Annotated in this window: 57 protein-coding genes, 1 tRNA gene and 1 riboswitch (3 of these 59 cut by a window edge); of the genes, 25 read left to right on the forward strand and 33 right to left on the reverse strand. The window is 48.3% G+C overall.

Annotated features, from left to right (window positions below; all coding sequences use genetic code 11):
• Window positions 1-49 carry the start of a GspE/PulE family protein gene (locus tag NTZ10_05100; protein ID MCX5749600.1) on the reverse strand. It extends 1,043 nt beyond the left edge of the window, so 49 of the gene's 1,092 nt are visible here — the first part of the coding sequence; its start codon is at window positions 47-49; its stop codon lies off the left edge, out of view.
• Window positions 1-281 carry the 5' portion of a hypothetical protein gene (locus tag NTZ10_05105; protein MCX5749601.1) on the reverse strand. It extends 10 nt beyond the left edge of the window, so only the first 281 of its 291 coding nucleotides appear in the window; it begins with the start codon at window positions 279-281; its stop codon lies beyond the left edge, outside the window. The genes NTZ10_05100 and NTZ10_05105 overlap by 59 nt, the downstream gene beginning before the upstream one ends.
• A 152-nt stretch (window positions 282-433) precedes the next feature.
• Complete coding sequence (aroE, locus tag NTZ10_05110) at window positions 434-1,276, reverse strand: shikimate dehydrogenase (GenBank protein ID MCX5749602.1); 843 nt, start codon at window positions 1,274-1,276, stop codon at window positions 434-436.
• Between the two features lie 116 nt (window positions 1,277-1,392).
• Here aroE and purE point away from each other — a divergent pair, with 116 nt between their 5' ends.
• The 5 genes from purE (at window position 1,393) to aroA (ending at window position 5,841) form a co-directional block, all read left to right on the forward strand.
• Window positions 1,393-1,857 carry a 5-(carboxyamino)imidazole ribonucleotide mutase gene (gene purE, locus NTZ10_05115; protein MCX5749603.1) on the forward strand — a complete coding sequence of 155 codons (465 nt, stop codon included), beginning with the start codon at window positions 1,393-1,395 and terminating at the stop codon, window positions 1,855-1,857.
• 67 nt (window positions 1,858-1,924) lie between these two features.
• Complete coding sequence (locus NTZ10_05120; GenBank protein ID MCX5749604.1) at window positions 1,925-2,503, forward strand: CvpA family protein; 579 nt, start codon at window positions 1,925-1,927, stop codon at window positions 2,501-2,503.
• Complete coding sequence (locus tag NTZ10_05125) at window positions 2,503-3,693, forward strand: cofactor-independent phosphoglycerate mutase (GenBank protein ID MCX5749605.1); 1,191 nt, start codon at window positions 2,503-2,505, stop codon at window positions 3,691-3,693. The genes NTZ10_05120 and NTZ10_05125 overlap by 1 nt, the downstream gene beginning before the upstream one ends.
• The gene (locus NTZ10_05130; protein MCX5749606.1) at window positions 3,693-4,559 is read left to right on the forward strand and encodes a prephenate dehydrogenase/arogenate dehydrogenase family protein; all 867 of its coding nucleotides are present in this window, start codon (window positions 3,693-3,695) and stop codon (window positions 4,557-4,559) included. Before NTZ10_05125 ends, NTZ10_05130 begins: the two co-directional genes overlap by 1 nt.
• Entirely contained in the window at window positions 4,549-5,841 is a 1,293-nt protein-coding gene (gene aroA / locus NTZ10_05135) for a 3-phosphoshikimate 1-carboxyvinyltransferase (protein MCX5749607.1), read from the forward strand. Before NTZ10_05130 ends, aroA begins: the two co-directional genes overlap by 11 nt.
• On the opposite strand, the gene NTZ10_05140 is transcribed toward aroA, so the two are convergent.
• Entirely contained in the window at window positions 5,842-7,131 is a 1,290-nt protein-coding gene (locus NTZ10_05140) for a hypothetical protein (protein MCX5749608.1), read from the reverse strand.
• A gap of 235 nt (window positions 7,132-7,366) precedes the next feature.
• On the opposite strand from NTZ10_05140, the gene mutL reads away from it, so the two are divergent.
• The 8 genes from mutL (at window position 7,367) to NTZ10_05180 (ending at window position 14,605) form a co-directional block, all read left to right on the forward strand.
• Window positions 7,367-9,106, forward strand: coding sequence for a DNA mismatch repair endonuclease MutL (gene mutL / locus NTZ10_05145; protein MCX5749609.1), 1,740 nt, complete (start codon window positions 7,367-7,369; stop codon window positions 9,104-9,106).
• Complete coding sequence (locus tag NTZ10_05150; GenBank protein ID MCX5749610.1) at window positions 9,103-9,726, forward strand: DUF374 domain-containing protein; 624 nt, start codon at window positions 9,103-9,105, stop codon at window positions 9,724-9,726. Before mutL ends, NTZ10_05150 begins: the two co-directional genes overlap by 4 nt.
• Window positions 9,727-9,777: 51 nt before the next feature.
• Window positions 9,778-11,985: a type I DNA topoisomerase gene (topA, locus tag NTZ10_05155; protein MCX5749611.1), complete on the forward strand. Its 2,208-nt coding sequence runs from the start codon at window positions 9,778-9,780 to the stop codon at window positions 11,983-11,985.
• Window position 11,986: 1 nt separating this feature from the next.
• A complete protein-coding gene (gene panC, locus NTZ10_05160; GenBank protein MCX5749612.1) occupies window positions 11,987-12,829 on the forward strand; it encodes a pantoate--beta-alanine ligase in 843 nt (280 codons plus the stop codon).
• 169 nt (window positions 12,830-12,998) lie between these two features.
• The gene (locus tag NTZ10_05165; protein MCX5749613.1) at window positions 12,999-13,427 is read left to right on the forward strand and encodes a GspH/FimT family protein; all 429 of its coding nucleotides are present in this window, start codon (window positions 12,999-13,001) and stop codon (window positions 13,425-13,427) included.
• Window positions 13,424-13,729, forward strand: a complete 306-nt coding sequence (locus NTZ10_05170) for a hypothetical protein (protein MCX5749614.1) — start codon at window positions 13,424-13,426, stop codon at window positions 13,727-13,729. Before NTZ10_05165 ends, NTZ10_05170 begins: the two co-directional genes overlap by 4 nt.
• Window positions 13,729-14,172, forward strand: a complete 444-nt coding sequence (locus NTZ10_05175; GenBank protein MCX5749615.1) for a hypothetical protein — start codon at window positions 13,729-13,731, stop codon at window positions 14,170-14,172. Before NTZ10_05170 ends, NTZ10_05175 begins: the two co-directional genes overlap by 1 nt.
• Entirely contained in the window at window positions 14,165-14,605 is a 441-nt protein-coding gene (locus tag NTZ10_05180) for a hypothetical protein (protein ID MCX5749616.1), read from the forward strand. Before NTZ10_05175 ends, NTZ10_05180 begins: the two co-directional genes overlap by 8 nt.
• 33 nt (window positions 14,606-14,638) lie before the next feature.
• On the opposite strand, the gene NTZ10_05185 is transcribed toward NTZ10_05180, so the two are convergent.
• The 8 genes from NTZ10_05185 to secD are packed head-to-tail and all read right to left on the reverse strand — an operon-like array spanning window position 14,639 to window position 23,936.
• The gene (locus tag NTZ10_05185; GenBank protein MCX5749617.1) at window positions 14,639-15,664 is read right to left on the reverse strand and encodes a DUF933 domain-containing protein; all 1,026 of its coding nucleotides are present in this window, start codon (window positions 15,662-15,664) and stop codon (window positions 14,639-14,641) included.
• Between the two features lie 38 nt (window positions 15,665-15,702).
• Window positions 15,703-16,818: a hypothetical protein gene (locus NTZ10_05190; protein MCX5749618.1), complete on the reverse strand. Its 1,116-nt coding sequence runs from the start codon at window positions 16,816-16,818 to the stop codon at window positions 15,703-15,705.
• 41 nt (window positions 16,819-16,859) lie between these two features.
• Window positions 16,860-17,579 (reverse strand): ABC transporter ATP-binding protein, encoded by a 720-nt coding sequence (locus NTZ10_05195; protein ID MCX5749619.1) that lies wholly within the window; start codon window positions 17,577-17,579, stop codon window positions 16,860-16,862.
• Window positions 17,579-18,523: an iron ABC transporter permease gene (locus tag NTZ10_05200; GenBank protein MCX5749620.1), complete on the reverse strand. Its 945-nt coding sequence runs from the start codon at window positions 18,521-18,523 to the stop codon at window positions 17,579-17,581. The genes NTZ10_05195 and NTZ10_05200 overlap by 1 nt, the downstream gene beginning before the upstream one ends.
• On the reverse strand, window positions 18,520-19,434 hold the full coding sequence (locus NTZ10_05205; protein ID MCX5749621.1) for a cobalamin-binding protein: 915 nt from the start codon (window positions 19,432-19,434) through the stop codon (window positions 18,520-18,522). The genes NTZ10_05200 and NTZ10_05205 overlap by 4 nt, the downstream gene beginning before the upstream one ends.
• 29 nt (window positions 19,435-19,463) lie before the next feature.
• Complete coding sequence (locus NTZ10_05210) at window positions 19,464-21,716, reverse strand: DNA translocase FtsK 4TM domain-containing protein (GenBank protein MCX5749622.1); 2,253 nt, start codon at window positions 21,714-21,716, stop codon at window positions 19,464-19,466.
• Window positions 21,691-22,590: a protein translocase subunit SecF gene (secF, locus tag NTZ10_05215; GenBank protein ID MCX5749623.1), complete on the reverse strand. Its 900-nt coding sequence runs from the start codon at window positions 22,588-22,590 to the stop codon at window positions 21,691-21,693. Before secF ends, NTZ10_05210 begins: the two co-directional genes overlap by 26 nt.
• Window positions 22,587-23,936 carry a protein translocase subunit SecD gene (secD, locus tag NTZ10_05220; GenBank protein MCX5749624.1) on the reverse strand — a complete coding sequence of 450 codons (1,350 nt, stop codon included), beginning with the start codon at window positions 23,934-23,936 and terminating at the stop codon, window positions 22,587-22,589. The genes secF and secD overlap by 4 nt, the downstream gene beginning before the upstream one ends.
• Window positions 23,937-24,035: 99 nt before the next feature.
• Here secD and NTZ10_05225 point away from each other — a divergent pair, with 99 nt between their 5' ends.
• Together NTZ10_05225 and NTZ10_05230 are read left to right on the forward strand one after the other, a co-directional pair.
• Window positions 24,036-25,016 (forward strand): sugar phosphate isomerase/epimerase, encoded by a 981-nt coding sequence (locus NTZ10_05225; GenBank protein ID MCX5749625.1) that lies wholly within the window; start codon window positions 24,036-24,038, stop codon window positions 25,014-25,016.
• The gene (locus tag NTZ10_05230; protein ID MCX5749626.1) at window positions 25,013-26,179 is read left to right on the forward strand and encodes a carbohydrate kinase family protein; all 1,167 of its coding nucleotides are present in this window, start codon (window positions 25,013-25,015) and stop codon (window positions 26,177-26,179) included. The genes NTZ10_05225 and NTZ10_05230 overlap by 4 nt, the downstream gene beginning before the upstream one ends.
• An 18-nt stretch (window positions 26,180-26,197) precedes the next feature.
• On the opposite strand, the gene NTZ10_05235 is transcribed toward NTZ10_05230, so the two are convergent.
• From NTZ10_05235 to NTZ10_05250, 4 genes are all read right to left on the reverse strand, one after another.
• Window positions 26,198-26,383, reverse strand: coding sequence for a hypothetical protein (locus NTZ10_05235; GenBank protein ID MCX5749627.1), 186 nt, complete (start codon window positions 26,381-26,383; stop codon window positions 26,198-26,200).
• 60 nt (window positions 26,384-26,443) lie between these two features.
• Complete coding sequence (locus tag NTZ10_05240; protein ID MCX5749628.1) at window positions 26,444-27,676, reverse strand: endonuclease Q family protein; 1,233 nt, start codon at window positions 27,674-27,676, stop codon at window positions 26,444-26,446.
• On the reverse strand, window positions 27,660-28,736 hold the full coding sequence (gene tgt, locus NTZ10_05245) for a tRNA guanosine(34) transglycosylase Tgt (protein ID MCX5749629.1): 1,077 nt from the start codon (window positions 28,734-28,736) through the stop codon (window positions 27,660-27,662). Before tgt ends, NTZ10_05240 begins: the two co-directional genes overlap by 17 nt.
• Before the next feature lie 98 nt (window positions 28,737-28,834).
• A complete protein-coding gene (locus tag NTZ10_05250) occupies window positions 28,835-29,416 on the reverse strand; it encodes an SUMF1/EgtB/PvdO family nonheme iron enzyme (GenBank protein ID MCX5749630.1) in 582 nt (193 codons plus the stop codon).
• Window positions 29,417-29,635: 219 nt separating this feature from the next.
• Here NTZ10_05250 and NTZ10_05255 point away from each other — a divergent pair, with 219 nt between their 5' ends.
• The gene (locus tag NTZ10_05255) at window positions 29,636-29,869 is read left to right on the forward strand and encodes an AbrB/MazE/SpoVT family DNA-binding domain-containing protein (GenBank protein MCX5749631.1); all 234 of its coding nucleotides are present in this window, start codon (window positions 29,636-29,638) and stop codon (window positions 29,867-29,869) included.
• Window positions 29,856-30,272 carry a type II toxin-antitoxin system VapC family toxin gene (locus NTZ10_05260; protein MCX5749632.1) on the forward strand — a complete coding sequence of 139 codons (417 nt, stop codon included), beginning with the start codon at window positions 29,856-29,858 and terminating at the stop codon, window positions 30,270-30,272. The genes NTZ10_05255 and NTZ10_05260 overlap by 14 nt, the downstream gene beginning before the upstream one ends.
• A 3-nt stretch (window positions 30,273-30,275) precedes the next feature.
• Here NTZ10_05260 and queA read toward each other — a convergent pair whose 3' ends face one another.
• The 6 genes from queA to NTZ10_05290 form a co-directional block, all read right to left on the reverse strand.
• Window positions 30,276-31,328: a tRNA preQ1(34) S-adenosylmethionine ribosyltransferase-isomerase QueA gene (gene queA, locus NTZ10_05265; protein ID MCX5749633.1), complete on the reverse strand. Its 1,053-nt coding sequence runs from the start codon at window positions 31,326-31,328 to the stop codon at window positions 30,276-30,278.
• A gap of 9 nt (window positions 31,329-31,337) precedes the next feature.
• Complete coding sequence (locus NTZ10_05270) at window positions 31,338-31,964, reverse strand: energy transducer TonB (GenBank protein MCX5749634.1); 627 nt, start codon at window positions 31,962-31,964, stop codon at window positions 31,338-31,340.
• A 68-nt stretch (window positions 31,965-32,032) separates the two neighbouring features.
• Window positions 32,033-33,886 (reverse strand): TonB-dependent receptor, encoded by a 1,854-nt coding sequence (locus NTZ10_05275; protein ID MCX5749635.1) that lies wholly within the window; start codon window positions 33,884-33,886, stop codon window positions 32,033-32,035.
• 34 nt (window positions 33,887-33,920) lie between these two features.
• Window positions 33,921-34,114, reverse strand: a riboswitch (cobalamin riboswitch).
• Between the two features lies 1 nt (window position 34,115).
• Window positions 34,116-34,790, reverse strand: coding sequence for a 16S rRNA (cytidine(1402)-2'-O)-methyltransferase (gene rsmI / locus NTZ10_05280; GenBank protein MCX5749636.1), 675 nt, complete (start codon window positions 34,788-34,790; stop codon window positions 34,116-34,118).
• A gap of 3 nt (window positions 34,791-34,793) precedes the next feature.
• Window positions 34,794-35,213 (reverse strand): polymer-forming cytoskeletal protein, encoded by a 420-nt coding sequence (locus NTZ10_05285; protein ID MCX5749637.1) that lies wholly within the window; start codon window positions 35,211-35,213, stop codon window positions 34,794-34,796.
• Window positions 35,214-35,222: 9 nt separating this feature from the next.
• Window positions 35,223-36,101, reverse strand: a complete 879-nt coding sequence (locus NTZ10_05290) for a peptidoglycan DD-metalloendopeptidase family protein (GenBank protein ID MCX5749638.1) — start codon at window positions 36,099-36,101, stop codon at window positions 35,223-35,225.
• A 208-nt stretch (window positions 36,102-36,309) separates the two neighbouring features.
• On the opposite strand from NTZ10_05290, the gene NTZ10_05295 reads away from it, so the two are divergent.
• A complete protein-coding gene (locus NTZ10_05295) occupies window positions 36,310-38,103 on the forward strand; it encodes a class II fructose-bisphosphate aldolase (protein MCX5749639.1) in 1,794 nt (597 codons plus the stop codon).
• A 121-nt stretch (window positions 38,104-38,224) separates the two neighbouring features.
• Here the strand turns inward: NTZ10_05295 and NTZ10_05300 are convergent.
• From NTZ10_05300 to NTZ10_05315, 4 genes are all read right to left on the reverse strand, one after another.
• Window positions 38,225-38,298 (reverse strand) — tRNA-Pro (locus NTZ10_05300).
• Between the two features lie 46 nt (window positions 38,299-38,344).
• Window positions 38,345-39,574 (reverse strand): aspartate kinase, encoded by a 1,230-nt coding sequence (locus tag NTZ10_05305; protein MCX5749640.1) that lies wholly within the window; start codon window positions 39,572-39,574, stop codon window positions 38,345-38,347.
• 102 nt (window positions 39,575-39,676) lie between these two features.
• Window positions 39,677-40,237, reverse strand: coding sequence for an SUMF1/EgtB/PvdO family nonheme iron enzyme (locus NTZ10_05310; protein MCX5749641.1), 561 nt, complete (start codon window positions 40,235-40,237; stop codon window positions 39,677-39,679).
• 103 nt (window positions 40,238-40,340) lie between these two features.
• A complete protein-coding gene (locus NTZ10_05315) occupies window positions 40,341-40,904 on the reverse strand; it encodes an SUMF1/EgtB/PvdO family nonheme iron enzyme (GenBank protein ID MCX5749642.1) in 564 nt (187 codons plus the stop codon).
• 125 nt (window positions 40,905-41,029) lie between these two features.
• Between NTZ10_05315 and NTZ10_05320 the strand changes: the two genes are divergently transcribed.
• From NTZ10_05320 to NTZ10_05345, 6 genes are all read left to right on the forward strand, one after another.
• A complete protein-coding gene (locus NTZ10_05320) occupies window positions 41,030-41,521 on the forward strand; it encodes a YajQ family cyclic di-GMP-binding protein (GenBank protein ID MCX5749643.1) in 492 nt (163 codons plus the stop codon).
• Window positions 41,522-41,806: 285 nt separating this feature from the next.
• Entirely contained in the window at window positions 41,807-42,340 is a 534-nt protein-coding gene (gene pgsA / locus NTZ10_05325) for a CDP-diacylglycerol--glycerol-3-phosphate 3-phosphatidyltransferase (protein ID MCX5749644.1), read from the forward strand.
• Between the two features lies 1 nt (window position 42,341).
• Entirely contained in the window at window positions 42,342-42,887 is a 546-nt protein-coding gene (locus NTZ10_05330) for a CinA family protein (protein ID MCX5749645.1), read from the forward strand.
• A gap of 110 nt (window positions 42,888-42,997) precedes the next feature.
• Entirely contained in the window at window positions 42,998-44,056 is a 1,059-nt protein-coding gene (recA, locus tag NTZ10_05335) for a recombinase RecA (protein ID MCX5749646.1), read from the forward strand.
• Window positions 44,057-44,097: 41 nt separating this feature from the next.
• Complete coding sequence (gene rny / locus NTZ10_05340; protein MCX5749647.1) at window positions 44,098-45,645, forward strand: ribonuclease Y; 1,548 nt, start codon at window positions 44,098-44,100, stop codon at window positions 45,643-45,645.
• Between the two features lie 4 nt (window positions 45,646-45,649).
• Entirely contained in the window at window positions 45,650-46,423 is a 774-nt protein-coding gene (locus tag NTZ10_05345; protein MCX5749648.1) for a TIGR00282 family metallophosphoesterase, read from the forward strand.
• Window position 46,424: 1 nt separating this feature from the next.
• Here the strand turns inward: NTZ10_05345 and NTZ10_05350 are convergent, their stop codons facing one another.
• Genes NTZ10_05350 through mazG form a run of 4 tightly spaced genes read right to left on the reverse strand, consistent with a single transcriptional unit; the run spans window position 46,425 to window position 52,663 of the window.
• On the reverse strand, window positions 46,425-49,112 hold the full coding sequence (locus tag NTZ10_05350) for a valine--tRNA ligase (protein ID MCX5749649.1): 2,688 nt from the start codon (window positions 49,110-49,112) through the stop codon (window positions 46,425-46,427).
• Window positions 49,109-50,002 (reverse strand): glutamate formimidoyltransferase, encoded by an 894-nt coding sequence (gene ftcD, locus NTZ10_05355; GenBank protein ID MCX5749650.1) that lies wholly within the window; start codon window positions 50,000-50,002, stop codon window positions 49,109-49,111. Before ftcD ends, NTZ10_05350 begins: the two co-directional genes overlap by 4 nt.
• A 12-nt stretch (window positions 50,003-50,014) precedes the next feature.
• Window positions 50,015-51,859 carry an ATP-dependent zinc metalloprotease FtsH gene (ftsH, locus tag NTZ10_05360; protein MCX5749651.1) on the reverse strand — a complete coding sequence of 615 codons (1,845 nt, stop codon included), beginning with the start codon at window positions 51,857-51,859 and terminating at the stop codon, window positions 50,015-50,017.
• 21 nt (window positions 51,860-51,880) lie between these two features.
• Entirely contained in the window at window positions 51,881-52,663 is a 783-nt protein-coding gene (gene mazG / locus NTZ10_05365) for a nucleoside triphosphate pyrophosphohydrolase (protein ID MCX5749652.1), read from the reverse strand.
• Between the two features lie 83 nt (window positions 52,664-52,746).
• On the opposite strand from mazG, the gene NTZ10_05370 reads away from it, so the two are divergent.
• Window positions 52,747-53,871 carry a hypothetical protein gene (locus NTZ10_05370; protein ID MCX5749653.1) on the forward strand — a complete coding sequence of 375 codons (1,125 nt, stop codon included), beginning with the start codon at window positions 52,747-52,749 and terminating at the stop codon, window positions 53,869-53,871.
• Here the strand turns inward: NTZ10_05370 and mfd are convergent.
• The 3 genes in view from mfd to pth are tightly spaced (at most 3 nt apart) and all read right to left on the reverse strand, a layout consistent with a single transcriptional unit that may run on beyond the window.
• Window positions 53,861-56,083, reverse strand: coding sequence for a transcription-repair coupling factor (gene mfd, locus NTZ10_05375; GenBank protein ID MCX5749654.1), 2,223 nt, complete (start codon window positions 56,081-56,083; stop codon window positions 53,861-53,863). The two genes, NTZ10_05370 and mfd, sit on opposite strands and share 11 nt — an antisense overlap.
• The gene (locus NTZ10_05380; protein MCX5749655.1) at window positions 56,034-56,870 is read right to left on the reverse strand and encodes a hypothetical protein; all 837 of its coding nucleotides are present in this window, start codon (window positions 56,868-56,870) and stop codon (window positions 56,034-56,036) included. Before NTZ10_05380 ends, mfd begins: the two co-directional genes overlap by 50 nt.
• Before the next feature lie 3 nt (window positions 56,871-56,873).
• Window positions 56,874-57,281, reverse strand: the 3' portion of a protein-coding gene (gene pth / locus NTZ10_05385; GenBank protein ID MCX5749656.1) for an aminoacyl-tRNA hydrolase. 165 nt of this gene lie beyond the right edge of the window; 408 of the gene's 573 nt are visible here — the last part of the coding sequence; its start codon lies off the right edge, out of view — the gene reads right to left on this strand; its stop codon occupies window positions 56,874-56,876.

The following is a 57,281-nucleotide window of genomic DNA, read 5'->3' on the forward strand; positions in this document are numbered from 1 at the left end:
GCGTGGTCGCTCCATTTAAATTCTGCTGCTGAGGATGTTCTTTCTTCATACCTTCCTTTATGATTGAAGCCCAGCAGAGCATGGATATATCCGTGCTCCGACGAAAGCCCCAGGAAATGACACTGGTTTTCCCTGCAGACCTCGATAAAAAGGTCCAAAACGTAAGTGGTTCCGCGTTTATCCTTGAGTTCTTTATAAGACTTAATGGTGAAGACCGGTATTTTATATATTTTCAGCTTCTTATCGGATGAAAAGAATTGTATGATGCTCGGATTTGACATGCTTTTCCCTCCTTTTGAAGAGGTCATGAGCAATTTGCCCGCCATCCTCACCCCTGCGCTTCGCGCTTTCCCCTCTCCATCAAAGATGGAGAGGGGTGCCCGAGCCTGCGAGGGCGGGGTGAGGTGTAGGATTTTTCAACAGTGAGAGGTTATTACAAGCCAAGGGCTTTCTTTGCCGCTGCCCACATTATCTCGACCGGAGCGCCTTTGCCAGTCCAGACCTCGAGGGAAGCCGCGCCCTGGCGCACAAGCATCCCGAGACCTGTGATCGCTTTAGCGCCTTTTGACCTCGCCAGCTTTACAAGCTTTGTTTCTGCCGGATTATAGACAAGATCGTAAACGAAAAGGTCTTTATGAAAAGGGAAATCATCCCCGACCGGACAGGCGTTCACCTTCGGGTACATACCGACAGGAGAAGCATTCACTAAAATATCCGCCGCTGTGATCACCCTTGAAAGTTCCGCGCTGTCTTTTATTAACTGCAGACTGCCAAAATATTTTGACATGTCTTTTATCAGTTTTTCCGCCTTTTGTCTGTCAATATCAAATACCGAGACTTTGGCCGCTTTTTTAAAATAAAGGCCGAATACCAATGCCCTGCACGCGCCGCCTGCTCCAAGGATGACGGCGTTTTTGCCAGATGGATCGATCTTCGCGTCATTTTCAAGAGAATCGATAAAGCCTATTGAGTCGGTATTACATCCGGACAATTTGCCGTTCCGGTTCTTTACGGTATTTACAGCCCCTATGATAGTTGAAGCAGCATCCGTAGAATCGATATATTTGCTTGCCGCTTCTTTGAAGGGTACTGTCACATTGAAGCCTAAAACGTTGCCGAGCCTGAACTTTGATATTTTTTCCGCGAGATCTTTTTCGTCATGCACAAGCATCGCTTCATAATTGCAGTCCAGCCCGAGATATTTTAGCGCGGCATTTTGCATCTGCGGCGAGATGCTGTGCCCGACAGGATTGCCAATAAGATATAGATATTTCATGGCCAAATAAAGTATAACATCGCCGGCCTTTACAGGCAAAGATCAGCGTTTAGGAACAACAATTCATTTACTTAAAAGTGATAATAATATATAATATTCAGACAAAGGAGAATTGCATGAAAAAGCCGAAGATCGCCGTCATTGTCGGCAGTAAAAGTGACCTTCCGAAGATCGAAGCGGGGCTTGCGCTTCTTGATAAATTCGGCATAACACACGAACTGATCATTGCTTCGGCACACAGGACCCCGCAAAAAGTCATGGCTTTTGCAAAGAATGCCGACAAGGACTTTGAGCTGATCATCGCCGGCGCAGGAATGGCGGCGCACCTGCCGGGAATCATCGCTTCATATACGACGCTTCCCGTTATCGGACTTCCGATATCGTCCCAGGCCCTCGGCGGTTTTGACTCTCTATATTCGATAGTACAGATGCCGCCGGGGATCCCTGTCGCGACCGTGGCTGTGGACGGGGCCAAGAACGCGGCTATCCTTGCGGCGCAGATACTCGCGTTGAAGTATCCCGGATTGACCAAGAAACTTAAAGATCTAAAAAAAGAGTTGAAAGTGAAAGGGAAAATCTAGTGCCCGGCAGCTCGTGACCGGTGTCCGGTACAAGTCAAGGGTCACAGGCCGCTAGTCACTTGTCTTTATGAACCTAAACTGGATAGATATTGTCGTTCTCGTTATCCTCGGCTTGACCGTTATCCGCAGCTTTTTGCGCGGCATGATAAGGTCGATCTTTGACATCATCGCTCTCGGGGTCTCCATCTGGCTCGGTTTTATCTGGTACAGGGATGTCTCTCTTTACCTGACAAGCTATATCAAGCTTCCCGGCAATCTGGTCTATACGATCAGTTTTTTGCTTGTATTTATAGGGGTTTATCTTATCACCAGTCTCATAGGCTATCTTTTGCACCGACTGATCGGAAGAGGCTTTCTCGGACCCGTTAATTCTCTTGCCGGAGGCGCTATCGGTTTTGCCAAAGGTATTATCATTGTCTGGATAGCTCTCCAGATCATAATAATATTCCCGCTCCCGCCGAATATTTCGACCCCGTTAAAGACTTCCCAGACATTGAATATTTTAAAGCCTGCGCTTGAGTTCACGGCGCAGACAGTATTCAGGATAATGCCTAAGGATATTCCGACATTTAATGACTTTTTCAAGGACGACAAGCCGGGCAAGAAAAAGGTTATCATAGAGGGGAAAGAAAGGATAAAGCACTAATGAAATATATCATCCTCGTGGGTGACGGGATGCCTGACAGGCCCTTAAAAGAACTCGGCGGCAGTACACCGCTTCAGGCGGCCGAAACTCTCAATATGGATTTAGTCGCGAGTTCCGGAGTTTGCGGGATGGCTAACTTTGTTCCGGGCTCCATGCCTCCAGGCTCTGATGTCGCGAACTTAAGCCTGTTCGGCTACGACCCGTTGAAATATTATACGGGAAGAGGCCCTTTCGAGGCCGCCAGCATGGGAGTGGCGCTTGAAGAGAATGATGTAGCCTTCAGGTGCAACCTCGTGACAATAAAAGACGGGGTCATGGATGACTTCAGCGCCGGCCATGTCACAACTGCCGAAGCAAGGAAGATGGTCCTCGAACTGAACTCCAAACTCTCAAGCGATGAGGTGAAATTTTATCCGGGCGTCAGCTACCGCCACCTTTGCGTTATCAAGAACGGCCCGCGCCAGGCCGAGTGCACGCCGCCGCATGATATCAGCGGCAAAAATATTGGTGCTTATCTTCCGAAAGGCCAGGGAGAATCGCTCTTGAACGAGCTGATGCAGAGGTCCATCCCTTTCCTGCAAAGTTCCGCGGTCAATAAAAAACGCGTAAAAGCCGGGCAGAAGCCCGCGACACAGATCTGGCTTTGGGGACAGGGAGTAAAGCCTTCGATGCCGACCTACGAACAAAAATATAATGTCACGGGCTCGGTCATCACGGCTGTCGACCTGATAAAAGGCATCGGCGTCTATGCGGGCCTCGATGTCATAAATGTGCCGGGCGCCACGGGATACCTGGACACAAATTACAAAGGAAAAGCGGAGTATGCCCTGCAGTCGTTAAAAGTAAAGGATTTTGTCTTTGTCCACGTTGAATCTCCCGACGAGTGCGGCCATAACGGCGACATCAAAGGAAAAATAAAAGCGATAGAGGACTTTGACAAAATGGTAGTGGAAACTATATTAAAGGGCGTCAGGGATTTTAAAGAATGGAGGGTCCTTGTGACAGCGGACCACCCCACCCCGATAGCTATCAAGACTCACGCAAGGGGAATGGTGCCTTTCGCCGTCTGCGGCACGGGCATCGAAAAAGGCGGGATAAAAAAGTTTTCTGAAAAAACCATCGAGAAGAGCAGGATAAAGATCGAAAAGGGATACACGCTTCCGTCAAAGTTCTTTAAGGGGGTATTCTAATGGATAAAATAAAGACCGTCGCGATAATCGGCATGGGCCTCATCGGCGGTTCGCTCGGGATGGCGATAAAAAACAAAGACCTCGCCGAGAAAGTCATCGGGGTAAGCCGCAACGCCGATCATCTGAAAGAAGCAAAAGCAAAAGAAGCGCTTGATGAATTCACTATCGACCCGATCGAAGCCTCCAGGGACGCAGACCTCGTATTTGTGACCACTCCGATCAGGACCATAGTCCCGATAGTGAAAACGATCTTTCCGGTGGTAAAAAAAGGTTGCATAATAACCGATGTGGGATCTTCTAAACTTGAGATAGTCGGGGAACTTGAAAGTATTTCTCCGGAAGGGATATTTTTTATCGGAGGCCATCCTATGGCGGGATCGGAACGCTCCGGGATCAAGGCCGCGACAAAGTTCCTTTTTGAAGGAACGAACTATTGCCTTACTCCGACCGGTAAAACAGACAAAGAAGCTTTAAAAAAACTGATCGCGTTCATAGAAAATTTCGATGTGAGGATATCGGTCATTCCGCCCGACCTGCATGACATCGCCGTGGCGGGGATCAGCCACATGCCGCTCGCTGTCGCGGCCAGCCTTGTCAACATGGTCTGCGACATGAAAGAAGCAAAGACCGAGATGCTGGCCCTTGCCTCTTCCGGGTTCAGGGATACTACCCGCATTGCCGCCGGCAGTGTCGAGATGGGCCGCGACATGTTCACGACCAACAAAAAAGCCGTACTAAAAATGATCAAAGAATTCAAGGCTTCACTCGAAAAGATAGAGGCCGTCATCGAAGAAGGCGACGCCGAAAAGATCACCGCGGAGCTTGAAAAAGCAAAAAAACTAAGGACGGATATGTATGCAGCTTGAGATGTCGCCGGCAAAAAGTATCCGGGGAAAGATCTCTGTCCCGGCCGATAAATCCATTTCTCACCGTTCGATAATGCTGTCTGCTTTATCGGACGGCAAATGCCTCATCGAAAATTTCCTGGAAGCGGAAGACTGTATGAGGACTGTCGAGTGTTTCAGGACAATGGGGATCGGGATCACCAAAGATAAGGACCTAAATAACGCCTATATTGTGGACGGGAAAGGGATGTCGGGACTTTCCGTTCCGAAAGACATCCTTTACGCCGGAAATTCCGGAACTGCGATAAGGCTGATCCTTGGCATACTCGCGGGACAGCCCTTCCAGGCGATGATAACAGGGGACGAATCGATCAAAAAAAGGCCGATGCTGCGCGTCGTGGAGCCGCTCAGAAATATGGGGGCGCGCATCACGGGCAGAGAGAACGGCAACTTTGCCCCCCTCGAGATAAAGGGAGGGAACCTGAGATCTATAGATTATGTCCTTCCGGTCGCAAGCGCCCAGATAAAATCTTCTTTGATGCTCGCTTCCCTTTTTGCCGAGGGTGTGACAAGGATAACCGAACCGGCCGCTTCAAGGGACCATACCGAGAGGATGTTCGGGCATTTCGGGATACCTTTCACAAAAAAAGAAAATACCATCCATATCGGTAAAGTCCAAAATATCAGGCCTGCTTCCGTGTGGATACCAGGGGATATTTCTTCGGCCGCATTTTTTATCGTCGCCGCGCTTATCGTGCCCGGTTCGGAGGTCCTGATCAAAAATGTCGGGTTAAACCCCACAAGGACCGGTATCATCGATGTCCTGCACCGCATGGGCGCAAAGATCGAGATCCAAAATGAAACGATATTATCGGGGGAGCCCCGCGGAGATATCATCGCAAGATCAAGCGATCTGGAAGCCGTTGACCTGTCAGGGAATATTATCCCGCGGATAATCGATGAGATACCGGTGATCGCGGTCGCTGCCGCGTTCGCCGAAGGGGTCACAACTATAAGCGATGCAAGAGAGCTCAGGGTAAAAGAAAGCCACAGGATAGCGGCCTTATCAGGGGAACTAAAAAAGCTCGGCATCAAGGTCGAGGAAAAAGAAGACGGCCTCATCATCCAAGGTAAAAATAAAATAAAAGGGGCGCTCTGCTACAGCCATGGTGATCACAGGATCGCGATGTCGCTCGCTATTGCCGCTCTTGCAGCGGAAGACGATGTTGTCATCGAAGACACGGATTGCATCGCCACTTCTTTCCCGGGATTTGAAAAACTGCTAAAGGGGCTGTCAGGCTGATCAGGATTGCGGGAACGTAAACACCAATTTGTTCGCATGATTGTCCCACGGCATAGGCGTGAACAAAGCTGGTATTCTTACCCTTCCCCTGTCGTCTATTTTGCCGTTGAATACCGGCGAAAAATGTTGTTTCTTGTTGTCTCCCATAAAATAGTATTTTCTTTCAGTTTTTGTACCATCTATTTTTAGGGTTATTACAATCGTTCTTACATCTGAATCCGGGAAAGTCCCTATTTCAGCGCGTAGAACACACTTTTTATTTTTTTCGAGCCTGAGAAATGTTATCGGGCAGGTCAGGGTCTTCCCCTTTTGCCAGGGATTGGGTATGACCAGTTCTATGCTCCTCGCCGGCCCCATCATCTCTGTTTCTATGGGGTTAAAGACTATCTTATGCCGAGTACCAGTATCTCCGGCAGCGGTCATGTAGTCACTGACAAATTTTGCCAGCCTGCTGAGAAATGGCTGTATCTGTCTTTTCATGTTTTTGCGGTTGTTCAGATCAAACTGTCTTTTTTCCTCGTCGCCGTAGTCATATCTTGAAAAACAGGAGCGCTCAGACGCATCAAATGCAAATACTCCAAGTGTATTTTCTTGCGTATCGACAGCCGTAAAATATTGTCCTACAAGATTGTCGGGCCGTGGGATCACAAAACATATATTGCCTGCTGCGACATTCAGGCCGGCAAGAGCGGCTGTCCTTTCAGGGTCTGCGATCCGTACAAGCTCAAGGTCGGTAAAAGGGCCAAGCTTATAAAACGCGGGAAAACCGTATTGAAGCTCGCTCAACTTCATATACGCAATTGCTTTCAGGTAATCCAGATAGTCGGAAAATCTTTGCGGCTCATCCGACAGAGTCTCGGTATTTAATTGGAATGCGCCCTCTTTCTGAATAAAATTTCTAATGACGGAATTCCAGTCAATTATTTCTTGTCTTATCATTTCTGCATACAAGCGGACCCCCACGGTACCCAGAGTAATAAAATGTTCAGGAAGTATGGCCCCTGGAAGAAGCAAGCCCCACCCCTGACCTGTCATGCCTGTTGTTACGAACCTCCTGAACAGATTTTTCATTGCACCGGATTCCACTACCGTATTATATTTATATATCTTGTCCGGCCAGCCTGACCTGTGGACCGTCCCGCTCAACAGATGGACGAGGTCCGTATGATCTATTTGGATATCCTTTCCCTTAAAAGCCGTCTGAAGATTGCTCCATCTGATGATCTCGTTAAGGCCATGCTCGACGATCAAAGGAGTGCTGTCATTAACAGGAACACCACTTCGCCCCATTCTTTTGCAAATATCCCCAGAAATAGTCCGCGCATCCATATCGGTAGTATTGAATGACAACAGCCTTGGAAATGCCTTCCTGAAGATTTTTTGTGAAATCCTACCTGTCATCTGTTACTCCAGTATTTTACCTGATTTAAATTATGTAAATAATTTATTCTGAATATATATCGTTAGATTCTTGCCCCGATTTCAGTTTGGCCCTGGCTACATGATAGAATTATTAGTAATATATATGGCCAATAAGATATGTATCCTTGATGAAATACTTGCTTCAAAGATAGCCGCCGGGGAAGTGGTGGAGCGGCCGGCTTCCGTTGTGAAAGAACTCGTTGAAAACTCGATAGACGCAGGGGCCAAAAGAATAGACATCGAGGTCCACAACGGCGGGAAAAGCCTCATCAGGGTGACCGATGACGGCTCCGGTATGAACAAAGAGGATGCTTTGCTTTCGCTGGAGCGCCACGCAACATCAAAGATAAGCAGTATCGACGACCTCTTTAATATTTCGACCCTCGGCTTTCGCGGGGAAGCCCTTCCTTCTGTCAGCGCCATCTCAAGGCTGGAACTGCTGACAAATGACGGGACTTCCGGAACAAAAATCTCTGTTGAAGGCGGGAAGATGATAGAGAAAAAAGAAACCGGTTGTCCGAAAGGAACTTCAATAATTGTAAAAGATCTGTTCTTCAACACTCCGGCAAGAATGAAATATATGAGATCCGATCAGACCGAACAAAATCATATAACCGATATTGTTTCGAAATTCGTCATGTCCAGCCCGTCGATCGCATTTAAACTTATATCGAACGGTAAAGAGATCATCTCTTCTTCAGGCAACGGAGACCTTCTTGATGCGATATCGAGCGTATACGGCCCGGCCTTTGCAAAGGATCTTCTGGCTTTGGGCCGTGAGGACATAACGGGTTACATCAGCAAGCCTGCCGTGACAAAATTCAACAAAGAATACCAGCTGTTCTTTGTGAACGGCAGATATATTAAAAACTATCTCATATCAAAAGCCGTCGAGAACGCGTACAGCAATTTGATACCAAAAGACCGGCATCCCGTGGCAATACTGTTCATCAGGATCGACCCGGATGAAATCGATGTCAATGTCCATCCGGCAAAAAAAGAAATAAAATTTGAAAAGACAAAAGATGTGATGGGAAGTGTCTTTGAAGCCGTGAAGGATGCTTTGATAGATATTTCTCCCGCAAAACTTATCTCAACACCTTATATCCCTGATAAAAAAAGATGGACATCTGAGATGCAGAGGGTATGGATCGAAGAGCCGATAATGATCTCCGGCGGCGGAACAGTATTAAGCCCGACTCTAAGCAGGCCCGGAAATCTGATCGATGCTGATCTGTTGTCAGAAAATGCCGTCGAGTCCCAAGATCAGGTTCCCTATCCCATCGCGCAGCTCGCCAATACCTATATAATCTGCGTTGACGGAAGCGACCTGATCCTCATTGACCAGCATGCCGCGCATGAGCGGATATTATATGAAAAGCTGAGGTCTTCAAAAAGCGACGGGAAAAACTCCCAGGTCTGCCTGATACCCGAAGTGATCGAACTTGGAATAAAAGAGTTCTCCCTTATCGAGGGTAGTATCAACATCTTAAAAGAGATCGGATTTGACATAGAGGTCTTCGGCAAGAATTGTTTAAGGATAAAAGGTATTCCGTCGGACACTACCGGAATAAATATAAAAGGGGCCGTCTCTGACATTGCCCTGCAGCTTGAGGAAGACGGAAAGACAAAAAAGACGGAAGAAGTAAAAGATAAGATACTTAAACTTGTCGCATGCCATGGCGCCATTAAGGCGGGAGACCCGCTGGAGCGGAAAGAAATGCAGGCGCTTATCAAAGACCTTTATTCCACGACAAATCCTTCCACCTGTCCCCACGGAAGACCGAGTATCGTAAAGATCGAAAGGACAAAGATCGCCTCTTTCTTTGACAGGAACAAATGATCAGACAGCTGTATGTGAACATCTCCGCGCGGCTTATACATTTTGTCATGAGGGCCGTGAACAGGACCTTGAAAGTAAAGATCTGCGGCCTTGAGAACATCAAGGATAATGCCCTGTATGCGGTCTGGCACCAAAGCACTTTTGTGATGTTCGATGCGAACCCCTTTAAGAACATGGTCGTCCTCACCGCAAAAGGGTCGCGCGGGGATATTTTTACAAAAGCTGTCGAGCCGTACGGCAACAAAATAGTGCGCGTCCCCTATGATGAGAACAAAAAAGAATCCGCGGTCGCAACTGTCCAGCTTTTAAACTGCCTTGAGGAAGGCTGTAATATCGTCATCGCCGTTGACGGGCCCAAAGGCCCTTTGTTCGAGGTAAAGCCCGGGATATTTTTCCTCTCTCAAAGATCGAATAAGAAAATCATCCCCGTCGGATTTGCCGCGTCACAAAAGATCACCGCGCGCCTGCGCTGGGATAAATATATTATCCCTCTCCCGTACGGCAAAGCAGTGATCTATCTGGACGATTCTTATGTGAATGACAAAGACCCCGAAAGCCTTAAAAAGGCTATGTTTGCCGCGCAAAAAAAAGCTGAGGAGATCCTGCGGAATTTGACATGACCTCATATTTCTTGTTATAGTCAAAAATTGTTATGTGCTAAGGAGATTTAATTGGACAAAACACTTGTAATAGTCGAGTCACCTGCAAAGGCAAAAACACTCGAGAAGTTCCTCGGGACAGGATACAGCGTTAGGGCAAGCGGCGGCCACGTGAGGGACCTGCCGGTAAAATCGCTCGGAGTCGATATTGAAAAAGACTTCCAGCCGGATTATGTCACTATCAAGGGAAAAGAAAAGATCATAAAAGAACTGAAGTCCGCCGCTTCTTCTGCCAAAATGGTCCTTCTGGCTCCCGACCCTGACCGTGAAGGTGAAGCCATCGCCTGGCACCTTTCATATCTTATCGACGGAAAAACAAAGATCAAAAGGATAGAGTTCCACGAGATAACAAAAGACGCCGTGCAGAACGCCGTAAAGCACCCGAGACTCATCGACATGGACCGCGTGAACGCCCAGCAGGCCAGGCGTATTTTAGACAGGCTTGTGGGATACAAGCTCAGCCCGCTTCTTTGGAAAAAAGTCCAGAAAGGCCTGAGCGCCGGGCGCGTGCAGTCCGTGGCAGTCCGCCTTATATGCGAAAGGGAAAGCCTGGTCATGCGCTTTGTCCCGGAAGAATTCTGGAAGGTCACTGCCGAGCTTTCCAAAAAGACAAAAGAGACTTTCAGCTCTCTGCTTAATTCAAAGGCCGGATCTCCGCTGACCGTGAAGAACAAGGACCAGGCCGATGCCGTGCTCGCTTCCCTGAACGGAGCAAGCTTCAAAGTCAAAGAAGTCAGGAAAAAAGAACAGAACAAAAATCCCTACGCGCCGTTCATAACAAGTTCGCTCCAGCAGGACGCAAGCAGGAAGTTCGGTTACCCGGCAAAAAGGACGATGAGCGTCGCGCAGAGGCTTTATGAAGGCATAGATCTCAAGGACGAAGGCCACACGGGTCTTATTACCTATATGAGGACGGATTCGACAAGAATTTCCGATGTCGCGATCGCCGAGGTGCGTAAATATATCACCGATACTTTCGGCCAAAAATATCTGCCGGGATCTCCAAAAATATACAAGTCCAAAAAACGGATGCAGGACGCCCATGAAGCGATCCGCCCCACGTCGGTAAAAATGACGCCCGAAAAAGTAAAAGCGGCGCTGACACCGGAGCAATTCAAGCTTTACGAGCTGATCTGGAAGCGGTTCGTTGCATCCCAAATGGAAAGCGCCCTGATGGACATGACCTCCGTTGATATCGAAGCAAAAGATTATATCTTCAGGTCAACGGGAAGCGTGATGAAATTTGACGGGTTCATGGTGCTGTACGAAGAATCAAAGGACGAAGTGGAAGAAAAAGAAGGAACACTTCCGCAGCTTTCGCAGGGAGAGGCGCTTGACCTGGTAAAGCTCAGCCCGACGCAGCATTTCACCCAGCCGCCGCCGCGCTATACGGAGGCATCGCTTGTAAAAGAACTTGAGGAAAAAGGGATCGGCCGGCCGAGCACGTACGCCCCTATTATTTCGACGATAATCGACCGCGGTTATGTTATCAGGGACGGGAGAACTTTAAAGCCCACCGAGCTAGGAATAATCACGAACGGCCTGCTTGTAAAACATTTTCCCGTCATACTGGACCTGAAGTTCACGGCCAAGATGGAGGACGAGCTGGACGATATCGCGGAAGGAAAGATGAAGCTCCTGGACACTCTCGAGGAATTTTACAGCCCTTTCAAGACTTCGCTTGAAAAAGCCGAAAAAGAAATGACAAAGGTAAAGCTTGAAGAAAAGACCGACGAGGTCTGCGAAAAATGCGGAAAACCGATGGTGGTGAGGCAAAGCCGTTTCGGGGCTTTTCTGGCCTGCACGGGTTTTCCTAAATGTAAAAGCACGAAAGACCTTCCCAAAAAGGGTGAAGCGCCGATTGACACTGATGAAAAGTGCCCGAAATGCGGATCCCCCATGGAGGTAAAAAGAAGCAGGTTCGGCACGTTCCTTGCCTGCACAAAATATCCAAAATGCAAGACAACCGTTTCCATCCAGAAAAAGACCGGCGTCACTTGCCCCGAAAAGGACTGCGGCGGCGAGATAGTGGAGCGCCGCTCCAAAAAGGGAAGGACATTTTTTTCCTGCAATAATTATCCAAAATGCAGGTTCGCCGTATGGAACAAACCCCTAAAAGAGAACTGCCCTACTTGCGGTGCTTTCCTTGTTGAAAAACGCCTGAAAGGCGGGACCACTCATGAATGCTCCAAGAAATGCGGCTATTCAATAGAAGTCTGAGATGAAAACTATAAAAAGACCCCACGAGATGAAGCGCATTACAAGATCGTTGAGGGAAAAAGACACGAAGGTAGGTTTTGTCCCCACGATGGGCGCACTTCATGAAGGCCATCTTCAGCTTGTCAGGAAAGCCAAAAAACACAGCGACGTTGTCATTGTAAGCATATTTGTGAACCCCACCCAGTTCGGCCCGAAAGAAGACTACAAAAGATATCCGCGTGATCTAAAAAGGGATATATCTTTACTGCTGAATGAAAAAGTTGATATGCTTTTTGTCCCGGATGTCAGCGATATGTATCCGCAAGGACATAAATCATCCGTCAAAGTCGGGGAACTCGGGAATAAACTCTGCGGCAAGTCGCGTCCCGGCCATTTCAACGGTGTTGCAACGATCGTTAAGAAATTCTTGAATATAATAAACCCCCATAAGCTTTTTCTCGGGGCCAAGGACTTCCAGCAGCAGGTGATAATCAGGAAAATGATAAAAGACCTTGATCTCGGGGTCGATGTGGTGACGGTCCCGACTGTAAGGGAAAAAGACGGACTGGCAAAAAGCTCGAGGAACAGATATCTTTCGGCAAAAGAACGGCATTCAGCGGCCGCGCTTTCAAGGTCTTTGACCCTGGCAAAAAGTCTAGTTAAAAAGGGTCAAAGAGACCCCAATAAAATAATTTCCGATATGAAAGCCTTGATACTCAAAGAATCCTGCACAAGGATCGACTATATATCGATATGCGATCCGGATACTTTGGAAAAACAGAACATTGTCAAGCGCCCTGCCCTTATTGCTCTCGCAGTATTCGTCGGCAAGACAAGGCTGATCGACAATCTCCTGATAAAATAGCTGCTTGATACCTGCACCGGATGAAGTCGTAGTGTTGGAAATTTCCACACCTCACCCCGCCCTCGCAAGCTCGGGCACCCCTCTCCATCGAAGATGGAGAGGGGAAAGCGACCCGCCGAAGGCGGGGAGCAGGGGTGAGGATGGCGGCCAAATTGCTCGTCCCCCCTTGATGAAAAGAGGTTTTACGCTGATAGAAATGCTGATCACCATTTCGGTCATCGCTATCCTGATGGGGGCATCGATCACCGGAATAACAACAATGACGAAGAAGGCCTCTTTGGACAATGCCGTTCGCCAGCTTGAAAGTGATCTTTACCTCGCAAAACAGAAAGCCATGTCAAACGGGAGCTCCTGCCGGCTGACCTGCGGTACTGACCGTTATGTTGTCGAAGTTCTTGATATCATCTCCGATCACTACTCGCTGATCAAGAATACCGCGCTTGGCCAAAGCCTGGCATTTAAGAACAGATGTACCTTCACGTTCTCTTCGAACGGTTTTCCTGTGCCGGGCTACTTTGGGACGGCAACGGTGCAAAGTGCGGACGGCAGGGATAAAAAAGTGGTCGTCTCTTCCGTCGGGAGGATACGGATAGAATGAACACCTCTGACCGGTCCGGCCTCACGCTCATCGAGATATTGACCGCGAGCTTCATATTCATCCTGTTTTTGTCCTGTTTTCTTGTGCTTTTCAAGTCCCTGTCCCGCGGATTTTTACATATTTCTTGTGATGACCGCAAGATACTTTCCGCGGCCGGCATCCTGGAATCTATGGAAGCAGCAGCCTTCGATGATATCAGAAGCTCTCCCGATATTGAAGTGTCCGATATTTCATCCGACCTGAAAACAATGCGCGTAAGGCTTGGAAGGATAGAGCTTTTTACATTAAGGTCAAAATACTGATGGCACGTGCTGACAAGGGCTTTACATTGATAGAGCTGATCACCGCGGCTTCACTGTCGTTTGTGGTCGTTTCTTCGTTATTTTATTTCTTGCTGCCTCTTCTTGGCTGGCAGAGAAGCGCACACAATATGGAAAATGGCCTTCACAGCTGCCTGTCGGCAATACAAACGATGTCCGCCGAGATCAGGTCTTCAAAAGGAGTGAGCAGCCTTTCCACAAAAGACAGGCTCATCATTACATTTGACACTTATACGATATCGTTTGACCTTGCCGCGGGAAAAGTGAGGAGGACAAAAGGAGCAACTTCTCAATACCTGACAGCGGACGGATCAATAACGGGGCTTCAGTTCTTTTATCCTGCACCTCACCGTGTCATCCTAAATTTGCAGCCATCTTTTTTACGTTATTCTCTGACCAGTGAAGCCTGTTGCAGAAATGAATAATATAAATAACAAAAAAGGGTATATTCTTCCCGTTTCAATATTTATGATCTTCCTGCTGCTCTCCGTAGGAGTGTCTGCTGCCGGACTCCTGGTCACCGCAAATAACATTAAGTCTGACTTCCTGCGCGGAACAAAAGTATTCTATCTTTCCGAAGCCGGCATCGAAACCGCAAAATCGAGGATCGCTTCAAGCGAAGGATGGGCAACGGACGAGCCTCACGCTGAAAACGATAAAAAATGGCTGCTGGCTTCTTCAAAAGGAGAGATTTCGCTTTTTGGCGAAGGCGGGTTCAAGATCGTGAAGGAGAAAAACAAAAACGTCATCTATTCTGTCGGATTTATCGGAAGCGATATCTTAAAGAGCCGATATTATTCTTTTCAAAGGCTGGATTATGAATTGCCGTTCAAACAAAAACATTGGGAGGAATTGTAGTAGTTGGCGGGTTTGAAATCCGCCCCTTCAAGATCATACATTGAATCTGAAGTTTAAAATGTCCCCATCCTCGACTGTATAATCCCTGCCCTTCAGGTAAAATTTTCCTGCCTCTTTGAGCTTTGCTTCCGAACCCGCGGTGATAAAATCAGTGTATTTCATCATCTCTGCGCGGACAAATCCCTTTTCTATATCTGAATGGATGGTTCTTCCGGCTTCGGGCGCGCTGGAACCTGATTTTACCGGCCATGCCCTGACTTCGTCTTCGCCTACAGTAAAAAACGAGATCAGCCCGAGACCAGAATAGACCGTCCTTGTCATTTTATCGACAGCCGGCTCTTCGATCCCGAGTTCTTTCATGAACTCTTGTCTGTCTGATTCTTTCAGCCTCCCGATTTCCTCTTCAAGTTCGGCACACAGGAACACGGAAAACATTGAATATTTCTCTGTCAGGGTCTTCTCGAGCCCCTCATCCTTTTTCTGCCCCTCTTCCAAATTGACGGCGCAGATGACCGGCTTAATTGTGAGGAACTGATAGATCGACAGAAGGATGTTTTCATCTTTGTTGGCAGTTATTCCTCTTAGCGGCTTGCCCTCATCTGTCAGGTGCTTGCATCTTAAAAGAAGATTTTTCTCTTTCTCTTTTTCTTCGGAAAATTTCTTTTTCTGTTCCTTTTCGATCGCTTCAAGCCTTTTTTCTATCAGGACCATGTCTGAAATCACAAGTTCGGAGACAAAATGGTCTATATCCTCTTTTGCGGTCGATGCTTTCTGGACCCAGCATATCTCGTCAGCATTTTTCAATTCGTTGAGCACCAGTATCTTCGCCGGGCCCTGGAGATTGAAATCGGGGAGAAGGCTGTATTCGATCTTTGCGAATGTTGTTTTTTTGGGGGTATACATCTTTGAAAGGACCGTAATGCGGGGGTCTTTGACCTCGCAGATGCCTTTTTGGACCTCAAGCGGCTTTAAATCGACGGTCTCAAGAGGAATGCCTGTCAGGACACTGAACAATTGCCTCTGCCCAGAAAATGGAAGTCCGGTTATGACCGCTTTCATGTTTTCATTCTAACATCTGCGCAGGGCGTATTGTTCTCCTATGGTTTTGGGGATATCCATTCTCTTATCCCGTCCCATGTTGCCAGATTGACGTCTTCCGGCATAATTGTCGAAACATTCACGCTTTTTGTTACGACCGGCTTCACTCTTGCTCCGGGCAAAAGCCAGCTTTTCTTCCATGTCTCATCCGGATACATGACCGTCGCAGGTATATCTAATGCCTGTGCAACATGAGCAGCGCCATTTTCCGTTGTCACAAGCCAGGAACATCTTTCTACCGCCGCTGCCAGCCTGTCCGGGGTCGGCGTACCCATGCCAATAAATCTTTGACCGAAATCTTTTGTGTATTCCGTCAACAACCGCCAGATCTCTTCCTCTGTTTCACCAACGAGCGCCATATACTTTACCGGTCTTCCTGCAACAAGCCCATTTCCTTCTCGATTTAATAACGATTCAAATTGTTTTATAATTTCCGCATATTTTTTGATCGGCCATACATTGTTCATTCCGCCGATATTAATGCCGAGTATAAAATCGTTTTTGCTAAAGCCGTTTAATTCTAAAGAATTTGAAATGGCTTGCCGGTCTTTATCCGTCGACCAGACTTCCGGCTTATGATCGGCTCCTGTTATTCCGAATGGCTCTAGATACCTAAGGTAGTGGAGACCTGCATATTCGCCAAAATACGGCATCCCGCCGGAGGACTTGATCGTAGCATCGAACAGATAAGGCTGCCCTTCTAAAGGAGGGTGATCCCGCAACTTCCGGGAGATAACATGTTGGGAATAGTAATAGCCTATGTTATGGTCAAAATATACCGCATGATTGACCGCAAGGTCGCAAAGCCAGTTCTCCGACAGCAGCGTTACGATTGCCGTGTCATACATTTCACTTCTGATGTCCATTTCTGTTTTGGCATCGAACATTGAACTTGTCTTGACATCTTCCGGTAATACCGTATGGACTTTTACCCCGAAAGGATTATGCTGATAAAAAGTCGCTTCTTCCTCTCTCACGACAACTCCAATCCTGCTGTCTGGGAAATTTTTCCTGAGCGCCCTTAAAACGGGATTAAAACAGATCCTGCCGCCGAGTGACGGCACCTTCAGGAAAACGAGTGTGTTCGGGGAATATTTTAGGATACCTGCCGGCATAAATACCTCTGTTTATATATCGTAAGATCCGGGCAGGGATTTCAGGCGGAATAAGGTGTTTCAAAAACTCCGGATATTTTCTGCGGAGCTAGCATTTCATCCGTAGTGCCATCACCGGCTATCGAACCGTTCTTTAGAAAGATTATCCTGGTGCAGTATTTTTTTGCAAGACCGATATCGTGAAAGACCGCGATCACTGTCTTGTCTTTTAATCTTTTTAACAGTTCCAGTATCTCGATCTGGTATCTGATGTCCAGATGCGCGGTGGGTTCGTCCAGAAGCAATATCTTAGCACCCTGCGCTAGGCTTCTTGCGATGATGACCCTCTGATACTCGCCTCCGCTCAGGGCGGTTACATCCCTGTCCTTCATTTCAAGAAGGCCTGTCATTATTTCCGCTTCTCTTATCGCGTCAAAATCATTCTGCTTATAAGAGGAGAACGCATCGACATGTGGCATCCTGCCCATCGAGATGATCTCTTCGACGGTGAAACCAGATGCCGGCTCCGACAGCTGCGGCACGTAAGAGATGTCCTTTGCGATCTCTTTTCTGTTCATCTGCCTTATGTCCCTGCCTGATATCGATATCTCGCCGTCCAGGACGGGAATAGTTCTTATCAAAGCCCTGAGCAACGTCGTCTTGCCGGAACCGTTAGGTCCAAGGATGCCGACGAACTCCCCTTCCCCGGCAGAAAAAGAAATGCCCTCCAATGCTTTTTTTGATCTGTATCCGCAAGAAATATTTTTTACTTCGAGCTTCATCAGCTTCTCCTCAACAAATAAATGAAGAATGGTGCCCCAAGCATCGCGCATACTATACCTACCGGAATTTCAGAGGGTATCATTATCACTCTCGAGATGATATCGGCGAGCACCATAAGGACGGCGCCGGCCAGGGCGCTAGCCGGTATCAGATAAGAATTGTTGGAACCAGAGATAAGCCTCATCATATGCGGCACGATCAATCCGATAAAACCTATCATTCCGCAAAGGGATACGGCCACTCCGGTCATCAGTGACGCGATTATCAAAAGGATGTTCCTCGACCGCATCACGTCCACCCCGAGAGAAAGGGCTTCCTCGTCTCCGAGCGCAAGCGCGTTCAGGTCCCTGGAATAGATCATGGCGGCGATGATCCCCGCCAAAGCCGCATAAAATGCCAGATGGACAGAGGCCCAGTTAGCCGCGGAAAAACTTCCCAGGATCCAGAAAAAGATCGACTGCAGTCTGTCGGAAAAGATCACCATAAATGATAATATTGCCGACAAAAGCGAAGACACCGCGACGCCGGCTAATATCAGTGTCTGGGGTTTTATCTCGCCCGCGACTTTTGACGCGTGATAGATTATAAATACGCCGGCCACCGCGCCCAGGAAAGCGAACGCGGACACATAGTACAACGGCAGCAGCAGTATTATCGCCGCGGCAGCGGCGACGCTTCCGCCGGCCGATATTCCCAGGATATACGGGTCGCACAGAGGATTTTTCAGGGAAGACTGAAGTATAGCGCCGGAAACCGCCAGCATCGCGCCCACAAGGGCCGCCAGGATGACCCGCGGCAATCTTATCTGCCACAGTATGAACGAGAACGGGGCTTTCATGTCAAAAGGATTTATTCCGACCGCCCCTACAAGCACTCCGAGGACGATGACCGCGCAAAGCGCCGCGGTCAGGAACAGCATCAACATATAATACTTTTGTTTCATTTCTGTTCCCGCTTCTGTATAAAAGAAGTGATAAGGTCAAGCGCTGTCATCAGCCTCGGGGACGGCCTTGTTATTATGTCGGAATCTATCAAAAGCATGTTGTTCTCTTTCACGGCTTTGATGATCCTCCATTTTGGGCTGGTCTTTAGTCTTGTTATTTCGTCTTTTGCTTTGCCGGCAATAATAAGAAAATCGGGGTCCTGTTCGATCAATTCTTCAAAGTTCATTATGGGGTATTTAACGCCCATTTGAGAGGCGATGTTCACTCCTCCGGCAAGAGTTATCAGGTCGTCTATAAAGGTGCCGTTGCCGGCAGTTATCAGCGGATTATGCCAGAGCATGACAAAGACCTTCGGCTTGACGCGCGATCTGTTTTGAGTTGATATTTTATATATCTCGTTCTGCATCTTTTTTGAAAGGTCGCGCGCTTCTTTTTTGTTCCCGGTCGCCTGCCCTAAAATGTTTATCGAGTAGATCAGGCCGGGCAGGGTCTGCGGGTTTATTACGAACACGGGAAGATGCATCCGCCTGAGCCTTTCAACATCGTTTTTTTGCGCGTCACCCAGCATCACTATGAGGTCCGGGTTCAGGGAGATTATCTGTTCGATGTTCAGGTCCGCGCCGCCTATCTTTTTGATCTTTCTCGCCTCGGGCGGGTAGTTGCATTGTGATGTCACGCCGATGATCCTGTCCTTCAGCCCCAGTGCAAAGAGGATCTCCGTATTGCTGGGCATCGTGGAAATTATCCTTACAGGCCTGTGGACCGCGGTGTACGGCTCTCCGCTTTCATCGATCACGACCGCCGACCTGAACGGTTTTTCGAGTATTTTTTGGGGTTTCTCGACGGTTTTAGCTCCGCATCCGGAAAATACCGAAAGAATAAGAAGTGCCGATATTATTTTTGTTTTCATTTGCCGTAACTGATATTATATCAGGGAAGCTAAAATTTCGGGTAGTCGGGTTTTGCTTCGGAGTCCACCATCCCCATAGAGATCAGGTCGGACATGCTTTTCAGTATCTTTCTCGGCCTGTTCTCGCCCTCCGGCTGTGATACCACGCCGGCATCCGTAAGCTCGTCCATCAGCCTTGCCGCCCTGTTGTATCCTATCCTCATCCTTCTCTGCAGGTGAGAGGTCGACCCCTGTCCGCTTTCGATTATTATCCGCGCCGCTTCGGCGAACAGTTCATCCCTTTCGGCTGCCCCCGCCTGGCCGGAAGATCTTTCACCGTTAAATTTTAAGTTCAATATCTCTTCGGAATATTCCGGAGACGCCTGATCCCTGACAAAACTGACGATGCGCTCGATCTCGTCATCGCTTACAAAAGAGCCCTGGACCCTTGTAGGCTTCATGGCGCCTATCGGCGAGTAGAGCATGTCGCCCCTGCCGAGAAGTTTTTCGGCGCCGCTCATGTCAAGTATCACGCGGGAATCTATCTGCGTCGCTACCGCGAACGAGATCCTCGACGGTATGTTCGCCTTGATCAGGCCGGTTATGACATCAACGGACGGCCTTTGCGTTGCCACGACAAGGTGGATACCCGTAGCGCGGGCCATCTGCGCGATACGGCAGATCGTCGTCTCGACCTCAGATGCCGCGACCATCATCAGGTCCGCGAGCTCGTCTATTATCACCACGATATAGGGGAGCCTTTCCGGGATGAATTCGTCCTCTTTTCCGCTCTCTTCGTATCTGTCAACTTTTTTATTGAACCCGTCGATGTTCCTCACGCCGGCGTTGAAAAATTCCTTGTACCTCCGCTCCATCTCCCTCACGACCCACTCTTTAAGCGTGACGGCGGCTTTTTTCGGATCGGTGACGACCGGCGCCATCAAGTGCGGGATGTTCGAGTAATTTGTCAGCTCGACCATCTTGGGGTCGATCATGATGAATTTTACTTCGTCGGGACGCGCGCGCAGAAGGATGCTTACTATCAATGAATTGATCGCGACACTTTTCCCCGAACCGGTAGTGCCGGCGATCAGAAGATGCGGCATTTTTGAAAGGTCCCCGAATATCGGCGCTCCTGCGATGTCTTTGCCTATGCCTATCAATAGTTTTGAAGTGTTCTGCGCGAATTCATTTGTCCTTGCTATTTCCCCTAGATGCACGGGCGTTACGGTCATGTTCGGCACTTCGATCCCGACAACGGATTTGCCGAGTATCGGAGCTTCCATCCTCACCCCGCCGGAAGCGAGGTTTAGGGCGATATCATCCGCGAGATTCGCGATCTTGCTTACCTTCACTCCGGGTTCCGGCTGGACCTCGAACCGCGTGACCGCCGGGCCTATACTGATGTTCATCACATTGGCGCCGACACCGAAGCTCCTGAGGACCCTTTCAAGGTCGGTCTTTCTCTGCTGCATAAGTTCCCTGAGCTTCTGGGCCCGCTGTTTTTCTTTTTCGGTCATCGTGTTCAAAAGCTCAAGGGAAGGAAGCTTGTAGGAATGCCTTTTATATTTTTTCACGGGCCGTTCCGCGGCCGTGCCGAGATCTATTTTTTCCTCCTGCCTTGGTTCGGCGCTGTCTTCTCTTGTCCTCATCTCTTTAATAAGCGGGAGCTGCGCCTGGATGGAGCTTTTATCCTCGCCGTAGGAAGCGTGATCTATTATGGGCACGTCCTGGTTCACTCTTCTCGGCTTTTTCTTCATATCGTTTTTTTTGGATCTTATCATGTCTACAATATCAAGAAAGGCATCTATCGTGGTTATGTTGAATATGAGGACCAGGGATATTATCAACATCGCCGACAGAATGATGACCGTGCCTACCGAACCGAGGAGCCTTATGAAAACGTAATTAGTGAAATACCCCGCCCATCCACCGCCGCCGGCCACGATCTCGTGGACCTTTAGATAGTATTTAGGGAAAAAGAACTGCGAAGTGGTTATAAAAGTCATGAACAAAAGACAGAATCCCGTGATCCTCACTTTCAGGGAGCGCGGCTCCTGCCTTGTCAGCATCACCGCTCCTATGAGCGTCAGAAAAAGCGGTAGGAATACTATGCCGAAACCGAAAGTCTTTTCGAGAAGCCATTTCACCAGATAGATCCCCAGCAGGCCCGTCCATTTAGGAGATGTCGTGGATGATACAGTGCAAAAGAGTATATAGATCGCGGACGCGATAAGGAGGATCCCGGCCGCTGTGTGGCGGTGCCCCTGGATCTCCCTATCTTCTGTCTTTTTGGCTGCCAAATCTTTTCTCCATCAGGACCAGGATAGGGCTCGCGATGAATATCGAGGAATATGCTCCGAGCGTGAAGCCTATCAGAAGGGTAAGTGCAAAGTCCTTTATCGTGGTCCCGCCGAACACAAGGAGACAGACGTTCATGAACAGCACGGTAAGCACCGTGTTGATCGACCTGGCCATGGTCTGGTTGATGCTCTCGTTCACGACGCCGACAAAATCCGTCCTGCCTTTTTTCGGCTTCAGCATGTTCTCTCTTATCCGGTCAAATATCACTATCGTATCGTTTATCGAATAACCGAGTATGGTGAGTATTGCCGCGATAAAAGGCGAATCGACCGTCCTGAACAGCAGAGCTATCAGCCCGATGGTTATAAAAGCATCGTGCCACAGAGCGATGGTCGCGGCCACGGCATATTTGAATTCGAACCTGAAAGAAACGTATATCAGGATGCCGATCGTCGCAAGAAGCAGTGCCCAAAAAGCCTGGGTGCGGAGCTCATTCCCGATAACCGGGCCTATTGTATCGGCCTCAAGAAGTTCTATCGGTCCGAACTCCTTCTGCAGTTCTTCGATCATTTTTGATCTGGTCTCGTTCTCAAGGGGTTCCGTTCTGACCGTAAGGTCGTTTTCGCCTGTCAGCTGGATCACGTTCTCCCTGAAATTGAAGGTCTCAAGGACCTTCCTCACATCACCCAGATGCCCTGCGATAGCCGCTTTTTGTTCAAACCTCAGGGTAAGGATGGTCCCCCCGGTAAAATCTATGCCGAAGTTCATGGGCCTTCCCCTGAACATCATATTAGTGGCAATGCCGAAAACACCGAGCAGGATCAAAATTGCCGAAAGAGTGAACCAAAGTTTGGTCTTTTCAATTATCTTCATTTTTTGCCGAATCCCCTGTAGAGCATGCCGCTTTTAGGGTCAGTGACCAGCTTCCAGTCGATCATCAGGTCCATCAGGAACCTTGTCAGCAATATTGCCGTGAACATGCTGACGATGATACCGACACAGAGCGTCACGGCAAAGCCTTTGATCGTGCCCGTACCGAAAAAGAAGAGCATGCCCGCCGCGATCACCGTCGTCACGTTAGAATCGAGTATCGCCGCGAAAGCCCTGTGAAAGCTTGTGTCGATCGCCATGCGCAGGTCTTTTCCGGACTGGAGCTCTTCTTTGAGCCTTTCAAATATTATGACGTTTGCATCGACCGCCATGCCGATAGACAGTAAAAATCCCGCGATGCCGGGAAGCGTAAGGGTAGTCCGCAGAACGGACAATACAGCCAGAGTAAAAAAGAAATAGAACACCAGAGAAAGATCGGCAAGAAGACCGGGGAAACGATAGTACGCGATCATAAATACGATTATCGCAATGATCCCGACAAGACCGGCGAACTTGCTTTTATCAAGTGAATCCCTTCCGAGCGTCGGGCCTACGATCTTTGTCTCAAGTATCTTTATAGGAACAGGCAGCGACCCGCCCCTGAGCTGGACGACCAGGTCCTGGACCTGTTCGATCGTGAAACTCCCGGATATCTGGGCCCTTCCTGAAGGTATCGGCTCTCTCACGCTCGGGGCGGAAATTATTTTTTTGTCGAGAAGGATCGCGATCGGCTTGCCCACATTCCTCTCCGTCACGTTGGCAAACGTACCGGCTCCTTTGGCGTTGAACTCAATGTCTACATTGGGATTCCCGAATTCATCCACCCCGGGCCAGGATCCTTTAAGATCGGCGCCCGTCAGGACCGTGCCTTTTAATATGATGGGCCTTTCGCTTATGATCCTTCCGTCCCTTCTGTCGATATATTTGTCGATCCTTGCACCTTTACCGTAGACCTGCTCCACTTTTGAAGGGGAAAGCACTGATTCATCGCCCGGAGCCCATTCGGCTTCCGCGAATTCAAGAAGTGCTGTCTCTCCAAGTACTTTTATGGCGTGTTCAGGGTCTTTTATCCCGGGAAGCTCAAGCACTATCTGGTTCGATCCCTTTTTTTGGATCATCGGTTCCGTCACGCCCAGAGCGTCGATCCTATTCCGTATAACAGCCATCACTCCGGAAACGGCCTCGTCACCGGCTTTATAATCTTTGGTCGACTGAGCTTCAAGTACCAGTCTCGTGCCTCCCTGGATATCCAGGCCTAATATAAGAGGAAATTTATATGCGATGAAAGCCGCTGCCGCGACAAGGACCAACAGAGAAAGGACTTTAAGCTTTGTTAAATTTTCACCCATGTTTGCTGTTTTGATTATAGCAAAATTAAGTGAAATTTTCAAAAAATGCGTCCGATAAAGATTTGCAGACAATTTTATGAGGCCAAAGGAGGAACGGATATGAAAGCAGTAAGTTCACTGGTTGGGTGGGGGAAAGCGAATGCCAGATTTAATAATAATCTACTGAAAGTCCCGGGGCATCCCGCGAACAGGATCGTTTTTTCGGGGATAGGAGATGAAGCGGGACTCCCTATCGAAGCGCAGATAAGGGCTCATAAAGAATTGGGATGGGAACATATCGATCTTCGCCTGGTGCCTGATGTCGACGGGACAGCAAAAAATATTACTTTAGTCCAGCCGGAAGTCTTTGCCAATGTTAAAAAGGCGATCCTAGATGCAAAAATGTCTGTCGCCTGTTTTGAGACCTCCATAGCAAACTGGAATAGGCCCATTAACGGCAATTTTGAAATAGATGTCCAAGAACTTAAATCGGCGATCGAAAGGATGAAACCGTTCGGCACTACTTTTATAAGGATAATGTCATGGCAGAGAGTTCCGGAAATGGCCCTTGATATTACGAAAGATAACGTTCTCGCCAGAATGGATACACTTGTTACTATCGCGGAACAAGCCAAGGTCACATTACTTCTTGAAAATTGCGCGGGGTGGGCCGGAGAATCCCCTGAAAATTTCAACTGGCTGGTCCGTACAGTTGACTCTCCTAATCTCGCCTCCCTTTACGATACGGGCAACCCTGTTTCATATCTGCAGGACCCGATGAAGATGTACCTGGGCGTAAAAGAATGGACGCGCTATGTTCATATAAAAGATTGTACAAACTTATCAGGAAAAAAAGGTTTGGAAGCTTACACTTATCCCGGGGTGGGCCAAGGCCGGGTAAAAGATACTATAAAAGATCTTCTCCTTTCCGGATATCAGGGGGCGCTTGTGATCGAGCCCCATCTCGCGGCGGTGATACATAAAGGCACGACCGCAGATCCTCAGATATTATATGACTCCTATGTAAATTATGGTCTCAGGCTTCAGAATTTAGTTAAAATTGTCCAGAGAGAGATCGCAGAAGGAGGAATAATAAAATGAACATTAGCTCAATAAAAGCGAAGCCGTTCAGCAGAGCCGATCTTTCAAAGTCTTTTATTCCGCAGGCGTTCATAAAAGGAAGGGGGGGTTCTTTTTGCGGGACCACTGTTGTTGACCAGCTCCTCCCGGTAAGCGGCGCCCCGGGTGAAGATAAACTTGTGATAGCAACAGGGGAAAGGGTCATGTCCACAGGCGGACTCGTGTGCAATGACGCTATTGCCATGAGGAAATTAATGCCCATCCCTGTACAGGCAGTAGGGCTTTTGGGAGCTCTTGATGACGGCAGGATCGACGGTGAAGGGGCTTGGGCCCGGGCCGAATTGCAAAAACACGGGATAGATGTTACCGGGCTTGTTCCCATGAAAAGCAGGTCCACGTCTTTTACCTGGATACCGACAAATGATAAGACCGGCAAAAGAGGTTTTATCCACAACGCAGGCGCCTGCAGCGTGTTCGACGGATCAACTTTTCCTTTTGACAAGACCTGGGACCAATCGATCGCGTTTATCGGTTACATGAACCTTCTTCCCGCGCTGTATGCCAACGAAGGAAGAGGAGCTGCCGAACTTTTTCAGGAGATCCACAGAAGAAAGGGCTCATTGATCGGTGTTGATTTTACTGATATCTATGATAATGAATTCAAGGACGTTTTCGCGGCATCAGCCCGGAATGTAGATTTCATGATCATAAATGAGACTTCTCTGGCCAAAGCAACGGACATCGATTTCTCAGCCCCGGGAGATGACGTTGACGGCGACAAGCTTTTGTCTGCCGCACAAACTGTCATTGAACAAAACCCTACACTGAACTGGCTGGCGATCCACTGGCCGAAAGGCGGATTGTTCTACAGAAACGACCATCTTGCAGTAGCATTCCCGGCTTACCAACGCGATCAAAAAGAGATAGCAGGAACAACAGGAGCAGGAGACAACTGGGCTGCAGGGTTTCTGGCAGCCGCATATTACGGCAATGGGCCTTTGTACGCGCTTGCTCTCGGGACGGCAGCGGCATCTAAGTCATTAGAGCATATTTCCGCTACAGGAGCTTCCGGAAGCTTTCAGGAACTTCACTCTCTGATGAAAAAATGCGGCCACAAACCATTGGCGGCCGGATTGGCCCAGTTCGCTCTGCCGGATTCTGAATTGACCTGGAATATGCCATGAATAATGCCAAAATAGAGGTCAGGGATTGATGCAGTTGCCTATGCTCCTGTCGCCTGTCTTTTCAGCTTCCCTGCTGAAATAGCACGCCGGCACCTCGCCTAATTGCCTGTGGTAATGTAAGCACTCGCAGCACTTGAATTTTTTTTCGCACGAAAAAGTGCAGTTGCAGTATTTTTTGTTTTTCTCAAGATTTGGACAATCCATATATTATCCTCCGTTTATGTTTTTTTATTGCGTTATCAGTTATTAGTTATAAGTTATCGGTTAAAACAGCCCCATCTGAACTTTCTTTTTTACTGCTTCACCGTTAAAGATGCTTATCTTTCCGTACTCTCCGTCATAGCCCGGCAGAATGTTTATTTTACCTTCACGGACCCTTTTTACCCCTTCGACTGTCCTTTCCGGCATCAGGCGTGCAAGGCTGTCCAGAGGAGTATCAAGAAGGATGCCGAGCTCGCTGCCGAAAGTATTGATCATCTTCATATATTCGTTCTTTACCGAAATTGTATCGACGCCTTTATCAAGTATCTCGGCGATTATTTCCTGCAGAGGTATCAGACTTCTGAAAGGGATAGCGTTCTCCAGAACAAAGCCTTCTTCCCTGTCCGCCAGTTCATCGATCCTGTTCATCACGCCGACAGTCACAACCCTTCCGCATTTGGGACATTTTTTATTGTTGCTTTTCGTCTCTTTCGGTGACAGGCGGACCTGGCACGTCCGGTGGCCGTCATAGTGGTATTTTCCTTCTTCGGGGAAAAACTCTACCGTCATCAGGAATTTTTTCGGGTCTTTTTTTTTCAGTGCATCATAGACGCCTTTATATGTGAGTTCCGTGTCAAAGATATTCGCCTCGCGTCCGATCTTTGAGGGCGAATGTGCATCGGAGTTGGATATCAGGTTGAGACGGTCGAGTCCGCTGAGCCTCCAGTTCATCGCAGGATCTGAGGAAAGCCCCGTTTCTATCGCAAAGATGTTCCTTGAATATTCTTCAAAACATTCCTCGATCGAGTCAAAACCGCTCATCGATCCGAATATCGAGAACCATGGTGTCCAGGCATGGCAAGGTATGACCAGGCAGTCCGGTGAAGCTGTGAGAGCTATTTCCGCGAGTTTTTTCACGGGGAACGTGAATATCGGCCGTCCATCCGACATAAGATTAGCGAGCCTGCCAAGCTCAAGGTTGATTTTTTCTACAACCTTGAGCGACGGAGCGAATATCATCGTGTGGACCTTTCTCAGTTTTCCGTTCTGGTGAAAGATGTTGCAGACCTCCGTTGTCAGGATGAATTTTGTCCCGTTGAAATCAAACAAACCCCCATCATCGGGCCGGAGCTTTTTCTTGAGTTCCGCCAGCCAGAGAGGATGGGTGAAGTCGCCAGTCCCCATCAGATCGATCCCTTTAAGTTTCGCCCACTTGCTTATATGATCGAGGTCCATGTCCTTTGACGTGGCGCGGCTGTATTTGGAATGTATATGGAAGTCAGCTGTGAATTTCATTCCTTATTTTCCCCATCAATCTCATCATATACCTCAGATTGTGTGTCGTCAGCAGCATCACTCCGAGTATCTCTCTTGCTATGAAAAGATGCCTTATATAAGCTCTCGTAAAATTTTTACATGCATAGCAGTCGCAGTTCTCATCGAGAGGTGAAAAGTCCTCCGTAAATTTATTATTCCTTATTACTTTCTTGCCTTCATCTGTAAGGAAGGCGCCGTGGCGGCCAAGGCGCGACGGCATCACGCAGTCGAACAGGTCGCATCCTAACTCGACCGCTTTTTTGATGTCATCCGGATATCCCACTCCGAGAAGATGCTTCGGCGCTTCTTCGGGAAGCAGAGGGACCTGCACGTCGAGCATTTCATACATCAGTTCATTTGGTTCGTTGACGCTCAGCCCCCCTATCCCGAAACCCTTGAAACCTAAACCGGATATTTCTTCTGCCGATCGCTTTCTGAGATCTGCAAATGTGCTCCCCTGCACGATCCCAAATAGTTCTCCTTCTTCAGCCTTCAGCCTTCCGCCTTCCGCCTTTGCCTTCTGACTTCTTTTCGCCCATCTCAATGTCCTGTCGAGCGCTTTCTTTGCTTTTGACTTGTCCGAAGGATACTCGAGGCATTCATCAAGAGGCATTATGATGTCTGAACCGAAGTCCAGCTGCGCTTCAACAATTTTTTCCGGGGTCAAAAAATGTTTTGAGCCGTTTATGTATGACGAGAATTCGACCCCGTCATCAGTCACTTTCCTGATATCGAGAAGGCTGAATATCTGGAACCCTCCGCTGTCCGTCAGTATCGGCCCATCCCATGACATGAACTTGTGGAGGCCGCCGGCTTTTTTTATTATTTCCGGGCCCGGCCTCAGGTAAAGATGGTAGGTGTTGGCCAGGACGATCTGCGTCCAGATTTCTTTCAGCATCTCCGGCGTCATCGCCTTGACGGTGCCCTGTGTGCCGCAGGGGATAAAATTAGGCGTTTCCACGACACCGTGTGAAGTATGGAGTCTTCCGATTCTGGCACGTGAGGTCTTTGATTTCTTGAGGATTTCGAACTTGAACATGCCTCAATTATACAATAGATGATTTATGATAAAAGGATTAATTGGTTATATTATTGCCAAATAAATCTATATCCGGCATCAGTTCTCCGGTTGTTTCCTTAACGGTTTAAGTCCTCGAGAAGTCGAACCGCGTGACTCTTGAAGCGAAGCCCTGCAAGATTGAAGCTGTGGCATTCGAGGGTCAAGCGGCGAAGAAAAAAAAGTTTTCGCGATATCGGGGTTTTTGTCCATTCCCAATTTCTTCCGGATAGTTGGCATCTGACTTTTGCCGCAGCATATAACCATTCTTTTTCGGTTGGAAGCCTAAAACTTCTTCCGGTCATTTCGCTCAACCATTCAGCATATGCCAGGCCGTCATTCAAGCTTATATATGTTGCCGTTATGCTTTGATCTGTTCCGGCAAGAGTTTGTTTTAGGGATCTCGCGTTTTGGCCAGCAATCTCGTATTCTGCACTACTAACAAATTGGCCGAATTGGCCTATTGTCAGCTCGTCTTTCATTATTCTAAAAGACTTTTCGGTAATTTTTACGAACGCCGGTATTTCTATGCGCGATAAGACTACCTTATTCCCTCGCATTATTCTATCTGCTCCTGATAATGCGGCTCTAAAGTCTCGACTTGATACTGGTTTCCCCCCGCTTGTCCATCCGCTCATGATCCCTCTAATACTGTTCGTCATTTTTCTCCTATCGATATTTTTGCCATATCCTCAACCGCTTAATTATGGCGTTATTTTTATCTATATATGTATCGAATAGAAATATCGGGGATTTCACTTTTTTTATTTGTAATTCGGTGCAATCTGCGATCTATGCGACCGGGATTTTACAAGTCATTCTATGCTTTTGACTTGACATTTAGATGTTTAGCTTGTATCATACTCTCGAGGTGCACCGTAATGACAATAAAGACCACAGTATCAAAAAGAGGCCAGACAGCTGTTCCGGCTGAGATCTGCAACAAGTACGGAATAAAAGCGGGACAAAAGATAGCGTGGCTCGATCTCGGGAATATGGTCAGCGTGGTCCCCGTACCGGAAAATCCAATAAAATCATTCCGCGGGAGTTCAAGTGGTCTGTATAAGACCCTTATCAGCGAAAGGAAAAAAGAAAGAAAACGTGAAAAAGACTAGGTCATTCGTCCTTGACACCTCGGCAGTCTTCTGCCTTAAAGACAACGAGAACGGCGCCTCAAAGGTAGAGGATATTATAAAGTCGTGCGCCAAGGGGCAGTGCGAAATATATATTTCCTTTATGACCCTTATGGAGTATTACTATATCAGCACCATCCGGCTCGGCGAAGACTCGGCACGCCAGGCTTATCATCAACTGACCTTGCTTCCTTTTATTGTCATAGAAAGCGATGAAGAACTCGGCCTTGCAGCCGCGGAATTGAAAGCAAACCACAATATTTCCGTCGCCGATTCCTGGATAGCCGCGATCGCGCTAAAGACAAACTCTGTTCTTGTCCATCGGGACCCTGAGTTTGGATCTATTTCTAAACATGTGAAGTGTCTTGCCCTGCCGTATAAATAAGAACTACAGTATCAGCATCGCATCGCCGAAGGAATAAAAGCGGTATCTTTCTTTTATCGCAGTCTCATACGCGCGCTTTATAGTTTCATTTCCCGCAAAAGCACTCACAAGCATGAGCAGAGTAGACTTGGGAAAGTGGAAATTGGTTATCATCCGGTCGACAACGTTGAATTTAAAAGGCGGGTATATGAATATTTTTGCGCTGTCCTTTGTTTCTTTAACCTTCCCATGTTTTAAAAAACAATCCTCGAGTGTTCGGACAACGGTCGTCCCGACAGCGACCACTTTATGCTTGTCTTTTTTTGCCTTGTTTATATAGAACTCGACTTCAGGGCCTATCTCGTATTCCTCTTCGAACATCTCGTGGTCTTCTATTCTCTCCGCGGTGACTGGTTTGAACGTTCCGACGCCCGGGTGAAGAGTGATGCTCGCCATCTCGACGCCTTTTGTCTCAATGGCGACAAGCAGTTCTTTCGTAAAATGAAGCCCGGCTGTCGGAGCGGCAGAGGCACCTTCCTTTTTCGCGTAGACCGTCTGGTAGCGCTCTTTCATTTCGGAAGAATTCCTTTGCGGTTCATCGAGCCTCTGGCTTATATACGGCGGCAGGGGGACTTTGCCGATCTCTTCCAGCAATGAATTAAGATCGCCTTCGCAGTCGAACTTTATTATCCGCCTCAGATCATCGACCTCTTTGATAACGGTTCCTCTGCACTTTTCAAAATCTATCTCATATCCCTTCTTTACTCTTTTTGCGGGCTGCACAAGACATTCCCATGTGTTCTCTTCAAACAATATCTTCTTTAGCAGAAGGACTTCGACCTTACCGCCGCCGTTTACTTTCCTGCCGAACAGCCTGGCAGGGATCACTTTAGTGTCATTTAATATCAGGAGATCGCCTTTTTGCAAATAGTCCGGGAGGTCTGAAAATTTTTTATGCGCTGTTTCGCGGCTTTCCCTGTCAATGATCATCAGCCGCGAGGAATCCCTTTTTCCCAAAGGCTTTGATGCTATCAGGTCCTCGGGGAGAGGATAGTCAAATTCGCTGGTAAGTGTCATCCGGGAACTTTATGATTTTAGCTGGAACTTCACCGGGATCTTGAACCAGGCTTCTATGGCTTCTTTCTGGCTGACGGCCGGTTCAAATCTCCACTGCGAGACCCCTGCTATCGCCGACCTGTCCAGTATCTCGTGTCCGGATGTCTGTTCAAGAACGGCGTCCCCCACTCTTCCGTTCTTCAGTATGAATATCTTAACGACAGCGGTCCCCTGCATCCCGCCTTCGATCGCCTTGACCGGATAATCCGGAATAGATCTATAAACTATTTTTGGCGGGAATATGCCCGCAGATGCCGGGGATGCCTGAGAAAGCACCATGTTCTCAGAAGCCGCGCTTCCTGCTTTGTCGATTACTGCTGTTTTAGGAGCGGCGGCGGCCGAAGGCTTTGCCAGGCTCATGAAACTGCCGACTTTTACCGCGTTCTTATTTGTCTTTGCTTCTATCACAGGCATGACCGAAAGCTCGGTCGAGACCGTAAATACCGGGACCACCCTCTCGACTTTCACGAAAGAGCTTTCCAGCTTTGCCACTCCCCACGCGAAAGTGATCAGCAGGAACATCGCTATTACTACGGACAGGTCGACTTCGGGGATCCTCGACAGTCTCATCCCGGTCAGTCTTTCTTTGTATAACATTTTGTTTCCTCCTTTTATATTTTACTCTACAATATTTTTCGGGTCAACTAAAATCCTCTATTCCCCTGTTAGATCCGCACCCCTAATCGTATTGTCCTGCCGGGCATCGGATAGCCTCTCTCCTTCCAGTCCACGGGGCTTGTGCCCACAGACTCAAAATATGTGGTATTAAAGACATTGCTGACATTAAGGGATACTTCTGCAGCCCATATCTTTTCCATAATCCCGACATCCACAACCTGGTATGGGTTTAAAGCGCTTGTATTAAGAGTATCAGTGAACACGCTTGAGACATACCTGTAATTAGCGGAGTAATAAAGCTCCCCGCCTTTTATTGAAAAGCCCAGATTTATCCTCTGTCTCGGACTGTATGTCAGTATATTGGAAGTCACATCGTTAATATCAAGCTCATTGACATAACTGCCGAAAATAAATGTATTGTCTGTGATTTCCTTTTCCATGTCCAGCTGCCAGCCCTCTATCTTTGCCCTGTCAATATTCACCGGAGACCAGCTGAAAAGCCCTGTCTGCGACCATCTGATCATATCCGATATTTTTGTGGAATAGTAATTGAGCTTGGCCGAAAAACCTTTTATTTCTTTTTCTATTCCGATATTGACCGCCCTTGACGTCTCCGGTTTTAAATTTGGATTTCCGAATGTAAAGAAAGACGGATCGTTCCAGTAAAGCTCGTTTATCGTCGGGGCGCGGAACGCCTGGCCGATCGTTGTCCTTACTACCGTCCCCGCCCCGAGGTTTGCCATGACGCTGAGCTTTGGGTTGAATGTCTGGCCGAACGAAGAGTTTGAATCATATCTTGCCGAGATCCCCAGGCTCGCCGGGAGGTCTTCTCCGATATCCGCGTTAAAATACGCGGCGGCATTATCTATGGCATGGGTATCTGCGAGGGCGCTTTCCCCGTAATTCCTTTTCATCTCTACCCCTGCGGTCACGGAAGAATGCCGGCTTGTTTTTATTACCGATAAAAGCTCTGCCTGGGTGACCCGGCTGAAATACCTGTCATCATAAAAAAGTCCGCTGACAAACCAGTCTTCATAATGCACTCTTTCGTCCGATTCGCTCTGCGACAGGATGAGCTTCGGCACAAAGGGTCCTTTTTTGACAGGATCAAATGTGATGTTCACGGTAGATGTCAGGTCGCTCTGCCTGTCATTCGGGGTAGAAGATGATGTCGGATCGGTATCGGATGTCGGGACCCCGGGATTGCCTCTGTCCGATGTTTTTGTCGTGTATTTAATATCTAACGCATCCGCTATGTTGATGTTGACTAAAAGGTCCTGTCCTTTATAGTCGCTGTTAGTCCTGAAACCGTCGGTCTTTAAATATCCTAAAGACGCATATCCTGTCGCTTTCCCCATCTTTCCTGAAAAAGAAATTCTGGAATCAAGTTCGCCAAAGCTTCCTCCGGCAATAGAAACTGAAACAGGGTTTTTCTCTTCCTTCTTTGTGATTATGTTTATCACGCCGCCCATCGCATCAGACCCGTAGATGGATGAGATCGGCTCCGCGACTACCTCGATCCTGTCTATGTACGAGGCCGGAATATCGTTCAGGTCGGTCATGCCGAGAAGCGAGGAATTCAACCTGACGCCGTCAAGAAGCACTAGGATCTGTTCCGACGAAGCGCTTTTCAGTTTGATCGTGGATACTCCTCCCAGGCCTCCGTTGTTCTTTACATATACTATGCTGGACCTTTTGAGCGCGTCGGAAACTGTAAGCGAGCCCGAGGCTTCGATCTCCCTTGAAGAGATGACCGTCACATTCTCGAACGTCCTGCTCAAAAGAAGAGGCCTTTTCTGAGCGGTCACAACGACCTTGTCTCCGTAAAATACAGGGGCATCGGCTGCGAGGACCGGGGCAAAAAACAGAGGCAGGAACAATAAGCAGATCGCCTTTTTCATCTTACACTCCTTTTTCCCATTCCGCGAGGATGGGAGTGCTAATACTATACAGGCAAGGTCTTCTGACTTACGGATCGTCCTCCCCTGCTCCTTCCCGTCCTGGACTTTTCGATGGACAGTGGTATCAGCAGGTTCGTCCCCGTATACAGCGCCGGGAGCGTTCGTGATTCAAACACGATTCCCTTTTCCTGTACGCAAAAAGATTGTAGCACGGGAGGCTCAAATGATGTCAAGAGGTTGCACCTGCTATCACGATCGTAATTTCTCCGAGTATTTCTTTGCTTGAAAAATGCTCCGTTGCCTCTTCAACCGTTCCCCTGAATATTTCCTCAAATTTTTTGGTAAGTTCTCTGGCAATGCAGATATTTCTGTCCCCCAAAATATCCTTGATGTCTTTAAGTGTTTTCAAAAGCCTGTGCGGGGATTCGTAAATAATTACCGTTCTTTCTTCATCGACCAGTTTTCGTAATATTCTTCTCCTGCCTTTTCCCTCGCTCGGGAGGAACCCTTCAAAAACGAACCTTTTTGTGCTCAGCCCTGACCCAGCCAGCGCGTTGATGATAGCGGACGGGCCCGGGATGACAACGACCTGGATATTGTTATCTATAGCTTCCTTTATAAGCTCTTCTCCTGGGTCGGATATCCCGGGCATGCCCGCATCGCTGACCAGTGCAACATTCTTCCCGTCAAGAAGCTGGCCGATCAAATATTTGGATTTTTCTTTTATGTTGAACTTGTGATATGAGGTCGTCTTTGTCCTGATCTCAAAATGTTCAAGGAGCTTTTTTGTCTGTCTTGTGTCCTCCGCCGCGATCAGGTCTGCTTCTTTGAGCGTCCTTATCAGGCGGAGTGATGAGTCCTCAAGGTTGCCGATAGGAGTGGCGCAGACAAAGAGCGATGCCATTTTTTAAAGGCCTATGATCTCTTTGACCTTATCCGAGAACGTGTCTTCCTTTATTTCTTCGCCGGCAAATTCTTTCACTTCTCCCATCGTCACTTTACCCCTGTACGAAGCGCCCTCGTCGACCGAGAGCCGGTTGCCGGATATATCCCCGAATATTTTGCCGTTCTTTTTTATCTCGACGCTTTCCTTGGAAGCGACATTGCCTTTTACCTGGCCTGCCACTATTACGTTCTTTCCTTCGACGTTCCCATGGACGGTCCCCTTCGCCGAAATATAGACCTCGGCGGCACTATTCACATTTCCTTCCAGCGTCCCGTCCAGCCTGAACGAGCCGGTAGTCTTGATCTCGCCTTTTACTGTTGTGTCTTCCCCGATTATCGAACCTATCATCCCTTGTCCTGCTCCCTGCTTTGCGTCAAACATGCCCATTTTTCACCTTCCAATATTCGCGTTTATAATGCTTAAGTTAAGATATGCTATGGGGTTAATTTTAGCACCGTTCCTTATTACTTCATAGTGCAGATGCGGACCGGTGGCAGATCCCGTCATCCCGACATATGCGATCTTCTGGCCTTTTTTTACCTTTTGCCCGTCTGTAACTATAAAAGATGACAGGTGCCCGTATAAAGTCTCGATCCCGAAATGGTGATCTATCACAACGGTTCTGCCGTATCCAGACCTCCATCCCGCATAGCTCACGACACCATCAGCAGAGGACCTTACTGCATCACCGTAGTGCGCATCAATATCGACACCGCTGTGAAAACTGGGCCAGGGAAATACTCTGTAGCCGAATTTTGAGACTATTTTCCCGTATGCCGGCCATATCGAAGGCGTGTTCGCAAATCTTTTTCTGAATTCAGTGATCAGCGATTCAAGCTCTTTTATATTATTGCTGCTTTCTTTCACGTTCTTTTCCAGAAAATTTAGTTTATGGCCGATATCTCTATTGACAGCGTTTTCATCCTTTATCAGGCTTATCTTGCTTGGCCGCTCCTGCAGGCCCAGTAATTTCCTGATCTGGTTTTGTTTTTCGTCAATTTCGCGCAATGAAAGGGCCAGGTCATCCGTTTTTTTTGAGTATTTATCGACCTCTTTGCTTTGTCCCGCTGCTTTGGATTTAAAGTCTTCATAAGAGACGATCTTTCTGGTCACATGTGAGGAATAGACCAGTGAAGAAACAAGTACGACGACAGAAGTAACAAACACGAACATTACAACATGCACCAGCCAGCGCGGAACTTTAAGCGATATCGTAGGCTTGTTAGATGAATGCGGGATAAGTATAAAAGTAAAATATTCTTTTTGCATTTTTTAAGGGTTTTTATTTTGGGCTTTTGCTTGGTGCTTGCTCCCAAAAAATGAGTTCAAAAATAGGGCCGGTCTGTTTTTGTGTATGTATATTATACCATTTTCAGGTGGTCTATTACAATTTCGGCACCTCGAAATATGGGTGAAATTTCACAAAAAACCTGTCGAGATAGATATGTCAGGAAAAACATTACAGGAGGTACTTAATATGCCGGTAAGAACAGGCCATGTCCAAAGCATCGGAATTTCATATGGGTCATTTCGTGAGACAATAAAAGGTTCGTTTGATAGCGGGACCGTAAACTCGATAAGAGAATCTTTAAGCTTATTGTCCGGAAGGCTTGGGGCATACCCATTGGGCGACGAACATTTCACGGCTGTCGCCTCTTCACCGTCTTATAATGTTCATTCTCATTGCGCCGTTGAGATGGTTAAAACCTTGGGTCTTGTCTCTCCGAGAACAGACGCAGGTCCTTTATCTAACCTCGCAAGCCATAATATCTACTCAATAATGGCCGCCGGACTGATACAACGCGACAGAGGGTTAGTAGCCGGTGATAAACCCTTTTGCGAGCAGCTTGAAGGGGTTTTAAATATGATCGAACTGCTGAAAGGCCCTAGTTCAGATGCCCCGGAATTTAAAAAAGCAAAAGGCGGCGTGTTCGCTCACTCCATAGACAGATTCATCAAGGTTTCCGGCAACAGCATGTCATTTGATTCGCCCACAATGGTCGGCCTTGATACGATGCTGAAGATAGCAATGGCAAACGGCTTCTGCATACCTGCCTGCAATGTCAACAATATGGAAATGCTCGAGGCAGGGGTCGTTGCGGCTGCTTTGACAAGATCGCCGATAATATTTGAATGGTCTCCCGGATCTTTCAAGTATAACGGCGGCGCCGTCGTCCCCAGTTTTATCACACGGCTTGAGCCTCTAAAAGCGATCGTAGCCGGACTCGGTTTCCCGTACGCTTGCCACCTTGACCACGGGACATGGGATGCGGTAATAGAAGCTCTTAACGCGGGATTTACTTCAGTAATGTATGATCCTTCCGAAACCGGTAAAAAGAAGGTCTCATACCAGGACAACCTCCGCCTCTCTACAGAAATGGCAAAAATGGCGCACGCTAAAGGTGTCGCCATCGAATTGGAGCTTGGAGGAAAAGAAGGGTCGTTCGGCGATCTTTCGGCCATGGCATCCGCGGAAAGACTGGGATACATGACCGATCCGGAACAGGCAGTCGACTTTGTCGGAAAAACGGGAGCTGATGTCCTTGCGATCTCAATAGGAAATTCACATGGCGCGCAAAAGTTCGCGGGAAAAGCGTTCATTGATATTGAACATGTATGCAGGATCAGAGAAAAGCTTGACGCGGCCGGATTCAAGCATGTTCCGCTGGTTTTCCACGGCGGGTCTGACAGATCACCTTTCGCGGATGAAATAGCGCGGCTGATCGGAAAACCCTACGATAAGAACCCGTCCGGCACGCCGATAGAATTTCAGGTGCGCGCCGTGAAAGAAGGAAGGGTCGCAAAACTAAATCTTGATACGATATTCAGGCTTGCGCAGGCCGAAGGTGTCCTTGCCATGAGGCAGGTGATGGACTCGTATATCCTCAAGAAAGGCACTGATGATTTCAGGGCACATATCGGTGTTCCCTGGAGGGTCACGCTTGTTAACGAGTTCATGAGGAAACTGGTAGAGCTCGGGGCAGCCGGACAGGCAATGACGGTCCTGCGTCAGGTCTGCCTTGAAAAAGCAACGACAGAAGTTGCCAAAGTGCTCACAAAACAGAAGGCTTCCGTACTAGAAACATCGACTGCCGCGGGACTTGGAGCTGATCCTTTAGACATTACCAGACTTGCGGTAAAACTCGAGCTACGAGACGATCAGATAGCTGGCGCACAAACTGTCGGAAATATAGCAAATGTCATGGCCGCAAAGCTTGCAGGCTCGGAACAAGAAGGTCAGGAAAGTAAAGCGGGAAAAGATCTGGAATAATAAGCTTGCTTAAAAAATCGGGACGGCGGGATTTTCCGCCAAAGGCGGACCCGCCTCCGGCGGGGAACCCACGACCTCCCCGATCCGATCGGGGCGCGCTACCAAGCTATGAATATCAAAATCGGGGTGGTGGGATTTGAACCCACGGCCTCACGGTCCCGAACCGTGCACGCTACCAAGCTGCGCTACACCCCGTTTCGACTAATGACCGATAACTAACAACTGATAACAGCTGAATTTCTTATTTAGACAGTTCGAACGCTTCGTGAAGGACTTGTACCGCCTTTTTCGCCAGTTTCTCGTCGACCACGCACGATATCCTGATCTCCGAAGTGCTTATCATCTGGATATTAATGTCGTTTTTCGCAAGAGATTCGAACATCTTCGCCGCGACACCGGGAGCTCCAACCATTCCAATCCCGACCAGGGATATTTTGGCAACGCTGTCATCGGACACTACTTCTTTCGCGCCTATCTTTTTCGCCACGCCGTTTACGACTTCGAGGGCTTTCTTGAGGTCGCTGTGCGCGACAGTAAAGGCCATGTCGGCCACATTACCGCCGTGGATGCTCTGTATTATCATGTCGACGCTGATGTTGCTTTCTGCGAGAGCGGTAAATATTTTTGAAGCGATACCCGGCTTGTCAGGCACCTGAAGCACGCCGATCTTTGCCACATTTTCATCATGGGCGACTCCTGTTACCAGTCCTCTTTTCTCCATTTCTTTGACCTCCTTAGGTGACAGCGTTGTTATCATCGTTCCTTCGTTCTCGTTCAGGCTTGAGCGGACATGAATATTTATGCCGTAGATCTTTCCGCACTCGACAGACCTGGGATGCATCACCCCTGCACCTGCTGAAGCAAGCTCCAGTATCTCTTCATGGGCTATCCTGTCAAGCTTTTTCGCATCGGGCACGATCCTCGGGTCCGCAGTATAGATCCCATCAACATCAGTGTAAATCTCGCAGACATCCGCTTTTAACGCGGCAGCTATTACGACCGCAGACGTGTCGGAACCTCCCCTGCCGATCGTCGTAATGTCGCCTTTGCTATCCACGCCCTGGAAACCTGTGACAACAACAATTTTCCCTTCCGCGATCTCTTTTTTAAGCCTCTGGAATTTTACGTCCTTGATCCTGGCTTTTGACGGGATATCTTCAGTAATGACACCGGCCTGTCCGCCTGTAAGCGATATTGCCTTTTCTCCTAATTCTATTATCGCCGATGCGAGCAGGGCAGCGGACACCTGTTCTCCAGTTGAAATGAGCATGTCATACTCTCTCGGATCAGGGTCGCTTGTGATTTGTTTTAAAAGCGATATCAACTCGTCTGTCGTATGTCCCATCGCAGAAACGATGACTACTACATCATTGCCGGCTTTTTTTGTCTTGACGACCCGCTTGGCAACATTCTTTATCTTTTCGGCGGACCCTACTGAAGTTCCGCCGTATTTTTGGACAACAATTGGCATAGAAACACCTTTCTAATAGATTATAACATTTTTTAAGCGGCGGCCTTTATCCTTCCCTCTCCCTGAAGGAGAAAGTTGGTGTGAGGGTAAAGAAAAATGCAGTTATCTCAAATCCTCGATAAGCCGGACCGTGTATTCGTCGCCTCGATCCCCCGGAGGGAAACTGCGGCGGCCAGTTACTCCAAGTTGACAAAGATAAAAATAATTGCCGAAATAAATACTTGTTGTCCATTCCCAATTTCTTCCGGATAGTTTGCATTTGACTTTTGTAACAGCATCGAACCATTCTTCACTGGTCGGGACCCTAAATCTTCTCCCTGTAATCTCGCTTAACCATTTAGAATATGCCCGGCCGTCATTCAGGCTTAAATGTCCCGCCATTTCTCTTTGACTTGCCCTGGCAAGAATATCCTGTAAAAGTCCCGCGTTATTGCCAATAATTTCGTATTGTGCGCTTCTAACAAATTGTTTGAGCTGATCTGTTGTGAGCTCGTCTTTCATCATTCTAAAAGGCATTCCGGGAACTTTTGTGAACCGATGGCTTTCTATGAACTTTCTGAAGTTTACACCATGAGCCCACTTTCGGCTGATAGGTTGGTCTGGCCGCGACAATCCCAGCATGCTACTTCTTGTCCGGACTTCCGCAGCGCTTCCGATTTTCATCATCATTTTTCTCCTTTCGATATTTTTGCCCAGTCCTCATCCGATTAAACTAGGGTGGCATTTTCATCCGAATACATATCGAACAGAAATATGGGGAATTTCATTATTTAACTTCTTCGATAAGTCGGACCGAGTAGGGGTTGTAGCGGACTTCTTCATGGTGGTTGCCGCGGTTTTCGTAGCCTCGGCAGCGAATAAAGAAGTAGTTTCCTATAAAAGGAGTGTCCGTCCACTCCCAATTGTCTCCGGATAGTTTATCTCTGACTCGCATCGTGGCATCTGACCATTCTTGTTCGGTCGGGACCCTAAATCTTCTTTCGGTCATTTTGCTTAACCATTCAGCATATGCCCTGCCGTCATTCAGGCTCAAAAATGTTGCTGTTCTGTTTTGTTCTGCTGCGTCAAGAACTTTTTTTAAAGCTCCAGCGTTATGGCCTGTAATTTCGCATCCTGAGATATCGACGAATGCTTTAAATTGCAAGATGGTGAGCTCGCTTTTCATTATTCTAAAAAGCATTCCGGGGACATCAATGAAATTGTGGCCTTCCATGAACTTTTGAATGTCTATACCAGGGGGCACCGTTCGGCCGACAGGTTGGCCAGGCCGCGACAACATCAGCCTGCCTACTGTCATTACTTGACCTGCGATCCTCCTGATTATTGCCATCGTTTTTCACCTTTAGATATTGTCAATATTATTGCCCTTGTCCTCGACTCCTCCAAAGAGGTTTTTTTTCATCTATATATGTATCGAACAGATATTCCGGAAGTTTCACATGTTATAATTCTCCCATGAGCAAAGACGCTTCTTTCGACATCGTCTCAAAGGTCAACCTGCCGGAGCTCGACAACGCCCTTCACCAGGTGATGAACGAGATCAGGCAGAGATTTGATTTCAAAGGAAGCACCAGCGAGGTGACAAAAGAAGGAGATGATCTTGTTTTTGCATCGGAAGATGAATTCAAGCTTAAGAATGTCATTGATATTTTTCATACAAAGATCTCTAAAAGAGGGATTTCGCCTAAGTTCTTTGATTTCGGCAAGGTCGAAAGCGCTCTCGGCGGGACGGTGAAGCAGCCCGTAAAGATAAAGACCGGCATCCAGCAGGAAAAGTCAAAAGAGATAATAAAGATGATAAAAGACGCAAAAATAAAGGTCCAGTCCCAGATCCAGGCCGATCAGATAAGGGTTTCCGGCAAGAACAAAGACGACCTTCAGCTTGTCATCCAGATGCTGCGTAAGGCAAATCTTGATATCGAGCTTCAATTCGTGAATTACAGGTGATCTTTTCCTGCCGGTACCGCCACTTGACCTGACCATATCCAAAGATGCTATAATTGATGTAATAAAAGTACTGGCGGGTCAAGAACCTGCCATCTACACTTGATATCTTTTTGAACGCCTGAAGGACGACAAGGGGGAAGGCATTATATATTAAGATGTCAATCAGAGTAATTAATCCGGACCCAAAGGAGATTTTTTCAGTGATGTTAACAAGACTTTTTGAAGATTTTTCTTTTTCACCGAAAAAGAAGAACCTGTCATCGCCCGGAAAAAAGGCCTTTGGTCATGATCCGGCCGGTTTTAGGCGTGACTCAGGCTAACCGGATAACGCTGGTCAGGGTCCTTTTAATCCCCCTCTTCATTTACTTTCTGCTGTCGACGTCGCTTCCTTTAAGCAAATGGATAGCCGCGGGGCTTTTTATCGCCCTTGCCTCAACTGATGCCCTTGACGGTTTTGTCGCGAGAAAATACGGACAGGTCACCGAACTTGGCAAGCTTATAGACCCTATCGCCGACAAAATGCTTGTCTATGCCGCGTTCATGGGATTCGTGCAGATGGGGAAACTCTGGTCCTGGGTAGTCCTGATAATTGTCATGCGGGACTTTGCTGTGATGGGGCTCAGGGTATGGGCGGCAAAGAAGGGTGAGATAATCCCCGCGGGAGACACGGGAAAATGGAAGACGGCCTTGCAGATGACCGCGATCGTTTTCCTGATCCTTGACTGGCCTGCCGCAATGCTTTTATTTTTGATATCTTTAATACTTTGTGTCGTGTCCGGATTTGATTATTTCAGGCAAGCGGACCTGAGCGGAGCTTGATATGGACAGCGGACAGAACCAGCTGGAAGATTTTTTCAGCAAGATGATGAGCGCGATCGGAAAGACCACCGATCAGGAGATAGCTGACACGCTGACAAAAGAAAAGCTGACGATCTCGGTAGCCGAATCCCTGACCGGAGGTCTTATCAGCGAGAGATTGTCCTCTGCTTCGGGAGCGTCGGAATACTTTGTCGGCGGCATAGTCTGCTACACGAACAGAGTAAAGGTCATGGACCTTGCGGTCCCTCCTTCACTGATAGTAAAAGAGGGCCCGGTAAGCAGGGAAGTGGCGCTGTTGCTTGCAGAAAATATTAGGAAGAAATACAAGACGCACATAGGGCTGTCGGCCACCGGAGTAGCAGGTCCGGCGACCGTCTCCCCGCCAAAACCGATAGGGCTTACATTTGTCGCGCTGTCGTCCGAAAAAGGCAGTATCTGCAAAGAATTGAATTTGAGCGGGAGCAGGGCCGATATAAGGCAGAAAGCGGCGCAGGGAGCGCTGGGGCTTTTGTGGCTGCACCTGAGCGGCCAGGATATCGGGCAATGAAGAGTGTAGGATTTTTCGACAGGAAAGTAGGGTTGGCGGGCTGATTGCTCATTATTGACTGATTACGGATAAAAAATGCCGTAAATCAAAAAATGAAAGGAGAAATGTTTATGGTTCAAGATGAGAAAGAAAAAGCGCTCGGGATGGCGATCTCACAGATAGAGAAGAGTTATGGAAAAGGGGCGATCATGAAGATGGGTGATTCCTCAAGGTTCACGGTGGAATCGATCTCAACGGGGATAATTTCCCTTGATTCCGCCCTGGGAGTGGGAGGCTTCCCGAGGGGAAGGATCGTAGAGATATACGGGCCGGAAGCCGGAGGAAAGACGACCGTATCGCTCCAGGCGATCGGCGCGGCGCAGAAAAAAGGGGGAATAGCGGCATTCATCGATGCGGAACATGCGCTTGACCCGATCTATGCAAAAAAGCTGGGGGTCGACATCGACAATCTATTGATATCCCAGCCGGATTACGGTGAACAGGCGCTCGAGATCTGCGAGACCCTTGTCAGGAGCGGAGCGGTAGACATTATTGTCATCGACTCAGTAGCGGCTCTGGTGCCGAAAGCCGAGATCGAGGGGGAGATGGGCGAATCGCAGATAGGCCTGCAGGCACGTCTGATGTCCAAGGCGCTCAGAAAGCTGACGGCCGTCATCAGCAAATCAAAGACCGTTGTCATCTTCATCAACCAGTTGAGGGAAAAGATCGGCATCATGTTCGGAAATCCGGAAGTGACGCCCGGAGGGAGAGCGTTAAAATTTTACTGTTCCGTGCGTCTCGATGTAAGGCCTACCGAAAAGATAAAGGACGGGGATAAGATCATAGGGACCAGAGTAAGGGTAAAGGTCGTGAAGAACAAGGTCGCTCCCCCGTTCAAAGAAGCTTCGTTCGTCCTCACGCACGGGGAAGGCATCAGCAGGGAAGGAGACCTTCTTGACCTCGCGACGACCTTCGGGATCACGCAGAAAAGCGGGGCGTGGTTCCTTTTCGGCGACGAAAAACTTGGCCAGGGCTGGGACAATTCAAAGCAGTTCTTAAAGGAACATAAGGACATCTATTCCAAGGTCGAGGTCGCTGTCAGGAAGATCATCGCTTCGCAGCATCCCGGAGCAAAACCGGCGGTAAAAGAGATCGCGAAAGAAGACGCAAAAAAAAGGAAATATAACTGATCCGGATATTGTTCTGATAAATGTAGCAGGAGGGAATTAACATGAGTTTTATGGCACTTGTTTATACGATACTGGCGGCTGTTGTATTATTCGGCTTTGGCATCGCGTATCTTGTCCTGCGCAGGCAGCTTGCCGAACAAAAGGTGAGGATAGCCGAAGAGAGCGCGAAAAAGATACTTGAGGACGCGAAAAGGGAGGCTGACACAAAAAGAAAGGAAGCCATCATAGAGGCAAAGGACGAGGCTCTCCGCATGAGATCGGAATTTGAGAAGGAGAGCAAGGAACGAAAATCCGAGCTTCTTTCTTTTGAAAAAAGGCTGATGCAGAAAGAAGAGCATCTTGACCAGAAAGAGCAGCAGATAGAAAAGAACGAGACCGCGGTAAAGGCCCGGACCGAAGAGGTCGCAAAGATAAGGGAAGAGCTGCAAAACGCCCTGAATAAGAACGTGGTGGAACTCGAAAGGGTCGCGGGCCTTTCGAAGGACGAAGGCAAAAGGATACTTCTCCAAAATCTTGAAAAAGATATAGAAAAAGAAGCGTCGATCCTTATTAAGAACCGCGAAGAACAGGTAAAAAAAGAAGCCGACAGAAAAGCAAGGGAGATACTCACGACCGCCATTCAAAGGTGCGCCGTGGACCACGTCGTAGAGACGACGGTCACGGTCGTCGAGCTGCCGAGCGATGATCTCAAAGGCAGGATAATCGGAAAAGAAGGCCGCAATATAAGGGCTTTCGAACAGGCTTCCGGAGTAGACCTGATAGTCGATGATACTCCCGGCGCCGTGATCCTTTCCAGCTTTGACCCGCTCAGAAGGGAGACCGCCAAGCTGACGCTTGAAAAACTGATCGTGGACGGAAGGATCCATCCTGCCAGGGTCGAAGAAATGTACGAAAAATCCAAGCAGGAACTTAAAGTCGCTATGTGGGAATACGGCGAGCGCGCCGCACTTGAATGCGACGTGCACAACCTTCCTCCGGTGCTCATACAGCTCCTCGGCCGCCTGAGGTTCAGGACAAGCTACGGGCAGAACGTCCTGACACATTCCATAGAGATGGCAAAGCTCTCCGGCATGATAGCCGCGGAGCTCGGGGTTAACATCAGGCTGGCAAAAAGGGCCGCGCTTCTTCACGATATAGGAAAAGCCATAGATCAGGAGATCGAAGGGACACATCCTAAACTCGGCGCCATGTTCGCGCAAAAGGCCGGAGAATCCCCCGAGATCGTACATGCCATCATGGCCCACCATAACGATGAAGAACCCAGGACAATAGAAGCCGTGATCGTCCAGGTGGCGGATACGATATCCGCCGGCAGGCCCGGAGCCAGGCGCGATACGCTTGAAGCTTATATCAAGCGCCTTGAAAAACTTGAATCGACCGCGAACTCCTTTGAAGGCGTTGAAAAGACCTACGCCATACAGGCCGGAAGGGAAGTCAGGGTGGTGGTAAAACCCGATAAGATCGACGATACGACCTCGGCCAAGCTCGCCTATGACATAGCAAGGAAGATCGAACAGGAACTCGAGTATCCCGGCGAGATAAAGGTGACGGTGATAAGGGAGACGAGGAACACGGAAGTGGCAAAATAGGATAATGACAAAGATTTTATTTATCGGCGATATCATCGGGAAACCCGGAAGGGAGACAGTAAAAAAGCTCCTGCCTTCTTTGAAGGAGGAATTCTCTGCGGACCTGATCATCGCCAACGGAGAGAACGCCGCCGGGGGCATGGGTATCAATGCGAAAAAATATCAGGAACTTATCGATTCCGGTATTGAGATCGTCACTTTGGGCAACCATGCCTGGCATAACAAGGATTTCACCAGAGAAATATCAGAATGCCGCAATATCGTCCGGCCCGCAAACTATCCGCCCGGCACTCCAGGAAATGGCAGGATCATCTATCGTGGGATTGGCGTGATAAATCTTCTGGGACGTGTATTCATGAAAGAGCTCGATTGCCCGTTCAGGGCGGTCGACAGGATAATCGATGAACTTAAAGGGCAGACAAAGATCATCATCGTCGATGTGCACGGAGAAGCGACTTCGGAAAAACAGGCTTTGGGGTGGTATCTTGACGGAAGGGTGAGCGCGGTGATCGGGACGCACACGCATGTCCAGACAGCCGACGAAAGGATTCTTCCGAACGGAACGGCCTATATCACTGACGCGGGGATGGTAGGTCCGAATAATTCTGTTATCGGCGTTGATACTACTGCGATAATCGAACGGTTTTTGACCCAGCTGCCGAAAAGGTTCGAGGTGGCAAAAGAAGGGCCGAACGTTTTCAATGCCGTGGTCCTGGATATTGATGAATCTACGGGAAAAGCCAGGGGGATAAAGAGAATTTTCAGGGTTGTTGAATAGTCTATTTCAGGGTTTTTATCCGCTCTTCGAGGATCGTCTTTTTATTTTGATATTCTTTTAATTTTTCTTTTTCCGCATCGACCAATTCCGGCTTAGCACGTCCGGTAAAATCCTTATTTTCGAGTTTTTCTTTTGTGCGGCTTATCAATGCGTCCATTTCATCCAGGTGTTTTTGAAGCCTTTCTTTTTCTTTTTCAAAATCTATCAGGCCTTCCAGCGGCACATAGATCTCGATATTAGACACAACGGCCGAAGCGCTTTGCTCAGGTTTTTCGCGCAGCCTATCAAGGACTTCGATCTTGCTTGCCTTCGCCAGACTGATCATGTATGGGAGCAATTCACGCACGACATCTTTTTGGCCTCCCGCAGATATTATCGCGGATATTTCTTTGTTAGGGGGGACGTTCATCTCGGCCCTGATGTTCCTGATAGAGCGGATGATCTCTATCATGAGGGCGACCTTGGCCTCTGTTTTTTCATCGATCAAAGACGGGTTGCTATCTGGCCAATCAGAAAGCATTATGGTCTTTCCGCCGCCGATTATTGAAAATATTTCTTCAGTCTCGAACGGCATGAACGGATGAAGCAATTTTACCGTCCCCAAAAGAACGGTCTTTAGGACTTTTAAAGTGTTTTCCTTGTTCGGACTTTGATCGTAAATGCTTTGTTTTGATAATTCCACGAACCAGTCGCAAAATTCGCTCCAGATAAATTCATACAACCTTCTCGCCGCTTCGCCGAATTCGAATTCTTCAAGAAGCTTTGTTGTCTGGCCGATCGTCCTGTTGAACCTGGACAGGATCCATTTGTCCGCAACGGTCAGCCGACCGGTATCGAACTTAGTATCGGCCGCCTCACCCTGCATCAGGACAAAACGGGACACGTTCCATATTTTATTGGCAAAGTTCCTTCCTTCAGTGATCTTCTCCTCGGTAAGCTTGAGGTCCTGCCCTCCGGATGTCACAAGAGAGGTCAGGGCGAAACGGAGCGCGTCCGCCCCCACCCTTTCGATCACATCGATCGGGTCGATCACATTGCCGAGCGATTTGCTCATTTTTTTTCCGGAAATATCCCTGATAAGACCGTGTATGAATACTTTGCCAAACGGCTCGCTCCCCATAAAATGAAGCCCCATCATTATCATCTTCGAGACCCAGAAAGTTATTATGTCATATCCTGTAATAAGGGCTGATGTCGGATAATATGTCTCAAGGTCTTTTGTCTTTTGCGGCCAGCCAAGGGTCGAGAACGGCCAGAGCGATGACGAGAACCATGTGTCAAGAACATCTTCATCCTGGGAAAGGCTTTTCCCTCCGCAGGCCGGACATTTTTCCGGGTCCGCTTCGCTGACGATCACTTCCCCGCAGGCGCAGTACCATACCGGTATCCTGTGGCCCCACCAGATCTGCCGTGATATGCACCAATCCTTCAGGTTCATCATCCAGTCGGTATATACTTTTGACCAGCGTGACGGGATAAACTCAATTTTTTTCTGCTCGACCGCCTCTATCGCTTTTTCGGCAAGAGAAGCTACTTTCACGAACCATTGGTCGGAAAGGGACGGTTCGATCACCGTCTTACACCGGTAACAGCTGCCCGCGGAATTCTCGTAGTCCTCGATCTTTTCAATGGACCCGTTCTCTTCAAGCGCTTTGACTATCGCTTCCCTGGCTTTTTGCCTTTCAAGCCCCTCGATACCGTTTATTCCCTTTTTTTCTTCCGCGCTGAACTCTTCGAGTGTTATCTTCGCGTCTTTTGTCAGGATATTGATCTTTGGCAAGTTGTGTCTTGCACCCATATCAAAGTCATTCGGATCATGTGCCGGAGTGACTTTTACCGCGCCGGTCCCGAAAGACGGATCGACAAACTCATCTGCAATGACCGGGATTATCCTGTTCACTAAAGGCAGGATCAAGTTTTTGCCTGTCAAATGTTTATATCTCTCATCATCAGGGTTGACCGCAACGGCAGTATCACCCAGCATAGTCTCGGGTCTTGTCGTCGCCACAACAACGAAATCATTTGTCCCGGCTGCCGGCTTCTGGTTACCGGCTACTTTATATTTTATGTACCAGAGCTTACCCTTCCTGGTCTCATGCTCAACTTCAATGTCCGATATCGCTGTTTTGCACCTGGGGCACCAGTTGACCATCCTTTTGCCGCGGTAGATCAGGCCTTCTTTGTATAACGACACAAACGCTTTCCTGACGGCTTTGGACAGGCCTTCGTCCATCGTGAAGCGCTCTCTTTTCCAGTCACACGAAGCCCCGAGCCTTCTCAGCTGTTTTGTTATCGTCGAGCCGTAAAGGCCTTTCCATTTCCATACTCTCTTCTCGAACTCCTCCCTGCCTATGTCCTCTTTCTTTTTCTTTTCTTTTGACAGGTCTTTTTCTACGACGTTCTGCGTCGCTATCCCGGCATGGTCGGTTCCTGGGACCCATAGGGTCTTATAACCCTGCATCCTGCGGAACCTTATGAGGATATCCTGGAGAGTATTATCAAGGGCATGCCCCATATGCAAGGAACCGGTCACGTTGGGCGGAGGTATAACAATGACAAACTTCCCTAGATTAGTGTTCTGGTGAGCGGTCGTGGGGCCGTCCGGCGAGAAAAAACCGCTTTCCTCCCAGATCTTGTACCATTTGCCTTCGACTTTGGTCTGGTCGTATGTCTTGGACAGTTCCATCATAAATAGTTTTCGATGATGCGGGAGGAACTCCATTCCTCCAGTTTCAGATATTCTTTCATCCCGGCAAAAGTGGCGTCTTTCGGGATGAGGCCGATGATCTCACTCCCAAGGACAGCTATTTCCTTTTTTATTGCTTCTGCCTTTACCGCATCGAATACCTGTTTGATAGATGATGATTTATAATTCACTATGTTCACTGCCACCTGGACGATGCTTTTGCTCTCCAAAGGGACGCCTATCGCGCGCACACCGCGAAGTCCGCCGTTCTTTTCCCTGATCTTTTCGGCGATGTCTTTTGCCGCCTGAAGATCATCCGTTTCCAGATCCACGTTGAACGCTATCAGTATGTCCCTTGCCCCGATAGCGACCGCGCCCGCTGTCGGATGCAGCTTTGCAGGGCCGAAATCCGGCTTGCCTTCAGGTGTGCATATTCTCTCTGCAACGCCTTCCAGGCCGCCCTTGCGCACTGCCGACAGTTCTTTTCTTTCGGGAAAACGCGCGATATTGCCGTATATATAGACCGGTATGCCGAGCTCGTCCGCGATATTGCGCGAGATCTCGTCGCGTATCTTCACGCAGTCGTTGAACGTGGCTTTTCTTATCGGGATGAAAGGGATCACGTCGACCGCTCCCATGCACGGGTGCACGCCTTTATGGTCATTGAAATTTATGATCTGGACCGCTTTTTTAACCCCCTGGAATATCCCTTCGCACAGCTCGTCCCCCTCGCCAAAAACGGTAACCACCAGCCTTCCGTGATCGGTGTCATAAGAATAGTCCGCGACTTTTATGCGCGTACCCGCTGACCGGATCGAATTGACGATCGGCTGGATACAGTCGATATTTTGCCCGACAGAAAAATTGGGGACTGATTCGATTATTTTTTCCATGTGTTTAGCGGTTCAAGCGAAAAGTATGCCCTGGTCTGGCCTGATCTTTTCTTCGACCGGCTCGGTCTCCTTTTTTATCTCTACAAAGTATTTGTCGAGGTGCTCGCCTTCAAGGGTCTCTTTTTCCCGCAGGTCCTTTGCGATGGCAGTCAGCTTTTCCCTGTTCTTAATAAGAAGTTTTTTTGCTTTTTCGTGGCAGGCGTTGATTATGCCGTTTATCTCCTTGTCGATGGCGTCAGCGGTCATGTCGCTGTAGTCTTTCTGCTCCCCGAGGTCCCTTCCCAAAAACACCTGCCTGTTGGGCTTGCCATAAGTCCTTGGGCCGAGGGAGCTCATGCCATATTCGCATACCATTTTTCTGACAAGCTCGGTAGCCCGTTCAAGGTCGTTATGGGCTCCCGATGTCATCTCGCTGAAGACCAGTTCTTCCGCGACCCTTCCCCCGAGCATGACGATCACCTGCTCCAGCACTTCTTCTTTCGTGATCAGATATTTGTCTTCAAGCGGAAGCTGTAATGTATAACCAAGAGCAAAGCCCCTCGGAAGGATAGAGATCTTGTGAACGGGGTCCGCGTGAGGCAGCAGTTTTGCAAGGAGCGCGTGGCCTACTTCGTGATGCGCCACGATATCCTTTTCTTTTTCGCTTATGACCTTGCTTCTTTTCGCCGGCCCGGCAAGGATCCTGTCTATCGCTTCTTCGGCTTCCGGCATCGTCATCTGTTTTTTATTTCTCCTGGCGGCAAGGATCGCCGCTTCGTTCAAAAGGTTCTCGAGGTCGGCACCTGTGAATCCTGAAGTCCTTCTCGCAAGGACTTCGAGGTCTACGCTTTTGTCGATTTTTTTGCCTTGCGCGTGCACTTCCAGTATCGCTTTTCTTCCTTTTATATCCGGCTTGTCAAGGACAACCTGCCTGTCAAACCTGCCTGGCCGCAGAAGCGCGGGGTCCAGGATGTCCGGCCTGTTGGTCGCGGCGATCACTATGACATTGATCTTGGGATCGAAGCCGTCCATCTCCACAAGAAGCTGGTTAAGCGTCTGCTCCCTTTCATCATGGCCTCCTCCAAGCCCGGCACCCCTGTGGCGGCCTACCGCGTCGATCTCGTCCATGAAGATTATGCAGGGAGAATTCTTCTTTGCCTGGGTGAAAAGGTCCCTCACCCGGGACGCGCCGACACCGACGAACATCTCAACGAAATCCGAACCTGAGAGCGAGAAGAAAGGGACTTCTGCTTCGCCTGCGATCGCCCTTGCGAGAAGCGTCTTGCCCGTTCCGGGAGGCCCCATCAGAAGCACCCCTTTGGGTATTTTGGCACCTATTTCCTTGAATTTTTGCGGTGTCTTCAAGAATTCCACGATCTCTTTCAGCTCTTCTTTTGCCTCTTCGATCCCGGCTACGTCCGCAAATGTGACCTTGATATTTGATTCAAGCGGCTTTGCCCGCGACCTTCCGAAAGAAAGGGCTGTTGTGTTCGCTGACTGCGCCTGCCGTATCAAAAGCCACCAGAGCGCTGCAAAGAAAAGCAGGGGGAGTATTATCTGGATGACGAAGTTGAGCAGCCATCCGGACTCCGCGGGCTGCTCGACCCTGATATCGATCTTTTTATTTCGGAGCGTCTGCACAAGATTGGGATAATTGAAGGCCCGCGTCTTAAAAAGCTTCCCGTCTCCGGTCTTCCCCGAGATGACATCACCGGCTATTGTTATGTCTTTTACCTGGCCGGCATCGACTTTATTGAGGAACTGTGAAAATGATATCTCTGACTGCTTTGATATGGAACCGAAAAACGGAGACAGGAGCCCTATCGCGATAAGCGCGATAACACCGTAGATCAAAAAATTTTTCCATGTATCTTTCATTGTCTTTATGCTTTAATTATACTATAGCCCGCTTTTCTTTGCTTTCTTCCACAGAGACTCCATCTCGTCGAGGTTCATTTTGCTTAGTTTTATCCTGCTCTTCTTCGCATGCCTTTCGATGAACCTGAACCGCCCTGAAAATTTCACGACTGCATCGTGCAGGGCTTCTTCCGCGTTAATTCCCGTTTTCCTTGAAACGTTCACCACCGCGAATAGAAGATCGCCGATCTCTTCAGCTAATCTCGACTTCAGTGCCTTGGTCTTTGAATCTTTTCTTAACAGTTCTTTTATCTCTCCCATTTCCTCTCTTACCTTGTCCCAAGCGCCGGCAATTTCATCCCAGTCAAATCCAACGCGTGCAGCCTTTTTCTGGGCTTTTTCGGCCCTGTAAAGCGCGGGGAGCGCTTTGGGTATGCTGTCAAGGATGGATCTGTACTCGGCCTCATCGCTTTTTATCTCTTCCCAATTTTTCCAGACCTCATCCACGCCGGACACTTTTCTTTTTGCAAAAACATGCGGGTGACGCCTTGTCATTTTTTCGTTGATGCCTTTGATGACATCTTCAACCGAAAACGCTTTCCTTTCTTTGGCGATCCGGCTGTGAAGGATTACCTGCAGCAGCAGATCGCCGAGCTCATCGCACAGTTTTTTATCGTCTTTTTTATCGATCGCCTGGAGCATCTCATAGGCTTCTTCGATGACATAGGGCTTTAATGACCTGTGTGTCTGTTTTTTATCCCACGGGCAGCCGTTTTTGCCGCGCAGCTTATCAATGATTTTTATCAGATCTTTAAATCTTTTCATTTTTTGCTTATAGCTTCCTATATTATACAACGGATGCAAGTTTCGTTTCCTGAGGACCGATATATATAAAGGAGAATAAATATATGTCCGACGCTAATCCTATCATGCTGAATAATTATGCCGGCAATATTGTCGCGCCCGCATCTGCCGCAACACGGGCAATAAGGCCTATGGGCATTTCCACTGTCGAAGACGCTTTGAATATCCTTAATCTGGTAAACACCGGCGGCGAAGTGCTTGATGTCAAATCTCTTGGCAAAGATAACGCCACGCTGATAAGTATCGCCTCGGAAATAGTCAAAGCCAGGAAAAACGGATCTCCGGTCCAATTCGAGAACGGAAGGATCATGATGTCAAAAGAACTTTTTGGAGCGATCGTCAGATCAGCCGAGAATACATCTAATGACGCTTCGCAGATGGGCAGATCTAAATTGACCGGCCGGAACGAGAGCTCGGGAGCGGCCCAAAAAAGTTCCGGCGCTGTCTTAAAGAACTCTTCACAGCAAAATATGCCGATGTTCGCGCCTCCTCCCCCGTATTTTGAAATGAAAAAAAGAAAAGAAAAAACTAACAGTCCTAAAGTTGCCGGCTCGGCGACTGTCAAAGAAAGGCCCGATGATGATATGGTGCCGATGCTTTCGGCTTCGCAGGCTTATTACATCCTGATAGACATCGTCCCTCCCGGAGGCGGCAGGTATGTCATGCACTTGAGGGAGAAGTTCGAGTTCCAGCCTGAAGAGAAAAACGAGCTTGAGAAAGGCCTTGAAGAGTTCTGGAGGGACTTTGGCAACGACATATCTGTCAATGCAAGGCACACCAGCATCGTCGTAAAACCTAAGATACTGATCGGGAACCTGGTCAATTGTGAAGTATCAAAAAAACTTGTATTTGTCTATGTGTCGCAATCTACAAAGGAAAAGCTTTCAAGGGGAGCTTTGATCGCTTCATCGGACCGGGTAACAATAAGACCGAGCAAGGGTAACGTCACGATCGACCTGAACAACAAAAAGATCCTCGATCTTATCTTTAACATGCAGACAACAATATCCGACAGCGGAAAAATGCCTGTCCGGGAAGATGCCGACGATCCTTTGCCGCGATCAACATCCGCAACTATACCGGAGCAGTCTGCCGTTATGAACCCGTTCTCCAGCCCGTTCAACAGATCCCGCATAACGGGCAGGCTCACAACAGCGTTCAGACACTGACTTGACTATCCGACTCTTTCACAAATTTTTCTATCCGTGACAATATTTCTTTTTCCGAGGACCCTGCGATGCCGATAAGACGTTTTTCGCTCCCCAGTTCGATAATAAGATCATTGTTTTTTTGAGTGATTTTTTTTATCCCTGCGCTTGAAGCGGATATCTTTATCCTGACAATTTCTAACATGTTCACTGCTTCTAACGGGAGGTGCCCGAACCTGTCGACAAGCTCGTCTTCGAGGTCTTTTACCTCTTTGAAATTATCTGCAAGGTTCAGCCTTTTGTAGACGGCTATGCGCTCGACTTCATCCTCGATAAAATGATCCGGGATAAAAGCATTTATTTTTAGATCTACTAAAGTCGTGTGCTTGATCGGCGTTTTTTCGCCTTTAAAATGCGCTGCGGCCTCTTTTAGCAGATCGCAATAAAGATCGGAGCCTATAGCAAGCATGTGGCCGTGCTGCTGGCTGCCCAGGACATTCCCGGCACCTCTTATCTCAAGGTCCCTCATAGCGATCCTGTACCCGGAACCCAGGGCGGTAAATGATTTTATTGCCTGAAGCCTTTCCAGGGATCTTTCGGTCAGGACGCTGGTTTCGCGGTAAAGCAGGTATGCAAAGGCCTTTACGTTTGACCGGCCCACCCTCCCGCGCAGCTGATACAGTGTTGAAAGACCGAATTTATCCGGATTTTCGATGATTATCGTGTTGACATTGGGGATGTCCAGCCCCGATTCGATGATCGTCGTTGACAGAAGGACGTCATATTTCCCGTCGACAAAATCCATCATTATCCGCTCGAGCTCATCCGGCTTCATCCGGCCGTGAGCGACGGCCACGGAGATTGAGGGAAGTATTTTTCCGAGTTTTTTCGCTGTGTCACCGATCTTTTCCACGCTGTTAAAAACATAAAAGACCTGGCCGCCCCTTTCTTTTTCCTTTTCGATCGCTTGTTTCACGGTGCTTGCTCTCCAGGGCAGCACGCAGGTCTCGATCATGGACCTTCCGGGAGGAGGGGTCGTGATCAGGCTCATATCCCAGATGCCTGAAACCGCCATATAAAGGGTCCTTGGAATAGGAGTCGCCGAAAGGTTTAATACATCGACATTCTTCTTTAATCTTTTTATTTTTTCTTTGTGCGCAACGCCGAACCTCTGCTCCTCATCTATTATCAGAAGCCCCAGGTCTTTGAATTTAACATCGTTCTGCAGCAGCCGGTGAGTGCCGATGATCACGTCTATTGAGCCGGACTCGGTCTTTTTCAAAAGCTCTTTTTGCTCTGAATGGCTTTTGAACCTGGACAGGACCTCCACCGCGAAAGGGAAAGGGGCAAAACGGGCCTGAAACAGCCGGGAATGCTGCTGGGCAAGGATCGTTGTCGGGCAAAGGAAGCAGACCTGCTTTCCAGAGGAGGCGGCTTTGAACGCTGCTCTTAGGGCAACTTCGGTTTTGCCATAACCCACATCCGCGCACAGCAGGCGGTCCATCGGCTTATCGGATTCCATGTCCTTTTTCACCGCTCTGACCGCTTCTGTCTGGTCCGGAGTATCTTCATACGGGAAAGAGCTTTCAAGTTCTGCCTGCCAGGCATCGTCTGGAGGAAAGCTATGTCCGCTCCCGGACTTTCTTGAAGAATATGTTTCCAGAAGTTCTTTTGTCATGTCACGGATAGACTTTTTCGCCCTGCGCTTTATAAGCCTCCATTCGCTCCCGCCCAAACTGTTCAATCTTGGAATATGATCGCCCGGCACATTGTATTTTGAAATAAGATTTATTTGCTGGACCGGTATATATAAACGGTCGTCACCTGCAAATCTTAAATACAGATAATCGGATGAGACGCTGTCGACGGTCTGTTTGTCTATTCCCTCATATATGCCGATGCCGTAATCCTTGTGTACTACCGCATCGCCTTTCCTGTAATCGGCATAAAACTTTTGCGGAACGGCCTTTTCTGCCTGCACTTTGAACCGTCTTCTTGGTATATGCTCTCCGAAGATCTCCCTGTCCGAAAAAAGGGCTATCCCTTCCTTTGGAAGATGAAAACCCTGAGGTATCTCGCCGTGGACGATCCTGATGCTTTCTTTTAAAAGCCCGGCATCAATAAAAAGTTCCTTCAAGCGCGAGTCCTGCTTGCTTATGATAAAAGTCTCTTCCCTGCCGGCTTTAAGATCGTCGATGAACGGTTCGATATTCGGACGCAAACCTGCATTCAAAGTTGAAGGCCCCTTCATTCCTCGGAAAAGCATTTAATTCGAGGACCGTTTTCCCCGAGGGTTTTTTTATCCTGGCATCTGCGCTTCCGGCTTCATCCATAAGTATCACGGTGTCATTTTTCATATTTTTATGGAATTCTTCTTCTTTTTTTTCTCTTACCGGCAGGATCTCGATGTTCTCTATCAAGCGTATAGACCTCTGGGTGACCGTGTCAAACTCCCTTATCGAGGCTGCCTTGTCGTCGGAAAATTCTATCCTCACTGCCCGCCGGTCTTTCAAGAAGACATCGATTATCCCTCCTCTTACCGAGAACTCGCCGCTGTCCTCCACCATAAAGACCCTTTCATATCCTATGCCCGAAAGTTTTTTGATGAGATATTCGGTATCGATCCTTTCCGCCTTGGATATCCTGACAGTATCATCAAGAAGGCTGTCTTTTTTGTATGTCTTTTTGAACAGCGCGTCCTGCGTAGTTACGATGATCGACTTCTCGCCTGATAACATTGAAAACAACGCCGCCAGGTTCTCCGGCAAGTCATCGTTGGAAAAAAAATAGACCGGCTGTTTTCCGTCTTCGGCAAATAATTTTACTTCGCAATATATCTGTTCCGCGATATCCGCATTTTTTGCCGCAAAGACGATGTCATAAGAAGACGTGTTTGAAAAAGCCGCCAGAAACGCGGCCTTTGCCGTCCCAAAGAGCCCGGAGACCTCGCCGGCCTTTAGAAGACGCTGGATGTCGATCTTTGAGGAGAGAAATTCTGTAAGTTTAAAAAGGTTCGCCATTTGCTAAGCCGCTGGCTTGTTATATTCGTTCATCGAGTGCGAAAGACCTTTGCCGATGATATCCTCGATCGAGCAGGAAGCCCGCTGCGTAGTTTCTTTAAGTATCTTTGCAAGATGCCTGTTCATCTTTGACAGTACGAAGTCCGCGCCCCTGTTCTTATGCCCCGGTTTGCCGATACCTATCCTGATCCTTATAAAGCTGTCGTCATGCAGAGAATCAATAACTGATCTTACCCCGTTATGCCCTGCGCTGCCGCCGCCCTTTTTAATCTTCAGGATCCCGATATCCAGATCAAACTCGTCGTGCACAACGATGATGCTTCCCGTTTGTATGTCGTTTTTTTTGGCCATCTTGGCCACGGACTCTCCGCTCCTGTTCATATATGTCATCGGAAGGCAGGCAATGATGTC

This window comes from Candidatus Saganbacteria bacterium (genome assembly GCA_026387835.1).
GTDB lineage: Bacteria > Margulisbacteria > WOR-1 > JAKLHX01 > JAKLHX01 > JAPLKZ01.

Bases quoted from the DNA above. Each gene is read 5' to 3' on its own strand.
- aroE (MCX5749602.1), bottom strand. From the start codon at position 1,276: ATGAAATATCTATATCTTATTGGCAATCCTGTCGGGCACAGCATCTCG.
- purE (MCX5749603.1), top strand. From the start codon at position 1,393: ATGAAAAAGCCGAAGATCGCCGTCATTGTCGGCAGTAAAAGTGACCTT.
- NTZ10_05120 (MCX5749604.1), top strand. From the start codon at position 1,925: ATGAACCTAAACTGGATAGATATTGTCGTTCTCGTTATCCTCGGCTTG.
- NTZ10_05125 (MCX5749605.1), top strand. From the start codon at position 2,503: ATGAAATATATCATCCTCGTGGGTGACGGGATGCCTGACAGGCCCTTA.
- NTZ10_05130 (MCX5749606.1), top strand. From the start codon at position 3,693: ATGGATAAAATAAAGACCGTCGCGATAATCGGCATGGGCCTCATCGGC.
- aroA (MCX5749607.1), top strand. From the start codon at position 4,549: ATGCAGCTTGAGATGTCGCCGGCAAAAAGTATCCGGGGAAAGATCTCT.
- NTZ10_05140 (MCX5749608.1), bottom strand. From the start codon at position 7,131: ATGGGGCGAAGTGGTGTTCCTGTTAATGACAGCACTCCTTTGATCGTC.
- mutL (MCX5749609.1), top strand. From the start codon at position 7,367: ATGGCCAATAAGATATGTATCCTTGATGAAATACTTGCTTCAAAGATA.
- NTZ10_05150 (MCX5749610.1), top strand. From the start codon at position 9,103: ATGATCAGACAGCTGTATGTGAACATCTCCGCGCGGCTTATACATTTT.
- panC (MCX5749612.1), top strand. From the start codon at position 11,987: ATGAAAACTATAAAAAGACCCCACGAGATGAAGCGCATTACAAGATCG.
- NTZ10_05165 (MCX5749613.1), top strand. From the start codon at position 12,999: ATGAAAAGAGGTTTTACGCTGATAGAAATGCTGATCACCATTTCGGTC.
- NTZ10_05170 (MCX5749614.1), top strand. From the start codon at position 13,424: ATGAACACCTCTGACCGGTCCGGCCTCACGCTCATCGAGATATTGACC.
- NTZ10_05175 (MCX5749615.1), top strand. From the start codon at position 13,729: ATGGCACGTGCTGACAAGGGCTTTACATTGATAGAGCTGATCACCGCG.
- NTZ10_05180 (MCX5749616.1), top strand. From the start codon at position 14,165: ATGAATAATATAAATAACAAAAAAGGGTATATTCTTCCCGTTTCAATA.
- NTZ10_05185 (MCX5749617.1), bottom strand. From the start codon at position 15,664: ATGAAAGCGGTCATAACCGGACTTCCATTTTCTGGGCAGAGGCAATTG.
- NTZ10_05190 (MCX5749618.1), bottom strand. From the start codon at position 16,818: ATGCCGGCAGGTATCCTAAAATATTCCCCGAACACACTCGTTTTCCTG.
- NTZ10_05195 (MCX5749619.1), bottom strand. From the start codon at position 17,579: ATGAAGCTCGAAGTAAAAAATATTTCTTGCGGATACAGATCAAAAAAA.
- NTZ10_05200 (MCX5749620.1), bottom strand. From the start codon at position 18,523: ATGAAACAAAAGTATTATATGTTGATGCTGTTCCTGACCGCGGCGCTT.
- NTZ10_05205 (MCX5749621.1), bottom strand. From the start codon at position 19,434: ATGAAAACAAAAATAATATCGGCACTTCTTATTCTTTCGGTATTTTCC.
- secF (MCX5749623.1), bottom strand. From the start codon at position 22,590: ATGAAGATAATTGAAAAGACCAAACTTTGGTTCACTCTTTCGGCAATT.
- secD (MCX5749624.1), bottom strand. From the start codon at position 23,936: ATGGGTGAAAATTTAACAAAGCTTAAAGTCCTTTCTCTGTTGGTCCTT.
- NTZ10_05225 (MCX5749625.1), top strand. From the start codon at position 24,036: ATGAAAGCAGTAAGTTCACTGGTTGGGTGGGGGAAAGCGAATGCCAGA.
- NTZ10_05230 (MCX5749626.1), top strand. From the start codon at position 25,013: ATGAACATTAGCTCAATAAAAGCGAAGCCGTTCAGCAGAGCCGATCTT.
- NTZ10_05235 (MCX5749627.1), bottom strand. From the start codon at position 26,383: ATGGATTGTCCAAATCTTGAGAAAAACAAAAAATACTGCAACTGCACT.
- NTZ10_05240 (MCX5749628.1), bottom strand. From the start codon at position 27,676: ATGAAATTCACAGCTGACTTCCATATACATTCCAAATACAGCCGCGCC.
- tgt (MCX5749629.1), bottom strand. From the start codon at position 28,736: ATGTTCAAGTTCGAAATCCTCAAGAAATCAAAGACCTCACGTGCCAGA.
- NTZ10_05250 (MCX5749630.1), bottom strand. From the start codon at position 29,416: ATGACGAACAGTATTAGAGGGATCATGAGCGGATGGACAAGCGGGGGG.
- NTZ10_05255 (MCX5749631.1), top strand. From the start codon at position 29,636: ATGACAATAAAGACCACAGTATCAAAAAGAGGCCAGACAGCTGTTCCG.
- queA (MCX5749633.1), bottom strand. From the start codon at position 31,328: ATGACACTTACCAGCGAATTTGACTATCCTCTCCCCGAGGACCTGATA.
- NTZ10_05270 (MCX5749634.1), bottom strand. From the start codon at position 31,964: ATGTTATACAAAGAAAGACTGACCGGGATGAGACTGTCGAGGATCCCC.
- NTZ10_05275 (MCX5749635.1), bottom strand. From the start codon at position 33,886: ATGAAAAAGGCGATCTGCTTATTGTTCCTGCCTCTGTTTTTTGCCCCG.
- rsmI (MCX5749636.1), bottom strand. From the start codon at position 34,790: ATGGCATCGCTCTTTGTCTGCGCCACTCCTATCGGCAACCTTGAGGAC.
- NTZ10_05285 (MCX5749637.1), bottom strand. From the start codon at position 35,213: ATGTTTGACGCAAAGCAGGGAGCAGGACAAGGGATGATAGGTTCGATA.
- NTZ10_05290 (MCX5749638.1), bottom strand. From the start codon at position 36,101: ATGCAAAAAGAATATTTTACTTTTATACTTATCCCGCATTCATCTAAC.
- NTZ10_05295 (MCX5749639.1), top strand. From the start codon at position 36,310: ATGCCGGTAAGAACAGGCCATGTCCAAAGCATCGGAATTTCATATGGG.
- NTZ10_05305 (MCX5749640.1), bottom strand. From the start codon at position 39,574: ATGCCAATTGTTGTCCAAAAATACGGCGGAACTTCAGTAGGGTCCGCC.
- NTZ10_05310 (MCX5749641.1), bottom strand. From the start codon at position 40,237: ATGAAAATCGGAAGCGCTGCGGAAGTCCGGACAAGAAGTAGCATGCTG.
- NTZ10_05315 (MCX5749642.1), bottom strand. From the start codon at position 40,904: ATGGCAATAATCAGGAGGATCGCAGGTCAAGTAATGACAGTAGGCAGG.
- NTZ10_05320 (MCX5749643.1), top strand. From the start codon at position 41,030: ATGAGCAAAGACGCTTCTTTCGACATCGTCTCAAAGGTCAACCTGCCG.
- pgsA (MCX5749644.1), top strand. From the start codon at position 41,807: ATGATCCGGCCGGTTTTAGGCGTGACTCAGGCTAACCGGATAACGCTG.
- NTZ10_05330 (MCX5749645.1), top strand. From the start codon at position 42,342: ATGGACAGCGGACAGAACCAGCTGGAAGATTTTTTCAGCAAGATGATG.
- recA (MCX5749646.1), top strand. From the start codon at position 42,998: ATGGTTCAAGATGAGAAAGAAAAAGCGCTCGGGATGGCGATCTCACAG.
- rny (MCX5749647.1), top strand. From the start codon at position 44,098: ATGAGTTTTATGGCACTTGTTTATACGATACTGGCGGCTGTTGTATTA.
- NTZ10_05345 (MCX5749648.1), top strand. From the start codon at position 45,650: ATGACAAAGATTTTATTTATCGGCGATATCATCGGGAAACCCGGAAGG.
- NTZ10_05350 (MCX5749649.1), bottom strand. From the start codon at position 49,112: ATGATGGAACTGTCCAAGACATACGACCAGACCAAAGTCGAAGGCAAA.
- ftcD (MCX5749650.1), bottom strand. From the start codon at position 50,002: ATGGAAAAAATAATCGAATCAGTCCCCAATTTTTCTGTCGGGCAAAAT.
- ftsH (MCX5749651.1), bottom strand. From the start codon at position 51,859: ATGAAAGATACATGGAAAAATTTTTTGATCTACGGTGTTATCGCGCTT.
- mazG (MCX5749652.1), bottom strand. From the start codon at position 52,663: ATGAAAAGATTTAAAGATCTGATAAAAATCATTGATAAGCTGCGCGGC.
- NTZ10_05370 (MCX5749653.1), top strand. From the start codon at position 52,747: ATGTCCGACGCTAATCCTATCATGCTGAATAATTATGCCGGCAATATT.
- NTZ10_05380 (MCX5749655.1), bottom strand. From the start codon at position 56,870: ATGGCGAACCTTTTTAAACTTACAGAATTTCTCTCCTCAAAGATCGAC.